Origin of the sequence: Streptomyces sp. LHD-70, from assembly GCF_031157275.1 — a bacterium.
Lineage (GTDB): Bacteria > Actinomycetota > Actinomycetes > Streptomycetales > Streptomycetaceae > Streptomyces.
The window spans coordinates 1-56612 of sequence record NZ_JAVIFW010000027.1 but is presented as its reverse complement, the minus strand read 5'-3'; the positions used below and the strand labels follow the sequence as shown (position 1 = coordinate 56612).

The window sequence follows — 56612 nt, the reverse complement described above, 5'->3', positions numbered from 1 at the left end:
GTCAAGCCGCGTCAGGTCACCACCCTGGCGCTCTCCTTCGACCACCGGCTCGTCGACGGCGAGCTGGGCTCCAAGGTCCTCGCCGACGTCGCGGCGATCCTGGAGCAGCCCAAGCGCCTGATCACCTGGGCGTAGCCTGCACACGCCTTCGCACATCGAGCCCGGGTGCGCCCCCGCAAGGCGCATCCGGGCTCACGCCTGTTCCCCGTCCCGCCCCCGTCCCGCCCCCGTCCCGCACCATCCCGCCTGTCCCGCCCGTCCCCGTCACGAAAGCTCCTGCCGTGCACGTCCTCTGGTTGCTCCTCGCCGTCTTCTCCGGGGCGCTCATATCCCTGCAGGCCCGCATCAACGGCCAGCTCGCCGCCGATCTCGGTGACGGGACCGCCGCCGCCGTGCTCTCCTTCGGCTCCGGGCTGCTCGTGCTCTCCGTGGGGCTGCTCGCGGTGCGCGGCGCCCGGCACGGCCTCGGGCGGGTGGTGCAGGACGTACGTCAACAGCGCCTGAAGTGGTGGCAGTTGCTCGGCGGCTGCGGCGGGGCCACGTTCGTGCTCGCGCAGGGCCTGACCGTCGGGGCGCTCGGCGTCGCGCTGTTCACGGTGGCCGTCGTCGCCGGGCAGGTGGGCGGCGGGCTGCTCGTCGACGCGAAGGGGCTCGGGCCTGCCGGTCCGCAGCGGCCCACGGTGCGGCGGGCGGTGGGCGCCGGGCTTGTGCTCGTGGCGGTCGGGGTGTCGATGGCGGACCGGCTGGGTGCCGGGTTCCCGTATCTGCTGCTCGTGCTGCCCGTGGTCGCCGGGGTGTGCGTCAGCTGGCAGCAGGCGGTGAACGGTCACGTACGGCTTTCGTCGGGGTCCGCGTACACCGGCACGTACTTCAACTTCCTCACCGGTACGGCGGTGTTGGGCCTGGTCTTCGTGGGGCACGCGGTCCTGGCCGGGGTGCCGGCGGGGCTGCCGGGCGATCCGTACCTGTATCTCGGCGGGCTCGTCGGCATCGCGTTCATCTCGGTCGCCGTGGCCGCTGTGCAGAAGCTGGGTGTGCTGCTGCTCGGCCTGTGCACGATCACCGGGCAGCTGCTGGGCTCGCTCGCCCTCGATGTGTTCCTGCCGCACGGGGACGCGCAGGTCAGCGCGTTCACGGTGGGCGGGGCGGCGCTGGCGCTCGCGGCCGTGGCGCTCGCGGCGGTGTCCGGCTCCTCCCGGGGCGGCAGGAGCCGGATCAGGGCCGCGGGCCGGGTCGTCAGTCCTGCTGCGCGCCGCTCGGCAGCGGACGCAGACGCATCGTCTTCGCGGAGTTCGACTTGAAGCCGTGGTCGAGCATCTTCGCCGCGTCGGCGTAGCGGTTCGCGTCGTTCAGGATCGCGCCGACCAGGGTCTTGTCGCCGCGGGTCGCGGCGAACACGAGGCAGGACCCGGCGGCGCTGCCGGTACCGGTCTTGATGCCGATGGCGCCCTTGTACGAGCCGAGCAGCTTGTTGGTGTTGTACCAGGTGTAGGTGCGGGTGCCGCCGCTGCCGGCGGGCGCCTTCTGCCGGGTGCTCTTCGCCTTCACGACCGTACGGAACGTGGAGTTCTTGACTGTGTGCGCGGCTAGTTTCGTCAGATCCTTCGGCGTCGAATAGTTCTTGCCGCCCTTCGAGATGCCGTCGAAGGAGTCGAACTTCGTGTTCTTCATGCCGAGTGAGGCGGCCTTCTTGTTCATCTTCGAGATGAACGACGCCGTACGCGCCTTCACCGTCGAACCGCTGCCGAAGGTGTCGGCCAGGGCGTACGCCGCGTCGCAGCCGGAGGGCAGCAGCGTCGCGTAGAGGAGCTGGCGGACGGTGAGCTTGTCGCCGGTGCGGAGGTCGGCGGTGCTGGCGCCCTCCTTGGCGACGTAGTCGCGGTAGGTCTTCTTGACGGTGATCTTGCGGTCGAGTTTCAGGCCCGGGGTGTCCAGGACGACGGCCGCGGTCATGACCTTGGTGGTGGAGGCCATCTGCCGCTTGGTGTCGACGGCCTTCCCGAAGAGCTGCTTCCCGCTCTTCGCGTCCGCGAGGTAGGCGCCCTTGGCGCTGACGGACGGGGGTTTGGCGGCGGCCTGCGCGGGCGTCGCGAGCGGCGAGACGACCAGGGCGGCACCGGTCGTGAGGACGACGGCGGCAGTCCTGCGCGCGCGTCGGGTGGTACGGATCAAAGTCGATGCTCCGAATTCGCGTAAGCGTCTGGGGAAAGACACCCGAGAGGTGTCAAATCGGAAACCCAGAACGGCAGTTCCGGATACAAGACGTACGGCCGAAGTGAATGGATGCGCACTCGTGCGGGTGAAAGCGGGAACGCGCGAGCGTGTCCTGTAATCGGCCATACGTGTCCGATATCCGGAACCCGTCCCGCATCCCGGACGCCGGTTCCTGATGTACACCTGATGTATCTATGCTGTGCGCATGCCTGCCGCGCCCTCCCCCTCCCCCGCACCCCCGACGAAGCAGCCCCCCGCCGCCGAGCGCGTCTACCAGCACGTGAAGCAGGCCGTGCTGGAACGGCGGTACGAGGGCGGCACCCTCCTCACCGAGGGCGAGCTGGCCACCGACGTCGGCGTCTCCCGTACGCCCGTGCGCGAGGCCCTGCTCAAGCTGGAGGTCGAGGGGCTCCTGAAGCTGTACCCGAAGAAGGGCGCCCTGGTCCTGCCGGTCTCCGCGCAGGAGATCGCGGACGTGGTCGAGACCCGGCTGCTCGTCGAGGAGCACGCGGCGCGCAAGGCCGTGCCCGCGCCCGCCGCGCTCATCGAGCGCCTGGAGGGGCTCCTCGCCCAGCAGCGCGCACAGGCCGCCGCCGGGGACTTCGCGGCGGCCGCCGTCAGCGACCGCTGCTTCCACGCCGAGATCGTCCGCAGCGGCGGCAACGAGATCCTCTCCCGCCTCTACGACCAGCTCCGCGACCGGCAGTTGCGGATGGGCGTCGCCGTGATGCACTCGCACCCCGACCGCATCGCCAAGACCCTCGGCGAGCACGCCGAGATCCTCGACGCGCTGCGCGCCGGTGACGCGGACGCGGCCGTCGCCGTCGTCCACCGGCACGTCGGCTGGTTCTCCAACCTGGCCAGGGGAGACGTGCGATGAGTGAGCCAGGGATCCGGCTCCCCGGCGATCCGCCCGGCGGCCGGAAGGCCGTCGCGGTCTGGTCGATCGGCGTCGCCGTCTACTTCGTCGCCGTCATCTTCCGCACCTCGCTCGGCGTCGCAGGCCTGGACGCCGCCGAGCGCTTCCACGTCAGCGCCTCCGCCCTGTCCACGTTCTCGATCCTCCAGCTCCTCGTCTACGCGGGCATGCAGATCCCCGTGGGCCTGATGGTGGACCGGCTCGGCACGAAGCGGGTGCTGACCCTCGGCGTCGTCCTGTTCACCGTCGGCCAGCTCGCCTTCGCGCTCGCGCCCTCGTACGGCATGGCGCTCGCCGCGCGTGCGCTGCTCGGCTGCGGGGACGCGATGACCTTCATCAGCGTGCTTCGCCTGGGCACCCGCTGGTTCCCGGCGCGGCGCGGACCGCTCGTCGCGCAGCTCGCCGGGCTCATCGGGATGGGCGGCAACCTGGTGTCCACGCTCGTGCTCTCGCGGATGCTGCACGGGCTCGGCTGGACCGCCGCGTTCGTCGGCAGCTCGCTCGCGGGCGTCGTCGTCCTCGTCCTGCTGCTGCTCTTCCTCAAGGACCACCCGGAGGGCCACGAGCCGCCGCCGGTCAGGCAGGCCCAGGGCCCCGCGTTCGTACGGCGGCAGATAGCGGAGGCCTGGCGGGAGCCCGGCACCCGGCTCGGCCTGTGGGTGCACTTCACCACGCAGTTCCCGATGATGGTCTTCACGCTGCTGTGGGGGATGCCGTTCCTGGTGGAGGCGCAGGGCCTGTCGCGCGCCGCCGCGGGTGAACTCCTCACCCTGACCGTGCTGTCGAGCATGACCATCGGCCTCGTCTACGGCCAGGTCGTCGCCCGCCACCACGCCGCCCGCACCCCGCTGGCCCTCGGCACGGTCACCGCGACCGCCCTCGCGTGGGCCCTCACTCTCGGCTACCCGGGCGAATCGGCGCCGACGGCCCTGCTCGTCGTCCTCTGCGTGGTGCTCGGCACCTGCGGCCCGGCCTCGATGATCGGCTTCGACTTCGCCCGCCCCGCCAACCCGCCGGAGCGCCAGGGCACGGCCTCCGGAATCGTCAACATGGGCGGCTTCGTCGCCTCCATGACCACACTGCTCGCGGTCGGCGTCCTGCTCGACGCGACCGGCCAGAACTACCGGATCGCGTTCTGCTCGATCTTCGTCCTGGAGGCTCTGGGCGTCACACAGATCCTGCGGCTGCGCAGGCGCGCGGTACGGCTGGAGAGCGAGCGGCTGGTGGCGAGCCGGGTGGAGGCGGTTCACGTACCGGCGTAGGTCTTACGTCGGCGTCCCGGTGCGGGTGGTCCGGGGCTCGGCACCTGGGGCTGCGCCCCAGACCCCCATCGGCCTGACGGCCTCGTCCTCAAACGCCGGACGGGCTGGATTTCACACCGTCATCGCGAGGTTCCGCAGGATCGCCTCCGCCAGGTCCTGGTCACCGTCCGCCTTCACGCGGTCCCGCACGGCGCCCGGCTTCACGCGGCCGCAGCACAGCTTGTAGAACGTCTCCCAGTCGAGCGCGAGCGTGACCGCGGGGCCGAGCGACGGGGCGTTGTCCACGGTCCCCCTGCCGTCGGCGTCGATCCGGACCGTACGCAGGAAGTCCACGGGGCCGCCGACGTCGAAGACGACCGCCGAGTTCACGGGCGCCCCGGCCTGCTTGGCGACCACCTTGGGCAGCCCGGAGATCAGGAGGTCCCGCGCGACATACGCACCGGGGGCGTCCAGGTTGGCCGGGGTGTCGAGGGCCGTGCGCAGATCCTGCTCGTGCACCCACACGTCGAACGCCCGCTTGCGGAGCGCCTCTTCGAGCGGCTCCTGGTTGCCGAGCGGCCCGCGCACCGTGGTCTGCGGGTCACGCGACTCGTTCCGCAGCTGCCGGGAGCGGCGGATGATCGTGTACTCCAGCTCGGCGGTCATCTCCGGCGCGGTGTGGTGCCGGCGGACGTCGACCTGCACCTCCATGTACCGCTGCAGCTCCGTCTGTACGTGGTACAGGTCCCGCGGCAGCGAGTGGATCGGCCGGGGGTCGCCGAGCATCTCGCAGTCGAGCCCGATGACGTGGGAGACGAGGTCCCGCACCGACCAGCCGGGGCAGGGCGTCGCCAGGTTCCAGGAGCCCTCCGCGAGCGGTGTCACCAGCTCGGATATGGCCTCTACGGAGTGGGTCCAGGCGTCGGCGTAGGTCTGGATGCTGGGATGGACGGTCACGGGACCCCTCGGGCGGTTCGTCTGTACGGGCTGGCAGGACTGCGTGGAGGCTCGGCCCCTTAAGTTACGCTGCCGCACGGGCCGCCTGCAGTGCTTTCGTGTGACGATCGTAGGCGGTGATGGGTACTCGAATGCCAGGACGGTGGTAGTGTGCGCGCCTCGCTGATCCAGATCGACGTAGACCCCGACGAATCGGTCAATTCCCGCCGCTCCAGGGTGGCTTCACTGGTACGTGACCAGGCCGGGTCCGACCTGGTGGTGCTGCCGGAGCTCTGGCCGGTCGGCGCCTTCGCGTACGACTCCTTCGGCACCGAGGCGGAAGCGCTGCGCGGGCCGACGCACGACGCGATGGCCGCCGCCGCGCACGACGCGGGTGTCTGGCTGCACGCCGGGTCGATCGTGGAGCGCGAGGACAGCGGCACGCTCTACAACACGACCCTCGTCTTCTCCCCCGACGGCGCCCTCGCCCACACGTACCGCAAGATCCACCGCTTCGGCTTCGACAAGGGCGAGGCCACGATGATGGGCGCAGGCAAGGAGCTCGTCACCGTCCCGCACCCGTCGACCGTGATCGGCCTCGCCACCTGCTACGACCTGCGCTTTCCCGAGCTGTTCCGCGGCCTGGTCGACGCGGGCGCCGAGACCCTCGTCGTCTCCGCGGGCTGGCCCGAGCGCCGCCGCGCCCACTGGACGCTGCTCGCGCAGGCCCGCGCGGTCGAGAACCAGGCGTACGTCCTGGCCTGCGGCACCGGCGGTACGCACGCGGGGGTCCCGCAGGCGGGCCACAGCATCGTGGTCGACCCGTGGGGCGAGGTGCTGGCGGAGGCCGGGTCGGGCGAGGAGGTCCTGACGGTGGACTTCGACCCGAGCACGGTGGGGACTACGCGGGAACGCTTCCCAGCCCTCAAGGACCGGGTGCTGGGCTGATGTTTCCAATCGCCGGAGGGGCTCAAAATTGAGCCCCTCCGGCGATTGAGGAGCGGGGGCCGGGGGCGGAGCCCCCTGGGGGTGCTGCGGGCTACCCCTGCCGCTCCCGCTCCGCGAGGCGGATCACGCAGACCGCGACTGCGATCACCAGGGCCGGGTCGGCGTCCTCGCGGACGACGTTGACGCCGTACGTGTCCCGCAACGTGAGCCAGCGCCGCGAAACCTCCGCGAGCAGCTCACCGTCGTACTCGACCGCGAACTCCCGGTCGAGGATCTTGCCGCTGACGTCCAGCTCGGTGCCCTCGACCAGCGTCACGCGGTAGTGGTTGCGCAGCAGCGAGAGCCGCTTGCGGCGGACCGTCGCGAGCGGCTGCTCACCGCGTTCGATGGTCATCGTGTCCCGCAGGGCGAGCATCTTCTTGCGGATGTCGATCAGCACGTTGCCCTGCGGATCCTTGAGCTCGAACGTCTCCCGCAGCCGCATCGCCTTCCCGTCCACGAGGAACGCCTTGCGGCCCTGCTCGTCCTCGATCCAGTAGTCGTCCCCGATACCGAAGACCCGGTCGCGCACCACGTATCTCATGGCGGGAATGCGTACCCGGGTGAGTGAGGTTGGATGGGGACATGGCTACACGTGCACGCGTTCGGGCCCCCGAGCTGATCGGCAAGGGCGGCTGGCTGAACACAGGAGATCAGCAGTACACCCTCGCCGACCTGCGGGGACGCATCGTCGTTCTGGATTTTTGGACCTTCTGCTGCATCAACTGTCTGCACGTGCTCGACGAGCTCCGCGAGCTGGAGCGCAAGCACGCCGACACGGTCGTGATCATCGGCGTGCACTCGCCGAAGTTCGTGCACGAGGCCGAGCACCAGGCCGTCGTCGACGCCGTCGAGCGGTACGAAGTGCACCACCCGGTGCTCGACGACCCCGAGCTCGCCACCTGGAAGCAGTACGCGGTCCGCGCCTGGCCCACGCTCGTCGTCATCGACCCCGAGGGGTACGTGGTCGCGCAGCACGCCGGTGAGGGCCATGCGCACGCGATCGAGAAGCTCGTCGAGGAGCTGGAGGCCGAGCACGAGGCCAAGGGCACGCTCCGCCGCGGGGACGGTCCGTACGTCCCGCCGGAGCCCGTCGCCACCGACCTGCGCTTCCCCGGCAAGGCCCTGCTGCTGCCCGGCGGCACCTTCCTGGTCTCCGACTCGACCCGGCACCAGCTGGTGGAGCTGGAGGCGGACGGGGAGACGGTCGTACGCCGCATCGGCAGCGGCGAGCGCGGCCTCGGCCCGGACGCCTTCAGCGAACCGCAGGGCCTGGCGCTGCTGCCCTCCGGCAAGGTGATCGTCGCGGACACCGTCAACCACGCCTTGCGCACGTACGACCCGGAGACCGGGGCCGTCGAGACGGTCGCGGGCACCGGGCGGCAGTGGATGCAGGGCGAGCCGACGTCGGGCCCCGCCCGCGAGGTCAGCCTCTCCTCGCCGTGGGACGTGGCGGTCTTCGACGGTCTGGTGTGGATCGCGATGGCGGGCGTGCACCAGCTGTGGACGTACGACCCGGTGGCGGGCACCGTCCAGGTCGCGGCCGGTACCACCAACGAGGGCCTGGTGGACGGCCCGGCCGCCGAGGCCTGGTTCGCGCAGCCGTCCGGGCTCGCGGCGACCGAGGACCGGCTGTGGATCGCCGACTCGGAGACGAGCGCGCTGCGCTGGATCGACCGGGACCGCGTGGTCCACACGGCCGTCGGTACCGGCCTCTTCGACTTCGGCCACCGGGACGGCGCGGCCGAACAGGCCCTGCTCCAGCACCCGTTGGGCGTCACCGCCCTGCCGGACGGCTCGGTGGCGGTCTCGGACACGTACAACCACGCGCTGCGCCGCTTCGACCCGGCGAGCGGTGAAGTGACCACGCTGGCCACGGACTTGAGGGAGCCGAGCGCCGCGGTCGTGGTCGGCGACGACGTGGTGGTCGTCGAGTCCGCCCGCCACCGTCTCACCCGCCTGCGCCTGCCCGAAGAGGCCGTACGAGTCGAGTCCGTCGCCCACCGCACTCAGCGCGCCGCCACCGAAGTGGCCGCCGGCGCGCTGCGGTTGGACGTGGTCTTCCAGGCGCCGAAGGGTCAGAAGCTCGACACCCGCTACGGCCCCTCGACCCGTCTGCTCGTCTCCTCCACCCCGCCCGAGCTGCTGCTCGACGGCGAGGGGCAGGGCACGGACCTGGCCCGCGCCCTGACCCTCAACCCCGAGGTCACCGAAGGTGTCCTGCACGTCTCGGCGATGGCCGCGAGCTGCGACGACGACCCAGAGAACGAGTACCCGGCCTGCCACGTCCACCAGCAGGACTGGGGCGTCCCGGTCCGCCTCACGGAGGGCGGCGCCGACCGGCTGCCGCTGGTGCTCGCGGGGCTCGACGCCTGAACCACGGCGGGCACGGCGGGCACGGCGAGCGCGGCGGGCGCGGCGATCAGAGGCCGCGTCCATCGTCCCGCTCGGTGATGACCGGCGGGACGACAGCCCGCCTGCGCCGGGCGATGGATGTGTAGGCCGCCACACCGATGAAGCCGACCAGCATCAGGATCAGACCGACCAGGTCCAGGTCGACTCCGCTCATCTCCCAGTCCGTGGCGAACGTGAGAATGGCTCCTACGGCGATCAGCAGAATGCATCCGCCCAGGCCCATGGTCTCGCCTCCTCGTGTATCCGTGCTCCTCGGGTACCCGAGGACCGAACGGACATGCGGGAGGCGGGAGTTCAGCCCTCCAGGAACGCCGCCAGCGCGTTGGCGAGCAGATACGGGTCCTTCGCGCCGCACAGCTCACGCGCGCTGTGCATCGACAGGATCGCGACGCCGATGTCGACCGTCTTGATGCCGTGCCGGGCCGCGGTGATCGGGCCGATGGTCGTGCCGCACGGCATCGAGTTGTTGGAGACGAACGACTGGAAGGGCACGCCCGCCTTCTCGCAGGCAGCGGCGAACACGGCGCGCCCCGAACCGTCCGTGGCGTAGCGGTTGTTGACGTTGACCTTGAGGATCGGCCCGCCGCCCGCGCGCGGCAGGTGCGTCGGGTCGTGCCGCTCCGCGTAGTTGGGGTGCACGGCGTGCCCGGTGTCCGAGGAGAGGCAGACGGTCCCGGCGAAGGCGCGGGCCTTGTCCTCGTGGCTGCCGCCGCGCGCGTACACCGACCGTTCGAGCACGGAGCCGAGCAGCGGGCCGTCGGCGCCGGTGTCGGACTGGGAGCCGTTCTCCTCGTGGTCGAAGGCGGCGAGCACGGGGATGTACGGCAGGCTTTCCGAACCCGCGACCGCGACGAGGGCCGCCGTACCGGCGTGCACCGAGAGCAGGTTGTCCATCCGCGGTCCCGCGAGCAGCTCCCGGTCGCGGCCGAGGTAGGCGGGCGGCTCGATGGAGTGCGTCATCAGGTCCCAGCCGGTGACGTCGCCCGCCGCGAGGGAGAGCTCCTCCTCCAGGAAGCGGATCAGGTCTCCCTCGCGGGTGTCGCCGAGGCCCCAGACGGGCTGCATGTGCTTCTGCTTGTCGAGCTGCAGCCCCTTCTCGTAGATGGACCGGTCCATGTGGATCGCCAGCTGCGGTACGCGCAGCAGCGCGCGGTCGACGTTGACGAGGCGGGTCGAGCCGTCCCTGAGCGAGAGGCGGCCGGCGAGGCCGAGGTCCCGGTCGAGCCAGGAGTTGAGCAGCGGCCCGCCGTAGATCTCCACGGCGACCTGGCGCCAGCCGTGCGCGCCGGTGTCCGGCAGCGGCTTGACCCGCAGGTTCGGGGAGTCGGTGTGCGCCCCCACGATCCGGAACGGGGTGTGCGCCTCGGCGCCCTCCGGCACGTACCAGGCGACGACGGCGCCGCCGCGCAGCACGTACTTGCCGCCGCTCGTCCCGTCCCAGGCGTCGGTCTCCGCGACCTGCCGGAACCCGGCCTTCTCCAGGCGCTCCGCGACGCTCGCCACCGCGTGGTACGGCGAGGGGCTCGCGCTGAGGAAGGACATCAGGTCGTCGGTGTGTCCGCGGTCGAACCGGGAGGGCGATGAGCTCATGGTGTTCACCTTAACGACGTACGCGGGCCCCCTCCCCGAGATGGGAAGGGGGCCCGCGCAGTGGGGGTGGGGAAGGTTCCTGAAGCGGTCCTGACGGTGGCTGCTTAGAACGCGTCCTCGTCCAGCTCCATCAGGTCCAGGCCCGACTCGCTGGTGGACTGGGCGAGCTTGCGCGCACCCGTGACGCCGGGCAGGACGTTGGCGGCGAAGAACTTCGCGGCCGCGATCTTGCCGGTGTAGAAGGCCTTGTCCTTGCTGGACGCGGTCTCCAGCTTCTCGGCGGCCACCGCGGCACCGCGGAGCAGCAGGTAGCCGACGATCACGTCACCGGAGGCCATCAGCAGGCGGGTGCTGTTGAGGCCGACCTTGTAGATGTTCTTGACGTCCTGCTCGGTGGCGGCGAGGTCGGTGAGCATCAGGCCGACGATGGCCTCCAGCTCGACGGCGGCCTTGGCGAGCTGCTCGCGGGCGGCGGCCAGCGCGTCGCCGCCGGTGGAGACGGCCAGGAACTTCTTGATGTCCTCGGCCAGGCCGTTCAGGGCGGCGCCCTGGTTGCGGACGATCTTCCGGAAGAAGAAGTCCTGGCCCTGGATGGCCGTGGTGCCCTCGTAGAGGGTGTCGATCTTGGCGTCCCGGATGTACTGCTCGATCGGGTACTCCTGCAGGAAGCCGGAGCCGCCGAAGGTCTGCAGCGACTGGGCCAGCTGCTCGTAGCCCTTCTCCGAGCCGTAGCCCTTGACGATCGGCAGGAGCAGGTCGTTGAGGGCTTCGAGCGCCTTGGTGTCCTCGCTCGCGGCTTCCTTCAGGGCGATCTCGTCCTGGACGGAGGCGGTGTGCAGGACCAGGGCGCGCATGCCCTCCGCGTACGCCTTCTGCGTCATCAGGGAGCGGCGCACGTCCGGGTGGTGCGTGATGGTGACCTTGGGCGCGGTCTTGTCCATGAACTGCGACAGGTCGGTGCCCTGCACGCGCTCCTTGGCGTACTCGAGGGCGTTGAGGTAGCCCGTCGAGAGCGTGGAGATCGCCTTCGTGCCGACCATCATGCGGGCGAACTCGATGATGCGGAACATCTGGCGGATGCCGTCGTGCCTGTCGCCGATCAGCCAGCCCTTGGCGGGGTGCTGGTCGCCGAAGGTCATCTCGCAGGTGTTGGAGGCCTTGAGGCCCATCTTGTGCTCGACGTTGGTGGCGTAGGCGCCGTTGCGCTCGCCCAGCTCGCCGGTCTCGAAGTCGAAGAGGTACTTCGGGACGAGGAAGAGGGACAGGCCCTTGGTGCCCGGTCCGGCGCCCTCCGGCCGCGCGAGGACGTAGTGGAGGATGTTCTCCTCCATGTCGTGCTCACCGGACGTGATGAAGCGCTTCACGCCCTCGATGTGCCAGGAGCCGTCCTCCTGCTGCACGGCCTTGGTGCGGCCGGCGCCCACGTCCGAACCGGCGTCCGGCTCGGTCAGGACCATCGTCGAGCCCCAGGTCTTGTCGACCGCGATCTGGGCCCACTTCTTCTGCTCCTCGGTGCCCTCCTCGAAGAGGATGCGGGCGAACGCCGGTCCTGAGGAGTACATCCAGACGGCCGGGTTGGCGCCGAGGATCAGCTCCGCGTACGCCCAGATCAGGGACGGCGGGGCGGTGGTGCCGCCGATCTCCTCGGGCAGGCCGAGGCGCCAGTACTCGGAGTCCATGAAGGCCTTGTAGCTCTTCTTGAAGGACGCCGGGACGGGCGCGGTCTTGGTCTCCGGGTCGAAGACCGGCGGGTTGCGGTCGGCGTCCGCGAAGGACTCGGCCAGCTCGTTCTCGGCGAGGCGGGTGAGCTCCGACAGGACGCTCTTCGCGGTCTCGGTGTCCATCTCCGCGAACGGGCCGCTGCCGTACAGCTTGTCGCGACCGAGCACCTCGAAGAGGTTGAACTCGATGTCCCGGAGGTTCGACTTGTAGTGCCCCATGGCGACGGCTCCGTAAATGCTCGGGAGGCGGAATCTCATACACGTACCAGCAAGTAGCTACGATGATGCTACCCGTCGGTAATAACGCGCAACCCCTGAGCGGGGAACTGTGACGAGGCTCTAATCCGCGGACGATTCGGAAGGGGCCGTTCCGGCGTAGTGCCTGCGCAGCTCGGAGAAGATCCCGAAGGCCGCCGCGGTCAGCGGAACCGCGAGCAGCATGCCGAGAATCCCGGCCACCGAGGCGCCCGCGGTGATCGCCAGCATCACGACCGCCGGGTGCATCTGCACCGTCCGGCTCTGGATCATCGGCTGCAGTACGTGCCCTTCGAGCACCTGCACCGCGAGGACGACGCCGAGCGCCCAAAGGCCGATCGCGAACCCCCGGTCGGCGATGGCCACGAGCACGGCCACCGCCCCGGAGATGAACGCCCCGAGATACGGGATGTAGGCGCCGACGAACACCAGCGCACCGAGGCCGACGGCGCCCGGGACGTCGAGGACCAGCAGGCCGACCGTGATGCACAGGGCGTCGATCAGGGCGATCAGGGTGGTGCCGCGCATGAAGCCCTCGATGGCCTCGAAGGCGGTGTGGCCCATCTGCTCCAGGGCACGGCCGCGGCGCGGGGCGAGCGCGTGCAGCGCGGCGACCGCCCGGCCGGAGTCACGCAGGAAGAAGAAGACGAGCAGCAGCGCGAGCACGGCCATGGCGATCATCTCGCCGACGACGCTGACCCCGCTGATCACCCCGGACGCGGCCGTACTGCCGAACTTCGACAGCAGGTCCTTGGAGTTCTTCGCGAGGTCGTCGAGGGTCGCGCCCGCCGCGCCGAAGTGCTCGGCCAGGGAGCGGGCCGACTCCCGCAGCGAGGAGACGATCTGGTCGCCGGTGTCGATCAGGGCGCTGACCACGATGTACCCGGCGCCGCCCACCACCACGAGGACCGCCGCGCAGGTCAGCCCCGCCGCGAGGGACTTGTTGACCTTCATGGCGAGCAGCCGCCGGTAGAGCGGACCGAGCAGGGCGGTGCCGAGGAGGGCGAGCAGGACCGGGGTCACCGCGGTCTTGAGGGTGATGCAGAGCCAGATGCCGAGGCCGGCGACGGTGGCGAGGAGCAGGGCCACGATGCACCAGGCGGCGAGTTTGCGGACGGGGGTCGGGAGCAGGGTCTGCACGGTTGCAGGTGATCACGGGAAGGGGTGCCCGGCACGTTCGGACGGACCGCCCGAGTGAGGCACCGCAGATCGCCCTGCGGGCTCGTCCTCGATCGCCGGACGGGCTCAGATTTGGCTGATGCCTCACATGCCGTGGACCGCGGGCACCGTGCCCAAACGACCCTTCTGGAAGTCCTCGAAGGCCTGCTGCAGCTCCGCCTGGGTGTTCATCACGAACGGCCCGTAGTGGGCCATCGGCTCCCGGATCGGCCGGCCGCCGAGGAGGACGATCTCCAGGTCCGGCGTGTGCCCGTCCTGCTTCTCGTCCGCGCGGACGGTCAGCGACGAGCCCTCGCCGTAGACCGCGGTCTGGCCCATGCGGACCGGCCGCCGCTCCTCGCCCACCGTGCCGCGTCCGGCCAGGACGTACGCGAGGCCGTTGAAGTCGGAGCGCCAGGGCAGGGTGACGGAGGCGCCGGGGCGGACCGTCGCGTGGATCATCGTGATCGGGGTGTGCGTGATGCCGGGGCCCTCGTGGCCGTCGAGCTCGCCCGCGATGACGCGGAGCAGGGCGCCGCCGTCCACCGAGGTGAGCAGCTGGACCTGGCCGCCGCGGATGTCCTGGTAGCGCGGGTCCATCATCTTGGCGGACGCGGGCAGGTTGACCCACAGCTGGAGGCCGTGGAACAGGCCGCCGGACATGACGAGTTGCTCCGGCGGGGCCTCGATGTGGAGCAGGCCGCTGCCGGCGGTCATCCACTGGGTGTCGCCGTTCTGGATCGTGCCGCCGCCACCGTTGGAGTCCTGGTGCACGAAGGTGCCGTCGACCAGGTACGTCACGGTCTCGAAGCCGCGGTGCGGGTGCCAGGGGGTGCCCTTGGGCTCGCCCGGTGCGTACTCCACCTCGCCCATCTGGTCCATCATGATGAACGGGTCGAGGTACTTGTAGTTGATCCCCGCGAAGGCGCGGCGCACCGGGAAGCCCTCGCCCTCGAAGCCGGACGGGGCGGTCGTCACGGCGAGGACCGGGCGCGGGGTGGCGTCCGTGGGGGCGGTCACGCGGGGCAGGGTCAGCGGGTTCTCGACGGTCACTGCAGGCATGGTCGGTACCTCCTCGTGCTCCGAGTTTAGTTGAACAATGAACTTCTTGCCACTCGGAACACAGAAGCGCCCGGGAGAATTCCTCCCGGGCGCCCACGTCGGTGCGGAGAACGTCAGCCGTACATCCGCCGCATCGCGAAGTCGACCATCTGCTCGACCGCCTTCGCGTCGAAGACCATGCGGTGCTCGCCCTCCATGTCGAGCACGAAGCCGTACCCCGTCGGCAGCAGGTCGATGACCTCCGCGCCGGTGATGACGAAGTACTTGGACTCCTTGCCCGCGTACCGCCGCAGCTCCTTCAGGGACGTGAACATCGGGATCACCGGCTGCTGCGTGTTGTGCAGCGCCAGGAAGCCGGGGTTGTCGCCGCGCGGGCAGTACACCTTCGACGTCGAGAAGGTCTGCTGGAAGTCCTCCGCCGACATCGAGCCGGTCGTGAAGGCGCGCACGGCGTCCGCGAGCGACGGCGGCGACGGCTCCGGGTACAGCGGGGCCTGCTGGCCGTACGCCCCGGGGCCGCCGGGCTGCTGGGGCGGGGGCTGCGGCGGGGCGTATCCCGCTTGCGCGCCCGCGGACTGGTCGTAGCCGTACATGCCGTCGAGCGTACTGGGTGCGGGGGGCGCGGGAGTCACGGAGCCGGGGACTCGTGGAGCTCGAACCAGATCGACTTGCCCTCGCCGCGCGGCGTCACGCCCCAGGCCTCGGCGAGCAGCTCCATGAGCACCAACCCCCGCCCGGACGAGGCGAGTTCGCCGGGGTGGCGCTTGTGCGGGAGCTCGTCGCTGCCGTCGGCGACCTCGACGCGAAGGCGCCGCTCGCCGACCTCGCCCTGCGCCTCGACGAGCAGCAGGGCGTCGCCGTCGGTGTGCACCAGGACGTTGGTGAGCATCTCGGAGACCATCAGGACCGCCGAGTCGACCTGCTCCGGCTCCGTCCAGTCGTGCAGGAGTTCGCGCAACTGCTGCCGGGCGCCCGCGATCCGCTCCGGCTCGGCCTGCTGCACCGTCAGCAGGAAGCGGCGCAGGCGCGGCCGGGCCGTGCCCGTCCCGGCCGCCCCGCCCTCCCCGACCGCGGCGCGGCAGAGCAGGACCACCGCGATGTCGTCCTCGCGGCGGTCGGCGAGCGGGCCGGTCGAGTAGTGCGAGGTCGGGCCGTGCACCGCCTGCACCAGCTCGTCGGCGAGCTGCTCCAGGTTGTCGCCGCCGTACCGCTCCAGGACCTTGCGGAGCCGGCTCCAGCCGGAGTCGAGGTCGTGGCCGCCGGTCTCGATCAGGCCGTCGGTGCAGAGCATCATCGTCTCGCCGGGTTCGAGGACGACGCGGGTGGTCGGATAGTCGGCGTCCGGGTCGATGCCCAGCGGAAGCCCGCCCTCCGTGGGGCGTACGACGACGGTGCCGTCCCCGATCCGCACCACCGGGTCGGGGTGCCCGGCCCGCGCGATCTCCAGGACCCCGGTCGTCGGGTCCGCCTCGACGTACAGGCAGGTCGCGAAGCGCGGGTCGGCCGTGCCGCCCGCGGTGCCCTCGCCGGAGCGGGACCCCGGGCCTCCGGAGGAGCCGTACGTCTGGGAGTCCGTGATGCCGGTGAGGAAGCGGGAGGCGCGGGCGAGCACCGCGTCCGGGCGGTGGCCCTCGGCGGCGTAGGCCCGCAGTGCGATCCGCAGCTGTCCCATCAGGCCCGCGGCGCGGACGTCGTGTCCCTGGACGTCGCCGATGACCAGGGCGATCCGGCGGCCGCCGGGCAGCGGGATCATGTCGTACCAGTCGCCGCCGACCTGCAGCCCGCCGCCCGTCGGGACGTACCGGGCGGCGAGGGCGAGGCCGGGTATGTCCGGGCCGAGCGTCGGCAGCATCGAGCGCTGCAGGCCGTCCGTCAGCTCCCGCTCCGACTCGGCGATCCCGGCCCGCGACAGGGCCTGCGCCAGCATCCGGGCCACCGTCGTCAGGACGGAGCGCTCGTCCGGTGTGAACTGCACCGGGTAGCGGAACGCCGCCATCCAGGCGCCGATGGTGCGGCCCGCGACGGTCAGCGGGAGAAACGCCCAGGACTCCCGCCGGAAGCGCTCGGCGAGGGGCCAGGTCGCGGGGTAGCGGTTCTTGTACTCGGCGGGTGTGGAGAGGTAGACGGCCCGGCCGTGGCGCACCACGTCGGCGGCCGGATAGTCGGTGGCCAGGGACATCTCCGTGAACGGGCCCTCGTCGCCGGGCTGCTGCCCGTGGTGCCCGATGATCGTCAGCCGGTCGCCCCGTACGCCGAAGACCGCGAGGCCGTCCGGCTCGAAGCCCGGCATCGACAGGCCCGCCGCGACCCGCAGCACCTCGGCCGTCGACCGGGCCTCGGCGAGCGCGCGGCCCGCGTCCAGGAGGAACGCCTCGCGCGACCGGCGCCAGTCCCCGGTCACGGGCGTACGGGCCGCGCTGCCCGGGGCTGAGTCGCTGACCTCCTGCAGGGTGCCGATCAGCTCGTACTGGCCGGCAGTGTCTCCTGCGAGTACCGGCTTGGAGCGGCTGCGGACGGTGCGGATCACCTGGCCCTGCTCGTCCATGATGCGCAGCCGGGCCTCGGCCAGGGTGCCCTCGGCGACGGCGAGGTTGACGATGCCGTGGATCTCGTTCCAGTCCACCGGGTGGAAGCGGGAGCGCACGCCCGCCTCGGTCAGGGTCACCGGCTCGGCGGGCAGGCCGAGCAGGCGGGCGGCCTCCGCGTCGAGCGTGACCAGTCCGGTCGCGCTGTCCCAGCGCCAGAACCCGGTCGCGATCAGCGCGAGGATGTCGCCCGCCGGGGGCAGAGCCGCTCCGCCCGTGTCCTGGGAGCCAGTGCGCATTGCCCCACTTTATGAAGAGTGCGCAGGTGCCCGCCACCGAGGCGACCGTGACTCGGTCATGCCAACCGGCGGATCGGAGCCGGGCGGTAACCTGGTTCGCGTTGATTCCCGCCTGTCTCGCGACGAACGACGCGAAGAATTGGAAGAGAAATGCACCGGTACAGGTCACACAACTGCGGCGAGCTCCGCGCCACCGACGTCGGCAGCGACGTCCGGCTGAGCGGCTGGCTGCACAACCGCCGGGACCTGGGCGGCATCCTCTTCATCGACCTGCGCGACCACCACGGCCTGGTCCAGCTGGTCGCCCGCCCCGACACCGCCGGCTTCGAGGCGCTCGACAAGCTCTCCAAGGAGACCGTCGTCCGTATCGACGGCAAGGTGATCTCGCGCGGCGCCGAGAACGTCAACCCCGAGCTCGCCACCGGTGAGATCGAGGTCGAGGTCGGCGAGGTCGAGGTGCTCGGCGCCGCCCAGCAGCTGCCGTTCCAGATCAACCAGGACGACGGCGTGGGCGAGGAGCGCCGCCTGGAGTACCGCTTCCTGGACCTGCGCCGCGAGCGCATGCACAAGAACATCATGCTGCGCACGGCGGTCATCTCCGCGATCCGTCACAAGATGACGGCGCTCGGCTTCAACGAGATGGCGACGCCGATCCTCACGGCCACCTCCCCGGAGGGCGCCCGCGACTTCGTCGTCCCGTCCCGCCTGAACCCCGGCAAGTTCTACGCGCTGCCGCAGGCCCCGCAGCAGTTCAAGCAGCTGCTGATGATCTCCGGCTTCGACCGGTACTTCCAGATCGCGCCCTGCTTCCGCGACGAAGACGCCCGCGCCGACCGCTCGCCCGGCGAGTTCTACCAGCTCGACGTCGAGATGAGCTTCGTCGAGCAGGAGGACGTCTTCCAGCCGATCGAGCAGCTCATGACCGAGCTGTTCGAGGAGTTCGGCGGCGACCGCCACGTCACCTCGCCGTTCCCGCGCATCCCGTTCCGCGAGTCGATGCTCAAGTACGGCAACGACAAGCCGGACCTGCGCGCCCAGCTCGAACTGGTCGACATCACCGACATCTTCGCGGACTCCGGCTTCAAGGCCTTCGCGGGCAAGCACGTGCGCGCGCTCCCGGTGCCGGACACCGCCGGGCAGTCCCGGAAGTTCTTCGACGGCCTCGGTGAGTACGCCGTCGAGCACGGCGCCAAGGGCCTGGCCTGGGTCCGCGTCGGCGAGGACGGTTCGCTGTCCGGCCCGATCGCGAAGTTCCTGACGGAGACGGACGTCGAGGAGCTGACCAAGCGCCTCTCCCTGGCGCCCGGCCACGCGGTGTTCTTCGGCGCCGGCGAGTTCGACGAGGTCTCGAAGATCATGGGCGCGGTCCGCGTCGAGGCCGCCAAGCGTGCCGGTCACTTCGAGGAGAACGTCTTCCGGTTCTGCTGGATCGTGGACTTCCCGATGTACGAGAAGGACGAGGACACCGGCAAGATCGACTTCTCCCACAACCCCTTCACGATGCCCCAGGGCGGCATGAAGGACCTGGAGGAGAAGGACCCGCTCGACATCCTGGGCTGGCAGTACGACATCGTCTGCAACGGCATCGAGCTGTCCTCCGGCGCGATCCGGAACCACGAGCCCGACATCATGCTGAAGGCCTTCGAGATCGCGGGCTACGACCGCGAGACCGTCGAGGCCGAGTTCGCGGGCATGCTCCGCGCGTTCCGCTTCGGCGCCCCGCCGCACGGCGGCATCGCGCCCGGCGTGGACCGCATCGTCATGCTCCTCGCGGACGAGCCGAACATCCGCGAGACGATCGCGTTCCCGCTGAACCAGAACGCGCAGGACCTGATGATGGGTGCGCCGACGGTGCTTGACGAGTCCCGGCTCAAGGAGCTCAACATCTCGCTGCGGAAGCCGGCTGCGGAGAAGTAGCCTCCGGCGGTACGCGCGGAGGGGCCCGGAACCGAACGGTTCCGGGCCCTCTTCTGTGGCCTCGTTTGTGGCTTTTCTTGTGGCTCTTTGTGGTTCTGTTGACCACTAGATTAATGTTGCGGCACTATGTGTGCATGACGCAGATTGCCATCAGCGCAGCGCGCTCGCAGCTCGGCGACCTGGTGCGCCGTGCCGCACACCGTCGCGAGACCATCGCCCTCACCGACCACGGTCACGTGGCGGCGCTCCTCATCTCGCCCCATGTCCTAGAGGATCTGGAGGACGCCCTGGCGCTTGCGGAGTATCAGCGCAAGAAGGCGGAGGGGACGTTGGAGCCGGGTATTCCGCACGAGGAAGTCGGGCGGATGCTGGGGCTGCGTAAGTGACCTACCAGATCATCTGGGAGCCCGGAGCGACGAACGCGGCGCTCCGCTTCCTCAAGGAAGACCCTGTCGGGTTGGCCGCCGTCTACGAAGCCGTGGACGCGCTGGCGGAGAACCCGAAGCCCGAGGCCTGGGTCGCCTACGGCTCGGTGGATCTGAGACGGCTGTACGTGGGCGACTTCCGCCTCCTCTACGCGATCGAGGAAGAAGTGATCCGCATCCTCGTCACGCACCTGGGGCGCAGACCCGACTAGGGATGCTGAAGGGGCCCGGAACCGAACGGTTCCGGGCCCCTTCGCGTGGGCGGGGTGGACTACTCCTCCGAGCCGCCGAAGCGCTCCTTGTACGTTTCGAGGTCCTCGTCCGTCAGCTTGGCGAACAGGACCGGCGGGACCGTGAACGGGGTGCCGGAGGGGAGGAAGTCCAGGGCGCGGGCCTCGTCCGCCGTGACCCAGGTCTTCGTGTCGTCCGCGAGCTGGAACGCGCCGCGCATCGCCGCCGCCGAGGACGGGATGAACGGCTCGGAGACCACCGCGTACAGGTGGATCAGGTTCATCGCCGTACGCAGCGTCAGCGCCGCCGCCGCTCGGCCCTCGTCGTCCCGCTTGATCTCCAGCCAGGGCGCCTTCTCCTCCAGGTAGGAGTTGCCCGCCGACCACAGGGCGCGCAGCGCGGCCGCCGCCTTGCGGAACTGCAGCGCGTCCATCTGCGCCTCGTACTCGGCGAGCAGCGTCGCGATCTCGCCGCCGAGGCGCTGCTCCGCCTCTCCGGCCGCGGCGCCCGCCGGGACCTCCTCGCCGAAGCGCTTCTTGGAGAAGGACAGGACCCGGTTGACGAAGTTGCCGAGGGTGTCGGCGAGGTCCTTGTTCACCGTGGCCGTGAAGTGCTCCCAGGTGAAGGAGGAGTCGTCGGACTCGGGGGCGTTGGCGATGAGGAAGTACCGCCAGTAGTCGGCCGGGAGGATGGCGAGGGCCTGGTCGGTGAAGACGCCGCGCTTCTGCGAGGTGGAGAACTTGCCGCCGTAGTACGTCAGCCAGTTGAAGGACTTCAGATAGTCGACCTTCTTCCACGGCTCACGGATGCCCATCTCCGTCGCCGGGAACATCACCGAGTGGAACGGGACGTTGTCCTTGGCCATGAACTGCGTGTACCGGACGTCGGACGCGCCCTCCGGCTCGTACCACCACGACTTCCAGTCGCGCTCCGCCGGGTTCTCGTCCGCCCACTCCTTCGTCGAGCCGATGTACTCGATCGGGGCGTCGAACCATACGTAGAAGACCTTGCCCTCGGCCGCCAGCTCCGGCCAGGTGTCCGCGGGGACCGGGACGCCCCAGTCCAGGTCGCGCGTGATCGACCGGTCGTTGAGGCCCTCGGTCAGCCACTTGCGGGCGATGGAGGACGCCAGGTGCGGCCACTCCTCGGCGACCTCGTCGATCCAGGCCTCGACCTCGACCTGCAGCTTGGACTGGAGCAGGAAGAGGTGCTTGGTCTCGCGGATCTCCAGCTCCGTGGAGCCGGAGATCGCCGAGCGCGGGTCGATCAGGTCCGTCGGGTCGAGGACGCGCGTGCAGTTCTCGCACTGGTCGCCGCGGGCCTTGTCGTAGCCGCAGTGCGGGCAGGTGCCCTCGACGTAGCGGTCCGGCAGGAAGCGGCCGTCCGCGGGCGAGTACACCTGGCGGATCGAACGCTCCTCGATGAAGCCGTTCTCGTTCAGCTTGCGGGCGAAGTGCTGGGTGATCTCCGCGTTCTGCTGCGAGGACGAGCGGCCGAAGTGGTCGAAGGCCAGGTCGAAGCCGTCGTAGACCGCCTTCTGCGCGTCGTGCGCCTGCGCGCAGAACTCGGCGACCGGCAGGCCCTGCTCCTTCGCGGCCAGCTCGGCAGGGGTGCCGTGCTCGTCGGTGGCGCAGATGTAGAGGACGTCGTGACCGCGCTGGCGGAGGTACCGGGAGTACACGTCCGCCGGGAGCATGGACCCCACCATGTTGCCCAGGTGCTTGATCCCGTTGATGTACGGAAGGGCGCTGGTGATGAGGTGTCGAGCCATCGCGGGATGCTCCCAAGTCGCTACGAAAAGTGACGATTGATGTCTGAGAAACCGTCTACGGAACCTTGAAATCGTAGCCGACATGGGGCAGCCGCCCGCCCCGTGTTTACAGGGTGGACGGCTGTCCGGCAGGGCATGGTGCTACGGGCGCTCGGTCGGCTCCCAGCTCGCGAGCAGGCCCTTGTACAGCTCGGCGTCCGTGAGCTCCTTCGGGACCGGGCCCGCGTGGAAGAAGGCGGCGTTCCCGGCAGCCTCGTCCGCGTCCAGCTTGCGGAGGTAGTCGAACGCCTTCGCCTCGTGCTCGCCGAACGCGACGAACTGGAAGAAGAGGTTCGACGGGGCGTCGGTGAGGGCCTTCGTCGCGGCGGTCTTCACCTCCGGTGCGCCGTCCGTCTGGAAGATCACCAGGGCGGGGGCGGCGGGGTCCGCGGACTTCTGGTGCAGCTTGACGATCTCGTCGACGGCCACGTGGTAGTTCGTACGTCCCATACGGCCGCAGGCGGCGTGCAGTTCGTCGATCGTTCCCTCGTACGCGTCGAGCGAGAGGGTGCCGGTGCCGTCGATCTCCGTCGAGAAGAAGACGACGTTGACTTCTGCCTGCTCGTCGAGGTGCGCGGCGAGGGCGAGGGTCTGCTCGCCGAGGTTCTGGGCGGAGCCGTCCTTGTAGTACGGGCGCATGGAGCCGGAGCGGTCGAGTACGAGGTAGACGGTGGCTCGGGCCCCCGTCAGCCCCTTCTTCTTGAGCGCGGCTCCGGCGGCCTTGTGGGTGGCGGCGAGGGCGGGGGCTTTTGCCTTCAGGCGGGCGGGGGTGGTGGCGGGCTTTCCTTGAGCGTTGACCGGCTCGGGGTCGGCCTTCGGCTGGGGCTCAGCCTTGGCAGGCTCGGGCTCAGCGGTCGGCTCGGGGTCAGCCTTTGGCTGGGGCTTGTTTTCGGCCTTCGGCTCGGGGGTGTGCACCCGGTCTTCGACCGGGTTGTCGCTCCCACCCGCAGCCACCCGTGCTGATTCGTCTTCGGCTGCCGGGTCCCCCTGTGGGGCTACCTCGCCGTCGGCGGCCGCGGGCTCCGGCTCGGGGGCCGCCTGCGCCTCCGGCTCGGCTTCGGCCGCCTTTGCCTCCGCTTCGGGGGCCGGTTCCTCTTCCGTACCGCTGTGGGCAGCTGGGCCGCCAGGGGCGATGGGGGTCCCCCCTGCTCGAGCGGAGTCGAGAGCTTGGGGGAGGGTGGGCACAGCCCCAGGTGCCGGGTCACCTTCCGGCTTGGCGTCCACCTGGTCGGCCTTCGGCTCCGCCCTCAGTGACGGATTGTCGAAAGCCGCCGACACCAGGTCGACCTCGTTCGGCTCGGGCTCCGCCGCAGGCGCCGGGACCTCGGCCTCGGCGACAGGCTCGGGCTCCGCCGCAGGCGCCGGGACCTCGGCCTCGGCGACAGGCTCGGGCTCCGCCGCAGGCGCCGGGACCTTGGCCTCCGCAGCCGCCTTCACGACGGGTTCGGGAGTCGGCTCCGATGCCGGCGCCGGCACCCTCACCTCGTCCTCCGCCGGAGGCGACACCTCCCGGGGCCGCCGTCCGAACGCATTCCGCAAACGATCCAGAATGCCCATGTGCGCAACCCTTCGCGTGAGTTGATTCCGTAACCCCTGGCCAGGGCGGACACGTAAGGTTAGCCGCCGCGCGGAGCGATCTTCGGCAGGGTGCGCTCTGCGGACACCGCCGCCACAACTCCCCTCCATGCGTTCCGGGTTCACCTCGTGTTCACTCCTCGTCCGCCGCCCTGCTGGTCTACGCGCCTAACGTCACGGCCGAAACATTCCGACACGGTGTCGGCGCGGGGTGCGCCGAAGACGGGCCGCGAAGGTCATCGAGGCCCAGGCCCAGGCCAAGGCCCAATGGAGGACGAACGTGCGCAAACTGCTTCCGCTCATCACCGGCTCGAAGGCAGGCTCGCACCCCGGCGGCCGCTCCGCCCTCACCTGCCGCTTCCGCTGCGGTGACGCCTGCTTCCACGAGGTGCCGAACACCAGCGACAACGAGTACGTCGGAGACGTCATCTCCGGTGCCGTCAGCCGCCGTTCGATAGTCCGCGCCGCCGCCGTCGTCACCGCCGTGACCGCCGCCGGCACCGGTGCCGTGCTCGCCCAGGGCGAGAGCGCCGTCGCCGCCCCGCCCGCCGGACCCGGCGCCGAGAAGCGCGCCAGGTCCGCGCGCGGCCTGCGCTTCGGCGCCGTCGCGCCCAATACCGCGGACCAGGTCACCGTCCCCGAGGGGTACGGCCAGAACGTCGTCATCCGCTGGGGCGACCCCATCCTGCGCGGCGCCCCGGAGTTCGACCCGGACAAGCAGACCGCGAAGGCACAGGCCGGACAGTTCGGTTACAACAACGACTTCCTGTCGCTGCTGCCGCTCGAGAGCGAGCACGGCCGTCAACTGCTCGTCTCCAACCACGAGTACACGGACGAGGTGTTGATGTTCAAGGGGTACGACCCCGAGAACCCCACCCGTGAGCAGGTCGAGATCGCCTGGGCCGCGCACGGCCTCGGTGTCGTCGTGGTCGAGGGCGAGCGTCGTACGGGCAAGCTCACCGCCGTGCCGCGGCACCGCCTCAACCGCCGGATCACCGCCACCACCGAGTTCCGCGTCCAGGGCCCGGCGGCCGGCTCGGACCTCCTGAAGACGTCCGTCGACCCGACCGGCACGAAGGTCCTCGGCACCCTGAACAACTGCTCGGGCGGTACGACGCCGTGGGGCACGACCCTGCACGGCGAGGAGAACGTCGACCAGTACTTCGCTTACGGCACCCGCGCCACGGACAAGCGCTACGGCCTCAAGCCCGGCGCCACCGAGCGCAAGTGGGAGCGGTTCGACCAGCGCTTCGACGTGGCCAAGGAGCCGAACGAGGTGCACCGCTTCGGCTACGTCGTCGAACTCGACCCGTACGACCCGGAGTCGACGCCCGTCAAGCACACCGCGATCGGCCGCTTCAAGCACGAGGGCGCCTCGATCGCGCTGACCCCGGACGGCCGTCCGGTGGCGTACAGCGGGGACGACTCGCGCTTCGAGTACTTCTACAAGTTCGTCGGCAGCAAGCGGATGCGCCGCGGCACCTCCCGCGCGGACCGCGAGTACAACATGACGCTGCTCGACGAGGGCACGCTGTACGTCGCGAAGCTGACCGGCGACTCCCCGGCCGAGTCGATCGACGGCTCCGGGAAGCTGCCCGCCGACGGCGAGTTCGACGGCAGCGGCACCTGGATCCCGCTGGCCACGGCCACCGCGGACGGCGCCGAGTCGCACATCGAGGGCATGACCGCGGAGGAGGTCTTCGTCTTCACGCGGCTCGCCGCCGACAAGGCCGGCGCCACCAAGATGGACCGCCCCGAGGACATCGAGCCCTCGCCGCGCACCGGCAAGGTCTACCTGGCGCTCACCAACAACGTGGAGCGCGGCCTGGACGGCAAGGCCCCGGCCGACGAGGCCAACCCGCGCAAGGCCAACAAGCACGGCTCGGTCCTCGAACTCACCGAGAAGGGCAGCAATCCGGCGGCCACGAAGTTCGGCTGGCTGCTCTTCCTGGTCGCGGGCGACCCGGAGGACCCGGCGACGTACTTCGGCGGCTTCCCCAAGGACCAGGTCTCGCCGATCTCCTGCCCGGACAATGTCGCCTTCGACTCGCACGGCAACCTGTGGATCTCCACCGACGGCAATGAACTCGGCTCGCACGACGGCCTGTTCGGCGTCGCCACGGTCGGCGGCTACCGCGGTCAGCTGAAGCAGTTCCTCACCATGCCGACCGGCGCCGAGACCTGCGGCCCGCTCGTGCAGGACCGCCGCGTGGTGGTCGCTGTGCAGCACCCGGGCGAGGTGGACGGCGCCTCCGTCGAGAAGCCCGCCTCGACCTGGCCCGACGGGCCAGGCACGCTGGTCCGCCCGTCGGTGGTGTCGGTCTGGCGCGAGGACGGCAGCGACATCGGCGTCTGAGCCCGCCGCGGCTTTGCGTACGAGAACGTGGGGCACCCCCCGTCGGGTGCCCCACGTCTCCCTTGCCCGTACGGGAGCTTCTCCCCTTACCCGTACGGGCGGTTCAGTCCTGTTCGCGGCCGCGGCGCAGCATCGCGAAGCTCAGGCCCGCGGCGCCGGCCGCCGCCATGCCGCCGCCCGCGGCGAGGAGCGGGGTGTGGTCGCCGTCGGGCAGTTCGGCCCCGGCCTTCACACCGGCGTGCGGGACGAGCCGGTCGTGGGCGGCGTTGTGCTGCCCCCAGCCGCTGGGCACGGGCTGGTCCTGGCCGCTCTGGTCCTGGCCGCCCTGGTCCTGGTGCGCCGCCGGCTGGGGGGTGTCCGCGAAGGCGGTGGCCACCGGCATCGCGGCTGTGCCGGCGACGACGCCGGCGGCGAGGACGGAGGTGCGGAGGGTACGGCGGGTGGCGCGCATGACGGTGCTCTCTCTCGTAGCGGTCTCGTAGCGGTCTCGTGGCGGTGGGCTCGCCTCCTGCGGCGGCGACACCAACGAAGCTACGGATGCCGTATGGGAGTCAGGCGTAAGGAACGTAACGAAAGACGCGAAGCCCGAGCACATGTGTGTAAAGGCGGATCCAGCGGCAGGAAAAGGGACCAAAGGCCTGGTCGGGGCAGGTCAGGCGGCCCTTCCGCGCCCCGGCCTGCGACGCAGCCAGGCCCGGTACTCCGGCGCCTCCCAGGCCGCCTCCCAGTAGGCCGACTCCAGATCGTCGTACGCCCGGTCCAGCTCCTGCTCCGTACGTCCCACGAGCAGCAGCCGTACGCCGAGAGGGTCGCCTTCGAGGGGGCGGAGCGCCATGCCCGGGCGGCCCAGGGAGGTGGGCTGGCAGACCGTGACGACATCGCCGGTCGCGACGAGCGTGGCCGCGGTGAGGTAGTCGCCGTGCAGGACACGGGGGTCGATGCCCGCCGCGCGCAGCACCCGCAGCAGGCCCGTGCGCTCCCCGTCCACCGTCGGGTCGACCATCCACTGGTCGTCCTTCAGGTCGGAGAGCCGTACCGTCTCCCGTTCCGTCGCCGGGTGGTCCGCGGCGATCCCGACGAACTGCGGCTCGCGCGCCACCAGGACCCGGTGCGCGAGGCCCGGCGGCAGCCGCAGCGGGGAGCCCTCCACCTCGTGCACGAACGCCACGTCGAGCTGTCCCTCGACGACGAGGTGGACCAGCGCGTCCGCCGACACGTCCGTCTGGATGGCGGGCCTGGCCTGGGGGTGCCGGGTGCGCAGCCGGCGCAGCCAGCCGGGGATGGCCCGGCTGGCGGTGGAGCCGATGCGCAGATCCGGGCCGTCGCCCGCCCGCGCGGCCACCGCTCTGGCCTCGTTGACCAGCTCCTGCATCTCCGTGACGAGTGGTCTGGCCCGGCTGAGGAGGACCCGGCCGAGCGGTGTCGGGCGGCAGCCGGTGCGCTCGCGGGCGAAGAGCCGGCCGCCGAGCGAGTCCTCGATCCGGCGGAGCTGAGTGGTCAACGAGGGCTGACTCATGCCGAGTCGGCGGGCAGCCTTGTGCAGACTGCCGGTGTCGGCGATGGCGCACACCGCGCGGAGGTGTCTCACCTCAAGCTCCATGCGGTGAGCGTATGGCCGTCTCAGTGATCACACCAGACTCTCAAACCGCCACAGATGGACTGGAGTTGGCCACGCCTTGTCAGGGTGATAGCTCGGCGTTATCGCCGACTGCCATCATCCCCCGGGCCCCGAACTCCCCACACACTCTCGGGTGACCGCTCGCCCCACACGAGTAGGAGCCCCCCATGCGACTGTCCAAGTCGGCGCTCTCGGCCGCCATCGGCCTCGGTCTCGCCACCGCGGCGCTCGGCGCGGCACCCGCGTCCGCCGTCACCGACGTACCCTCCGCTCCCTCGTCCGTACCCTCGTACGCCGCGTACGAGAAGTCCGGCGAGAACGCCGCCGCCAACAAGGCCTTCTTCGACGCCGTCTGGAAGACGGTCGCGAAGAAGCGCGCCGCCAACCCGGGTGCGCAGGCGGTGACCGTCACGTACAGCGCGGCCAAGGCGCCGACCTTCAAGGCCCAGATCGACCGCAGCACCCAGATCTGGAACAGCTCCGTGGCGAACGTGAAGCTGCAGGAGGGCTCCTCCGGCGACTTCGAGTACCGCGAGGGCAACGACCCGCGCGGCTCGTACGCCTCCACGGACGGCCACGGCCGCGGCTACATATTCCTCGACTACGCGCAGAACCAGCAGTACGACTCCACCCGCGTCACCACGCACGAGACCGGCCATGTGCTCGGCCTCCCGGACAACTACTCTGGCCCGTGCAGTGAGTTGATGTCCGGGGGCGGCCCCGGCCCGTCCTGCACCAACGCGCAGCCCGATGCCAACGAGCGGGCCCGCGTTGACCAGCTCTGGCAGAACGGTCTGACGAAGGGATTCGCCAAGATCCGCTGACCGCAGGGCACTCCGACTGTGCCCGTCGGCAAGCAGCACACCGGCGGGACGGCCGGCCGCTTCACACCCCGGCGGCCGGATCACATCAGGACCGGTCGGGCCAAGCAGACTGGACGGACTGCTTCCCCCAATGTCCGTCCAGGCCACCCCCCCCAGGCCCGACCGGTCCTGTGCTCCACAGCTCCACAGCTCCACAGCTCCACTGCTCCACGAACGAACTCCCGGGTACCACCGCTCACCCGTGCCGAGCCACACCGATGACCAGACCTCGGCACGGGTCCCGGTCCCGAACGGACTGCTCCCCCAGTTCGTGCGGCTCAGCCGGAGGGCAGGCGCAGCACCGTGCGTGCGCCGCCCTCCGGCCCATGGGTGAACTCCACGCCCACCCCGAGCACCTGGGCCTGGCCGAGTGCGATGGTCAGGCCCAGGCCGTGGCCCCTCCCGCGCCCCGGATCGCCCGTACGGAACCGCTGCGGGCCCTGCTCGATCAGCTCCGCCGGATAGCCCGCCCCGTGGTCGAGCACCTCGATCACCGGGCCGTCGACGGTCACCACCACGGGCGGACGGCCGTGCCGGTGCGCGTTGGTGATCAGGTTGGCGAGGATGCGGTCGAGGCGGCGCCGGTCCGTCTCCACCACCGTGTCCCGCACCACCCGCACCTCGGCCTCCAGGCCCGTGGCGCGCACCGCCCGCTCCACCAGCGGGCCGAGGGCGCAGGGCGCGAGGTCGGCGTGTTCGGCGCCCGCGTCGAGCCGGGAGATCTCCAGGAGGTCCTCGGTGAGGGAACGCAGCGCCTGCAGCCGGTCGTTGATCATCTCCTTGGGCCGGCCCTCGGGCAGCAGCCCGGCCGCCGCGACCATGCCGGTCAGCGGGGTGCGCAGCTCGTGCGCCACGTCCGCCGTGAACCGCTTCTCCGTCTCCAGGCGGGACTGCAGCGAGGCGGCCATGGAGTCGAGCGCCCCGGCCACGTCCCGCACCTCGTCCCGCCCGCCGCGCCCGCCTTTTCCGCCGCGCTCGCCGCGTCCGCCCTTTCCGTCCCGGCCGCCGCGTCCGCCCTTTCCTGCGCGCCCGTCGCGTCCGCGTTCGCGCCCGCCTTTTCGGTCACGGCCGCCGCGCCCGCCGCGCCCCGGTGTCATCCCGACCCGCGCGTCCAGATCGCCCTCGGTGATCCGCCGCGCCACCTGCGCCGTACTGCTCAGCCTGCGGCTGATCCCGGTGGCCAGGAAGATCCCGGCGAGCGTGACGGCCCCGGCGGCGAGCAGCGCCGAGCCGAGGATCGCGGTGTCGATGGCGGCCAGCCGGTCCCGGGTGTCCCGGTACGGCGACCAGACCGCGAGCGGCCTGCCGTCCGCGGGCGCCGCCGCCCACATCACGGGCTGCCCGCGCCGGGAGCCGACCATGCTGCCCTGCTCGCCCTCGGCCACCAACTCCCGGAGGGGGCCGGGCAGTTCACGGGGGTCGAGCGCGATCCGGTCGCCGCTCGTGGACGTCCCGTACTCGTACGCGGAGAGGGCGGCGTCGAGCTCCTGCCGCACCTCCTTGCGGACCTCGCCGACGGTCTGCCGGGCCACCACGTTGTGCACGAGGACGCCGAGGACCGCCGCGACCACACAGGACACCGCGGTGATCGTGAGGGCGATCTGCCAGCGCAGACTCACCGGTCCGCCCGCGGGCAGGGCTCGTCGCCGGTCCCGGTGCCGGTCCGGGGCGCGCGGCACTCGTCGAGGCTCAGGTCGTCCAGGGCCATGGCGCCCTTCCCGTCCCACACGTAGTCCGAGACGCTCACGTACACCGGGTTGCTGGTCGGTTCGCGTACGGCGAGGTGTCCGGCGGCGACCTCGACGCCCTCCAGGACGGCCCGCCGCGCGAGCACGCGGGTGACGCGGCCGGCCTCGACGGTGTAGACGCGCAGTTCGCTGGTACGGCCGTCCACGTCCACGGCGGTGATCAGCTCGTCCTTGCCGTCCCCGGTCAGGTCGTGCAGCACGGGCGGCCGCACCGGGCACGCCTGCCCCGAGCAGTCCGCGAGCAGCCGCACGGCCCGCTGGTCGACCAGCCGCCCGCTGCCGCCGTCCTGCTCGCCCGCGGCGGCGAAGTCGGCCCGTACGACGTCCAGCGGGTCGGCGTCCCGCATGTCCCCCGAGGGGACTTCGGGCACCCCGGGCACGGGCGCGGGCTTCCCCGGCTGCTGCCCCGGCGCGACGGGCGCGGGCCGGCTGTCCTGCCACAGCGCGAGCGGCTTGGTCACCTCGTCGATCCGCCCGTCACTGCGCAGCCCATCCACGTCGGCACAGCCGGCGGCCCCGGCGGCCAGGGTGAGGCTTCCGGCGAGCAGCACCGCGGTACGTCGACGGCGAGCGGTGCACGGGGTCATACGTCCATCGTGTCGACCCGGCCGGGAGTGCTCGCGGTGGATGGGCCGGACGGGGCAACGCGGGAGCGCCCCGAAAGGGGCGCGGGCCTGTGACATGTGCGGCTCCGCCACAGGGCGCGACCCGCCACGACGGGGCGGCAGCCGGGGTGCGGCGAGGGGCGGCTACGAGGTGCGGCTACGAGGGGCGGCTACGAGGTGCGGCCAGGGGACCTTCACGCCGGCGCCGACCCGCCCGGCCCCGCCACCGCCCGCGCCGCCGCGATCTCCCGCCGCAGGGGACCGAGCGTGCCGTCATCGTCGTCGAGCGGCTCGTGCGGACGGGGCACGGAGCCCTCGGCCGCCCGCCGCAGCGCGGCGTCCTCCCTCAAGTCCTCCGCCAGTTGCTCCAGTTGGAGCGAGAGTTCCTTGGACTCGGCGGGGGTGGGCCGGGGCGCGCCGTGGCGGATGCGGACGCGGGCGGAGGTCGTCGCGTCCACGACCCGTTCCAGGGCGACGACGAGCGGCCAGAACGCGGCGGCCCGCGTCCCGAACGGCGGCGGTTCGGTGAGGGCGCGCTGGAACTCCGTACGAACGACGGACAGATCGCGGTAGATGCGCCGACGCATGCGGGCGCGGGCCGCCGGGTCGGGGACGCCGGGAGTCGCCGGGTCGAGGAAGGCGCACTCGACGTACCGGGCGGTGTCCGCGACCGCGCCCGCCAGCCGGTCGCCGATCCGCGTGCCCCAGCTCTCCGGCCACAGCAGATAGCCCGCGACCAGGGCGATCCCACAGCCCATCAGGGAGTCGTACATCCGCGGTGCGATGAGGGCCGCGCCCTGGTGGTTGAGGACGTCGGAAAGGAGCAGGATCACCGGGGTGATCGCCGCCGTCTGGTAGCCGTACCCGCGCGGCGTCAGGGCCGGGATCAGCGGCGCGAGCAGCACAAGCACGGGCACGTCCCACCAGCCGCGCGGCACCTGCGAGAGCACCGCCGCCGCGAGCACCAGGCCCGCCGCCGTGCCGACAGCGCGCAGCACGGCCCGCGAGAACACCGAGCCGAAGTCCGGCTTCATGACGAAGGTGATGGTCAGCGCCACCCAGTACGAGCGCGGCACGTCGATCAGCGACACCAGGGACTGCGCGAGCCCGATGCACAGCGCGAGCCGCAGCCCGTACCGCCAGGACGCGGCCGAGAGCAGGACGTTGCGGGCGGCGCGGCGGACGCGGTCGCGCAGGGCGGCGGGGCGGCCGAGCCGGTCGTCCACGTTGCCCGGGTCGGACTCGGCCAGCGCGTCCGCCGCGTACCGGACCGCCGCGTCCACCGCGTGCGCGGCCGGACCCTGCGGGCCCTCGGGCAGCCGCAGCCCGACGGGCCCGGCGAAGCCCCGCTCCACCGCGTCCGCCAACGACCGCACGGCGTCGGGCACTTCGGGCGGCAGCGGACGCCCGCGCTCGTACGCGGCCGGCGCCGCCTCCACGATCGGGATGACCGCGTTGAGCTGCGCGAGCAGCCGTACGAGGTCCGGGTTGCGGGCGTGGTAGAGCGCGCGCCGGGCGAGCACCACGTCGTACGCCTGGTTGAGGGAGTGCGTGACGTCCTGCCGGGCCGCCGCGTACGCCTCCGGGTCGGCGCCCGCCTTCTCCAGGAGGTCGGCCACGGTGCGGTACGCCCCGGCGACCGTGACCCGTTCCGGCACCCCGGACCGCACGGGCCAGGCGAGCAGCGCGAGCGTGAGGACGAGCAGGCCGCCGCTGGTCATCAGGAGCGGCGCGATCCACCAGTCGTCGCCCGGCATCGGGAGGCCTGCCCCGACCACCGAGTTGAGCAGGAGCAGCAGCCCGGACACGGACGCCACCGCGCCGACCGTGGAGATCATCCCGGAGATCAGCGCGATGGCCGTCACGACGGCGACGGCGACCCAGCCGTGTCCGTACACCAGCGTGCCGAGCGTGACGCCGACCGCGCCGAACAGCTGCGGCACGGCGATGTTGTAGACCCGCATCCGGTACGCGGTCGCGGTGTCGCCGATGACCCCGGACAGGGCGCCCATCGACGCGAGCGCGCCGTACGCCGGGTAGCCCGCCGCGAGCCCGACCGCCAGCGGCAGCGCCATCGCGACGGCCGCGCGGGCGACCGCGGGCCACGGGATCGGCGCCGGCTGCGGCTTCAGCGTGCCGAGGCTCCGGACCAGCCACTCGGGCGGGGCGAGTCGGGCGGCGGTGAACTCTCGGGGCCGGGGCATGCGCCCATTATCTGCGGGTCGTCCCAGTCGGGGTCGTCCCAGTCGGGGTCATCCGCGTTCGGGGTCATCCGCGTTCCGGGGCTTGGCGCGCGTGCAGGGTTTCTCGCGTGTGCAGGGTGAGGTCGACGACCAGTGAGCGGTGGTCCGTGTGCGGCAGATCGAGGAAGCGTGCGTCGCGCGCCGTGAAGTCCCGGCTCACCAGGACGTGGTCGATCTGCGTGCCGAGCGCCGGTGCGCCGGACGCCGTCGACGCCGGCCAGGTCGGTGTGCGCGCCCCGCCCGCGAGGCGGGTGCTGTCGCGCAGCCCGGTGTCGAGGATGCGGCGGAACGCCGCGTGGTCCTGGCTCGCGTTGAAGTCCCCGGCGAGCACGGTCGGCTGCCCGGACCCGACGCGCGCCCAGCGTTCGAGCTCCGCCAGCTCGGCCCGCCACAGCCCGACTCCGCCGGGCACGGGCGGCATCGGATGCGCGAGCTGCAGCCGTACGGAGTGCCCCTCGACCTCCGCCACCGCTCCCGGCATGCCGAGCGTGCCGTCCACACCGGGCCCCGGCTTCAGCGGATACCGGCTGAGGATCGCCGACCCCTCCGCGCCCGTCGCCTCCACGAGCGTGCGGTACGGGAACCGCTTGCCGAGCCGCTCCTTCAGCGCCGCCGCACAGCCCGGGTCACACTCCTGGACGAAGACCAGATCGGGCCTCTCTCGCCGCACCGCCGACAGCAACTCCTCGGTGGCGCCGCCGAACTCGATGTTCGACGTCAGTACGCGCAGCTGCGCCACCGCCCGCCCCTCCGGCTCGGCCGTTTCGCCGTACGGCCGGCAGAACCAGCCGGTCACGGCCAGGACGACCGCACCCCAGACGAGCCCTGTGCGCCAGCGCGCGAGCGCGGCGAGCGCCGCCGCTACGGCGGCGGGCACGAGCAGCCAGGGCAGGAACGCGAGCAGCTGCGGCACGGGGGTCACGCCGTCGACATCGAGGACCCGGCAGAGCAGGACCACGCTCACGCCGGTGAGGGTGAAGGCGGCCGTCCAGCGGGCGAGCGCGCGCCAGGGCCCGCGCCCGCGCCGCCGGTCCGCGCGGGCGCCCGGGGCGCCGCCGGCCCGGATCTCGTCGCTCCGGATCTCGTCGCTCCGGGTGTCCGTCTCCACGTCGTGGTGGCCTTTCGCCGGTGATGTCTCAGTGTGTCGTGCCGGAATCCGACCTCGGGGCTTCTCCCCCCTTGAGACGAGAGGCGAGGGTGGGGGGTTGCACCGTCTCCCACTCCCAGGGGGCCCGTTTCACGTGAAACACCGCGCCGGTCCCGCCTCCGCGATCGCCGCCAGCGTCCGCAGCGCCGCCTCCAGTACGTCGTACGGCGGCGACGCGAGGCCGATGCGTACGGTGTCCGGCGCCGTCGTCGCGCCGGCCGCGAAGGCCGCACCCGGGGTGACCGCGATGCCGTGGGCGGCGGCTGCGGCGGTGAAGGTCTCGCCCCGCCAGGGCGCGGGCAGCCGCCACCAGGCGTAGTACGCATGCGGGTCGGTCTGGACGTCATGACCGGTCAGGCAGGCCGTGACGCGAGCGTGCCGGTCCGCCGCGTCGGCGCGCTTCGCGGTTGCGAGGCGGTCCGCCGTGCCGTCGGTCAGCCAGCGCGTGGCGGCCTCCAGAGCGAAGCGGCCCGCCGTCCACCCGCCGGAGCGCAACGCCGCCGCGGCCCGCTCGTCGTCCGGCCCCGGCGTGACCAGGAGGCCCACCGAAAGACCGGGCGCGATCCGCTTCGACAGGCCGTCCACGACGTACGTGAGCTCCGGGGCGTACGCCGCGAGCGGTTCCGGCGCCTCCGGGTACAGGAACGACCAGATCCGGTCCTCGACGACCGGGAGCGGTGCCTGCAGCCCCAAGTCCCTTACAGTCTCGGCCAGTTCACGGCGCCGCGCGTCCGGCATCGTCACGCAGGTCGGATTGTGCAGCGTCGGCTGCACGTACAGCGCGCTCAGCGGCGCCCCGCGATGCGCCGCCGCCACCGCCTCGGGGCGCAGCCCGTGTGCGTCGGTGGCCAGCGGCACCAGCGTGAGCCGCAGCCGCGCCGCGATCTCCCGCACCACCGGGTACGTCAGCGCCTCCACGCCGACCCGCCCGCCCGGCGGCACCAGCGCGGCGAGCGCCCCGGCGATGGCCTGCCGCGCGGTACCGGTGAACAGCAGCCGCTCGGGACCCGGGCGCCAACTCCCGTACGCGAGCAGCGCACTTGCCACCGCCCGCGCCCCCGGCGTCCCGGCAGCGGAGGCCGTCTGCGTGGCCTCGGCGAACACATCCGGGCGCAGCAGCGGCCCGAGGCTCGCGCTCAACACCTCCGACTGCCCCGGCGCGGAGGGGTAGTTGAGCTCCAGGTTGACCTCGGCGGGCAGTGCGGGCGGCTCGGTCAACGCGCGACCGCTCGGCTCCGGCACGGCCCGTACGTACGTCCCGCGCCCCACCTCGCCGACGACGAGCCCTCGCCGCACCAGCTCGCCGTAGACCCGGCTGGCCGTGGACGGCGCGATCCTGCGGCGCCGGGCGAACTGCCGCTGTGGCGGCAGCCGGTCGCCGGGCCGCAGCCGCCCGCGCGCGATATCGGCGGCCACGGCATCCGCGATCCGCCGAAAGTCCCGGAACTCCTCGCCGCCCATGACGCCCCCGGTGCCGTACGGGATTGCTCCGACTACAAACCCATCCATTGCTCCGACCGTAACCCCCTCCTACGCTCCCGACCATGGCAGACGCACTCATCTCCGACGGCGTCCGGATCGCCTACGACGCGGTCGGCCCGGCCGGCGCGCCCCCCGTCGTCCTGATCCACGGACACCCCTTCGACCGCACCCAGTGGGCGCCCCAACTCGCCGCCCTCGCAATGGACTTCCGCGTCATCGCACCCGATCTGCGCGGCTACGGCGCCTCCACCGTCGTCCCCGGCACCACCCCGCTCGACGTCTTCGCCCAAGACATCGCTGCCCTCCTCGACCGGCTCGGCGTCCAGCGGTTCGTCCTCGGCGGGCTGTCGATGGGCGGCCAGATCGCCATGGAGTGCGTACGGCTCTTCGGCGACCGCATCACCGGCCTCGTCCTCGCCGACACCTCTCCGCAGGCCGAGACGGACGAGGGCAGGACCTGGCGCCGCGCCCTCGCCGAGCGGCTGCTCCGTGAGGGCATGAAGGGGTACGCGGACGAGGTGCTGCACCGGATGGTCGCCCCGCACTCCGCCCCCGAGGTCCAGGACCACGTCCACCGGATGATGTGCGCCACCGACCCGGAGGGCGCGGCGGCAGCCCTCCGCGGCCGCGCCGAACGCCCCGACTACCGCACCCTCCTCAGCCGCGTCACGACCCCGACCCTCCTCGTCGTCGGCGCGGAGGACACGTACACCCCGGTCGCCGAGGCCGAGTCCCTGCACAGCACCCTCCCGGACTCGACCCTCCACGTGATCGAGCGCGCGGCCCACCTGCCGAACCTGGAGCGTCCGGAGGAGTTCAACGCGGCACTTCGGGGGTTCCTGGCGGGGGTCTGAGGGTCGCTGGTGCTGGTGCTGGTGCTGGTGCTGGGTGCCGGGTGCCGGGTGCGGGGCGCAGGTGGAGGTGCGGGTGCCGGGTGGGGGTTGGGGGGCGATGGGGCTGCGGGGTGCGGGGTGCGGGTGTGGCTCGCCCGGGGGCTGGCGCCGGGCGAGCTCAGCCCCGGCCGGTCCGTTGGCCGCGGCCCCAGCCGAAGCGGCTCGACACCCAGGCCGCCAGGGCCACCAGCAGGGCGAGGGCGAGGATGATCCAGGACGCGGTGCGCAGGGACTCCGTCAGGGCGTCGTAGACGGCGGCGACGGCCGGGCGGGACAGCTCGGGCGGCAGGTCGCCCAGGGTGCGGCTTCGGCCCACGGCCACGGCGACTTCGAGCAGCGCCGCGCTCAGGGCGAGGCCGAGCGCCGTGGCGATGACGGCCCGGCGGCGACGTACCGCGAGGCCGATGCCCACCGCCGCACACAGCACCGCCGCGATCGGCAGCCAGATCCCCGCGACCTGCAGCATGTGGAACCCCTTCCCCAGGGTGCCGAGGTTCTCCAGGACCGTGATCTCGGTGTGCTCGACCGGGATGCTGCGCGCGAACGGCACACCGTCCTCGACGAGTTGCTCCCTCACCTGCTCGATGATCGGCGCGAGGTCGAGGGTGACGGCACGGTCGCCGCCTTCGTTCAGGGCGTCCTGCACCGCGTCGTGCGCGGCCCGGTTCGCGGCGTTCCAGGCGGTCCTGAAGGTGCTGGTCTCCGTGAAGGACAGCACCGCGTCCTGGAGGAACGGTTCTACGGCGCTCTGCAGCGGGCCCACGTCGATGTGCTGCATGATCTCCGCGCTGATCGCGTCCGCCACGGCCTGCTGCACGTCCGGGTCGTTGGCCAGCGGCGCCATCGTGGCGACGTAGTTGTCGGCGTCCCCGATCTCGTACTTCGCCCACGTCGACGCCGCCCCCAGCGGCGCAAGGAGGCAGGCGAGCACCAGCAGGACCACGGCCAGGACCGCCCGCGCCCTGCCCGCCCCGCTCCGCTCGCGTACCTCCCGGGAACTCCGCACCCGTCCAGGCAAGAGCGCCGCCCGCCCACCCGCGACCGGTGTTGCTGCGGCCGAGTGGCCGGGCCGGGGAGATCGACACCTATGGAGCAGCAGCAGTGGTAGCGGCGGCAGCAGTGGCAGTGGCAGTGGCAGGTGCGGCAGTGGTGGCAGCGGCAGGAGCGGCGCCGTGTCGATGCTGTGCCGCGTGCCCGACGGGCCTCGTGTCGTCCGGCGGGGGCCGGGTGTCCCCGTCGGCGCCCGGCCCCCAACCCCCGTATTCAGGTGGCTGTTTACTTGCGGTTGTAGAGGCGCATCGTGATCGGGCCGAATACCGCGACCAGGAAGGCCGCCCAGCCCAGCGTCCAGATCAGCTCCGCGCCGGGCCACTCGCCCTGCATGAAGGAGCGGACGGACGAAGAGACGTGCGTGACCGGGTTGTTGTTGACGAAGGCCTGCAGCCAGCCCGGCATCGTCGAGGTCTCCACGAAGATGTCGCTGAGGAAGGTCAGCGGGAAGATCACCATCATCGAGACGCCCATCACGGACTTCTCGGTGCGCAGCATCAGGCCGAACATCGTCCACACCCACGAGAACGCGAACGAGAACACGACGAGCAGCGCGATGCCTGCCATCACTCCGGCCACTCCGCCCTCCGGGCGGAATCCGAGGATCAGGCCGACGGTGAGGATGACGAGGGAACCGAGGACGTACCGCAGCATGTCGCCGAGGAGATAGCCCACCATCACCGAGGGGCGCCAGATCGGCAGGGTTCTGAAGCGGTCGAAGACGCCCTTGTCGATATCGGTGTTGACCGAGACGCCCGTGTACATCGTGATCATCACGATCGACATCACGAGGATGCCGGGCAGCAGCCGCTGCAGATACTCCTGCGGCGAGCCCGCGAGCGCCCCGCCGAAGAGGTACGTGTACATCAGCACCATCATGATCGGGAAGGCGGTGACGTCGAAGAGCTGCTCGGGGACGTGCTTGATCTTCAGCATGGCCCGCCACCCGAAGGTGACCGACGCGGAGAGCGCGCTGGGGCGCGGTGGGCGGTCCTTGGCGATGAGGAGTTCGGCCAGCGACTCGGTGGAGACCGCGGCGAGTTCCTCCGGGGCTCCGCCTGCGCCGGGGGCGTTCGTCTGGGTCGCGGTGCTCATGCCAGTGCCTCTTCCTGTGCGTCGTCGCGCGGGTCGGTGGGGGTGCCGCCGGGGGTGGCCGGGCGGTCGGTGAGGGCCAGGAACACTTCGTCCAGGCTGGGTTGGCCGAGCGAGAAGTTGTCGACGGTGATCCCGGCACGGGCCAGCTCCGCCAGCGCGCGGGAGGCCTTCTCGGCGGCCGCGGTGCCGTTCCCGTCGCCGTTGCTGATGCGCGCGGTGAGCGCCAACGGGTCGGCCTCCAGCAGCACTTGGGCGTCGAGGGCCTTCTTCAGGAGCTGCTCGGCCTCCGGGCGCTGCTCGGCGTCGCGCAGCCGTAGGTGCACGGCGCCCGCGCCGACGGACGACTTCAGCTCGCCCTTGGTGCCCTCGGCGATCACCTTGCCCTGGTCGATCACCGCGATCCGGGCCGCCAACTGGTCGGCCTCGTCGAGATATTGGGTGGTCAGCAGGACCGTGGTGCCCTGGGCGACGACCGCGCGCACGATGTCCCAGACCTGGTTGCGGCTGCGCGGGTCGAGACCGGTCGTGGGCTCGTCGAGGAAGAGCAGGTCCGGGGTGTTGAGGATGGAGGCGGCGATGTCGATACGGCGCCGCATGCCGCCGGAGTAGTTCTTCACCTGCCGGGGCGCGGCCTCGGTGAGGCCGAAGGCCTCCAGGAGCTGCTCGGCGCGCTGTGCGGAGGCCCGCTTGGAGTGGCCGGTGAGCCGGCCGAGCAGCACCAGGTTCTCGGTGCCGGTCAGGTCCTCGTCGACCGAGGCGTACTGACCGGTCAGGCTGACCCGGCTGCGGACCGCGTCCGCCTCGCGCACCACGTCGTGCCCGAAGACGTGCGCTTCGCCGCCGTCCGGTCGCAGCAGCGTGGCGAGCATCTTCACGGCGGTGGTCTTGCCCGCGCCGTTCGGCCCGAGCACGCCGTAGACGGTGCCGGCCGGGACGCTCAGGTCGATGCCGTCGACTGCGCGGTTGGCCCCGAAGGTCTTCACCAGACCCGCGGTCTCGATGGCCAGGCCGGTCGAACGGCCAGTCTGGTTGCTCATGGGTCTCCGGTCCTTTCTTGTTCCTTGTCGTGGAAGCCGGGCGGCTTCTCGGTCTGGCGGCTTCTCGGTCTTCGGGGTGCTCCGTACGGCGTCAGGAGGGGTACGGGTGGGCCGCGCGGGCCGTGCGCAGTGCGTGACCCCACCAGACGAGCTGGTCGAGCATCGAGGTCACCGCCCGGCTCGGCCGGTTCTCCGGGCCCCGCGGCAGTTCGTCGACGAGGTTGAGACCGACGCCGTCGCGCAGACTCATCGCATGCAGCTCGGTGAACACGCACCGCAGTTGCTCGACTGCGTACAGTCCCAGGCTGTCGTAGCCGTAGCTGACGAAGCCGACGGGCTTGCCGTGCCATTCGTCGTACGCGAAGTCGAGCGCCTGCTTGAGGACGGCAGGGAAGCTGCGGTTGTACTCGGGCGTGACGACCACGAAGCCGTCGGCCCGGTCGACGTGGCGGGCGAAGCGGCGCATCGCGTCGGTGGGGGCGGAGGGGTAACGCACGGGCAGGTCCGTGTAGTCGACGAGGTCCACGACGTCCAGCTTCAGGTCCTCGCGCTGCGTGGCGCGCTCGAGGAACCACTCCGCGACGCTGCCGCCGACGCGTCCCTCGCGGGTGGATCCCACGATCACCGCGACCGCGAGCCGCTCCTCCGCCTTCGTCATCACACCCCCTGCCCACCTCTCCGCTGTCCGCGTCGTTCGTCGAGTTCTGCATGGGCGGCTGTCGTGCTTGTCGTGCCTGTCATGCCTGTCGTGCTTGTCGCGCCCCTGCTGTCTCTCGCTGTCTGCTTCTGTCTCTTGGGCGCGAGATCGGATCGCGCGGCCGCCAGATTCGATCTCGCGGGGATCTCGCGGAATCGGACGGGGGCTGGCGGCGGTCTGGCAGCGGGTCTCGCGCCGGTAGGGCAACGGTCCGTGACAGCCAACAGCCCGTCGGCCGAGCCGAATCGCCGAGCGGATTCGTGGCGTCGGGTGTTTCCTTGAGGATGGGGAAGGGGGGCGAGGAGGTCGCTCCATGCGTACGACCAGGTCCTTGCGCACTCTTGCCGCCACCGCTTTCGCGAGCGGCACTTTCATCGCCGTGAGCTTCGCCTCCGCGGCACCGGCGATGGCTGGGAACGACGGCTCCGTACGGGGCGTCGTCGTCTCGCACCGTGACATCAGCCTGCGGGCGGACCCCAACCCCGTTTCTGCGAAGGTCGGTTCACTTCCGCCGGGCGCACGTGAGCTCATCGAGTGCGCCACGCTCAGCACCCACGTGAACGGCAACCCGTACTGGTACTGGCTGGGCGGAGGCCACGGCTGGGCGAGTGGCGCGTACATGAAACCGGAACGACAGGCTCCGATGTGCGACGACACCGGCCGCAACCACCACCAGAACCGGGGCGACTGGAACCAGCACCGGAACGACCCGGACCCCTGCTGGTCCGACTGCCAGTGCCAGGACTCCTGCCGCGATCACTGAAGAGAGACCGCCCGGCGCCGCTGAGGGCACCACCGGGCCCTGCTGAGGACCACCGCCGGGCGGGTCGCCGCCCGACTTGCCGGGGGACCTGCCCGGGTGTGCTCTTGAAATGCAGGGGAGTGACTGCGAGGACGAGAGGACGACCTCATGGCACACGCCGCACCAGCACCTGTACGTGCCCACCGCCCCACTGGGTCGACGACCTGGCTGGCCCCGCTGCTCGCGGTCGCCTACGGCCTGTGGGCCGCGGCCAACCACCGCGACGGCGGCCCCATCACGACGGGCAATGTCCTGTACGGCATCGTCGCCGGAGTCGTCTTCGGGGCCGTCTACTTCGGCCTGCGGTCGATGTCCGCGCGCCTGCCGCGCGAGCTGCGCGCCCTGGCCTGGGGCTCGTTCACCGGCATCGCCTTCGGCTTCCTCTACAGCCTGACCGACGCGAGCATCCTGAGGTCCATCGGCAACGCGGCCATCGTGGGCGCGGTGGTGGCCGGCGCGATGTTCTACCGCTACTACACGACCGAGGACGCCAAGGGCCATCACGACTGAACGGGAGCCTACTGAAGCGGAGTTGACCTCGCCGACCGCGAAGGTCCCTGGTGCCGTCGGCCAGGCCGGGGTCAGTCCCGCCGCGCCCGATTCGGTCCGTGAGCCCTCCTGGCGCCGAAGTTATCCACAGGCCCCGCCGGCTGTCAGTGGCGGCGCCTATGGTTTCGAAGCATGACCCCAGCCGCTCTCATCGGACGAGACCACCCGGCGGCCGTGCTGCGCGCCGAGGTGGACCGCGCCGTGCACAGCCACGGCGGGCTCGTGCTGGTCACGGGCGAGCCCGGAATCGGCAAGACGACCCTGGTCACCCAGGCCGCGCATGAGGCGCGGGACAGAGGCGCCCTGGTGCTGACGGGCGCCTGCTGGGCCTCGGACAGCGCGCCGGGGTACTGGCCGTGGGTGCAGGTCGTGCGCGCCCTGCGGCGTGCGGTGGGGGAGGAGCGGTTCGCCGCGGCCCAGGAGACCGTCGGTTCGGAGACCTCGTGGCGGCTCGGCGCGCTCCTCGGCGAGTCCCCGGTGCCGGGTGCCGACGACCCGACGGCCGCCTTCCACCTGTACGACGCGGTGACGACGGCGCTGGTCACCGTCTCCCAGGACCAGCCCGTGGTGGTCGTCCTCGACGACCTGCACTGGGCGGACACGGCCTCACTGAAACTGCTCGAATTCGCCGCGGGACACGCGTGGTTCGAGCGCCTGCTGCTGATCGGGACGTACCGGGACGCGGAGGTGGACGCCGAGGGCCACCCGCTGCGCGACCAGATCCTGCCCCTGGTCGCGAAGGGCACGACGCTCAGCCTCGCGGGCCTGACCCGCGCCGAGACGGGCGCCCTGGTGGAGCGTACGGCGGCCCGGGAGCCGGACGAGCCCACCCTCACCGAACTGCACCGCTTCACGGGCGGCAACCCGTTCTTCGTGGAGCAGTCGGCCCGCCTGTGGGCGGCGGGCGGCACACTCGGCGCGGTCGCACCAGGTGTGCGTGAGGCGGTGCGGCGCCGCCTCGGCCTGCTGCCCGCGGCGGTCAAGGACCTGCTGACGACGGGTGCGGTGCTCGGCAGGGAGTTCCACCGCCAGGTGCTCGCGGCCGTCGCGGGCGCGCCGGTGGCACACGTCGACCGCCTCCTCGACCAGGCGGTCACGGCCCGATTGATGACGTCCCTGGGCAACGGCCGCTTCGCCTTCGCCCACGATCTCGTACGGGAGACCCTCCAGGAGGAGCCCGCCCCGGACGAGGCCCGCGCGCTGCACGCCGCCGTGGTCGAAGCCCTGGAGCGGGCGCCCGACCTGGCCGCGAAGGTGTTCCCGGCGGACCGCGCCCGGCATGCCTACGCCGCGGGGGACGAGGTGGCGCCCGAGACGGCGGTGCGGCTGCTGCAGGAGGCCGCGCACGACGCCGGGTCGCGGCTCGCCCTGGAGGAGCAGGTGGTGCACCAGCGGAGGGCGGCGGAGCGCGCCGTCGGCCTGGAGGACCAGGGCAGGCGGGTCCTGGTCGCGCTGGCGCTCGGAGAGTCCCTGCACCACGCGGGCGAGGAGGACGAATGCCGTGCCGCCTTCGACGAGGCCCTGGACCTGGCCCGCTCCCTGGACGATCCGACGCTCCTCGCGCGCGTGGCGCTCACGCTCTACAGCAGGCAGTTGGCCGGCCTGTTCGGCACGGACGGCCCGAGCGAGGCGGACGAGCTGCTGCGCGAGGCGCACCGCGCGCTGGTCGGCGGGGACAAGCAGCACAGCGGACCGCCCGCGCGCGGCGGCGCCGTCGTCGACCGCACCGAAGGGCGCCCGGCGAGCGAACTCGCCCAGGAACTCAGCGTCCGCAGCGCCGTCCTGGCCCGCAGGCACGCGGACGACGAGGCGCTCGGCTTCAGCCTGTGGGCCCGCCACCACGCCATCTGGGGTCCAGGCACGGCGGCCGAACGGGTCGCGCTGGTCGAGGAGTTGACCGCGATCGCCCAGCGCTCCGACGACCTGGAGGGCGAGCACTTCGCCCGCGCGCTGCACTGGGTGGCCCGCATCGAGCTGGGCGACCCGCGCTATCTCGACGAGTACCACGCGTACGTGGCGCATGCCGAGCAGTCCGGCCTGCCTCTCATGGGCGTGGGCGCGGCCATCGACCAGTCCATCGTGTGCGCCCTCGGCGGCCGCTTCGCACAGGCCGAGAGCTTCCTCACGGAGGCCTTCGGGTACGCGAGCAGAACCGAACCCCACACGCACTTCCTCCCCCTCCTGGAGCACCACCGCTGGACGCTGGCGCTGCTCCAGGGGCGGTACGAAGGAGTGGACGAGGTGCTGCGCAGCCTGGAGCGCGGGCACCCCTGTGCGCGCCTCCTCTTCGGGATCACGGCGGTGGAGCGCGCCGAGGAGGAGGGCGCGTCCCGGGCCGAGTTGGATGCGGCGGTGGCGTACGCGCGGGAGCTGCTCCCGGAGCCGGGCCCGGAGTCCGGCCGGGAAGCGGAGCCGCACCCTCGTACGGCCGACATCGACCGCGGTTTCCTGCCGTTGCGGCTGCGGTTCCAGGCGCAGGCCGCGGCGGCCTCCGGGGACCGCGCGCTGTGCGCGGCGGCCCGCGCGGCGCTCGTGCCGTACGCCGGGCAGTGGGCGGTGTCGATGTTCGGCTGGGACATCAGCGGCCCCGTCGTGCACTGGATGGCCGTGTGCGACGCCGCGTCGGGCCGCCTGGAGGAGGCGGAGCAGGGCTTCACGAGGGCGTACCGCTCGGCCGAACTCCTCGCGGCCAGGCCCTGGTCGGTGCTGGCCCGCGCCCAGCTCGCCGAAGTCCGCGCGGCTCGCGGTGAGGACCCGGCACCGCTGCTGACCGAGGTCGTACGGGACGCGGAGGACCTCGGCATGCGGCAGGTGCTGCGCCGCATGAGCCGGCTGCGGGAAGGCCGCGCGGCACCCAAGCCGACGACCCCACCGGCCGCCCTGGCACAGCCACCGCCCTCCCGCGAACCGGTCGGCACGGCAGACGTTCCCGAACTCCCCCCGTCCGCGCACGAGTTCCGTTTCGACGGCACGGTCTGGACGCTGACGTACGCCGGTCGTACGACACCCATGCCCGACGCCAAGGGCCTGCGGGACCTGCGGCAGTTGCTGTCCCGCCCGGGCGACGACATCCCGGCCGTGCACCTCCTGGCGCCCGAGGGCGGGGCCGAGGTGGTCGCGGCCCGCAGCCTCGGCGGGGACGCGGTCCTGGACGAGGAGGCGAAGCGGCAGTACCGCCTCCGACTCGAACGCCTCGACGAGGAGATAGACCGCGCGGCGGAGAGGGGCGCCACGGAGCGCGCGGCGGAGTACGACCGGGAGCGCAAGGCCCTCCTGAGCGAACTCCGCGCCGCAGCGAGCCTCGGCGGCCGCACCCGCCGCCTCGGCGACGAGGCGGAGCGCGCCCGCAAAACGGTCACCGCCCGCATCCGCGACACCCTCCGCCGCCTGGACACCCGCCACCCCGAACTGGCCGCGCACCTGCGGGAGTCGGTCTCGACGGGCAGCACGTGCGGGTACAGACCGAAGGGCGGGGCGCCGGACTGGCGGCTGTGAGGCTCTCGGGCCGCGGCTCGGCCGGAGCGTCCCGCCCTTGAACGCCTGAACCGAGGTGGGTGGATCAGGGGGGTCTCCCCCTAGTCGCCGAACTGCTGCGCGGACCTGTCCACATGGGCGAGTCGGCGCAGGGCGTTGAACACGGCCTCGCCGAGCACCGTTCCGATGACCACGGTCTCGACCAGATCCTCGACTGCCACCCGGCGGTTCACATAGTCGAGGTCGGCGCGGGCGACCTGCTCGGCGGCGTCGGCGTAGTCGTCGAGGAGTTCGGCGAAGGCGGCGTGGCCGAGGCGGTCGAGGGCGACGAGTGCGTGCGCCAGGTCGGTGGCGGCCGGGTTGTCCGTGCCGACGCGCCAGCCGCGTCGCGCGATCAACTCCTGCACGGTGTCCCGCGCTTCGGACCGGGCCTCGTCGTCTCCTTCGTCGTGCTGCGGCGGCCCGAGCCGCTTGGCCGCGGCGCCCAGCACGTCGTGTACGGGCCGGCCGGGCTCGTCGACGGCCTGCAGCACCTCCGCGATGGCCGCCACCTTCAGCCCTCCGACGTCGAGAAGCGCACGGATCAGCCGGAGGCGACGCTCATGGGTCTCGTCGTAGCGCGCCTGGTTGGGGCTGCTGAGCTCGCCGGGCGGCAGGAGTCCCTCGCGTACGTAGTACTTGATCGTCGGCACCGGAACCCCGGTTCTTCGGCTCAACTCACCGACGCGCATGGGTGGTTCACCTCCAGGTTCATTGCCAGGTCCCTTCCTTGGCCCGCTCCTGGGCCCACTCCTTGACTCACTCCTCGATCCACCCCTTGAGCCGTTCCTTCATCCGTCCTTCGACCCTTCGACCCTTCGACCTTTCGGCCTTTCGGCCCTTCAAGCCCTTGCCAAGGGTCCACCCATCATAGATAGTGGCACTATCGGATAGTGGATAGCGCCGCTATCCACTACGCCACGTCTCAGCTGTCTCCACGGGAGGGGTTCGTCATGAGGAAGCCGAGCGAGTTAGCAGGGCTGATCAAGCCGGAGGAGTTGGGGGCGTCGAGGGGGCGGCTGGGGGCTTGGAATCGGCCGTTGCTCGCGTTCGCGGGGGTGATGGCCGTGACGGCCGTGGTCTGTGCCGCGGGCCTGGTCCTCGACGACCGGGTGCTCGTCGGCTCGCCGATCTGGCTCAAGCCGTTCAAGTTCTCGGTCTCGTTCGTGGCGTACTGCCTGTCGCTCGCCTGGCTTCTCGCGCAACTGCCGCCCCGCGGCAGGGCGGCGCGGGTGGGCCGGTGGGCAGGGGCCGTCGTGGCCGCGTCGGGGCTGGTCGAGATGGTGATCATCGTGGGACAGGTGGTCCGCGGCAGGCGCAGCCACTTCAACCAGGCGACGCCGTTCGACTCGGCACTGTTCAACGTCATGGGGGCGACGATCGTCGTGCTGTGGGCGGCCACGCTGCTGATAGCCGTCCTGCTGCTGCGCGCCCGCGTCGCGGACCGGGCGGCGGCGCGGGCGATGCGCGCCGGGATCGTGCTGGCGCTCGCCGGGTCGGCCGTCGGATTCCTGATGACGCGGCCGACGCCCGGGCAGCTGCGCGGGGAGTCGGACGTGATCGGCGCGCACAGCGTGGGCGTACCGGACGGCGGACCGTCGATGCCGCTCACCGGCTGGTCGACCACCGGCGGTGACCTGCGTATCCCGCACTTCTTCGGCATGCACGCGCTGCAGCTGCTGCCGCTGCTCGTCATCGCCCTGGTGCTGCTCGGGCGACGTGTGCCCCGGCTGCGGGGTGAGCGGGTGCGAGCGCGGTTCGTCGGCCTGGCGTCGCTGACGTACGCGGCGATCTTCATCGTCCTCGTTCAGCAGGCCCTGCGCGGCCAGGCCCTGCTGCGTCCGGACGCGACGACGCTGACCGGGGCGGGCCTGATCCTGGCGGCGACGGCGGCCGGGGCATGGGCGATCTTGCGAGCGGAGTCACGGCCGAGACCTCCGTCGCGGTCGGCGAGCGGGAGTCGACCGGGAGTCGGCCGGAATCCCACAGCGGTACGCGCCGAGGATCACGCTCGGCCAACGCAACCATCACAACAGGGAGTTGACGTGTCATGACAGGCTTCCTCTTCGAGCTCTCCTTCTGGCTGGCCGCCCCGGTCTGGCTGTTGCTGATCCTCGCGCCCGGCACCCGGCTCACCGAACGGTTGGCCGCGTCCCCGCTGACGGTGGTCCCCGTGCTGCTCGTCTATCTGGCGCTCGCGCTGCCGGTCCTGCCCGAGTTGTGGGCGGCGGTCAGCAGCCCGGACGTGGACGGGTTCCGTGAGCTGACCGCGCTCGCCGACGGCGCGGGTGCGATCTGGGCGCAGGTCATCGCGTGGGACCTGCTGCTCGGCCAGTGGATGTACCGCGAGGCCCGCCGACTCGGCATCTCCGCCTGGGTGATGGGCCCCCTTCTCGTACTGACGATCCTGCTCTCACCGATCGGCCTGCTCCTGTTCCTTCCGCTGCGGGCGATACGGAGGGCCGGTACGGGCGGGGCCACGCCGGTCGTGGCCGGTACGGGCGAGGCCGCGCCCGCCGGGACGGCCGGGGCAGCGGCGGCCGACCCGGTGGCAGGAAATTAGCCTGGCCCCATGGGAACAGCCGAGCTCCGAGCGCCCGCCCTGCTGCGCGGTCAGGGGCCGACGCTGGCCGCGGTCGCGGTGGGTGGTGTGCTCGGGGCGGCGGCCCGTTACGGGGCCTCGCTGATCTGGCCGACCCCGGCCGGGGCGTTCCCGTGGACGACACTCGGTGTGAACGTTGTGGGGTGCGCCGCGATGGGCGTCCTCATGGTCGTGATCACGGAGGGCAGGCAGCGGCACCGCCTGGTCAGGCCGTTCCTCGGCACGGGCGTGCTCGGCGGCTTCACGACCTACTCGACGTACGCCGTGGACATCGAGCGCCTGACCGACCTGCGCGAGGTCCGGGCCGCGTTCGGCTACCTCGCCCTGACGCTGGTCGCGGCCCTTGCGGCGGTGTGGCTGGCGGCGACGACCACCCGCCGCGCCCTGAACGCGACGCGTACGACCCATATGAAGCGATGACCCGTACGACCTCTACGACCCGCCCGCCACGGAGGCGATGACGACGAGGACGAGGAGGCCAACGAGGACGACGAGGACGACGATGACGAAGAGGCTCACCGGAACCGCCCTACGCCTGACGGTCTTCATCGGGGAGAGCGACACCTGGCAGCGCAAGCCGCTCTACAGCGAGATCGTGCACCGCGCCCACCGGGCCGGCCTCGCGGGCGCCAGTGTGTTCAAGGGGATCGAGGGCTTCGGCGCCTCCTCCCTCGTCCACACCCAGCGGCTGCTCTCGCTCAGCGAGGACCTGCCGGTGGCGATCGTGATCGTCGACACCGAGGAACGCGTCCGCGCCTTCCTGCCCGAGCTGGACGAACTCGTCGGCGAGGGGCTCGTGACCCTCGCCGACTGCGAGGTCATCCGCTACACCGGCCGGGACCACACGTGACCCACCGGACCCGGCACCAGCTCCGCCCCCGGCACCAGCCCCGCCCCCGGCACCAGCTCCGCCACCAGCCCCGTCAGCGGAGGACTCCGCGATGAACTGGCTGTACGTGCTGGCAGGCGCGGCCGTCGGCGCCCCGCTGCGCTACCTCACGGACCGGGCCGTGCAGTCCCGGCACGACTCGGTGTTCCCGTGGGGCACGTTCACGGTGAACGTCACCGGCTGCCTCGTCCTCGGCCTGATCACTGGCGCGACGCTCACTGGCGCGACGCTCACGGGCACCGCGTCCTCCCCGCTGTATCTGCTGCTCGGCACGGGCCTGTGCGGGGCGTTGAGCACGTACTCGACGTTCTCGTACGAGACCCTGCGCCTTGTGGAGTCGGGGGCGCGCCTGCTCGCAGGCCTGAATGCGGTCGCGAGCGTGGTGGCCGGTCTCGGTGCGGCGTACGCGGGGGTGGCGCTGGGGGAGGCGTGGTGGGCCTGACCGGCTCCGCACTCAGGCGGGCAGATCCACCCGAAGCGCGCTCAACCGACCCGGCTCGGCGATGACATCGATCCGGGAGACGTCCCCGTCCGTGGCCTCGAAGACCAGCGCGACCGCGAGCCGCCCCTGACGCACCATCACGAGCCCGGCGGAACCGTCGATCAGGGCCGTGCCCGTGAACCGTGCCCGGCCCATCGCGGCCATCGCGCCCTCGGCGACCCGGCGGGCACCGCGTACGACGACGGGTTCGGGCGTCGGGACGACGGCGGGGTCGGCGTGCAGGACGACGTCCGGGTGGAGGAGCGCGACGAGCGAGTCGAGATCACCGTGACGCGTGGCGGCGAGGAACGCCTCGACAACCTCCCGCAGCAGCCGCGCATCGATACCGGCACCCGCACCGGCACCCGCACCCGTGCCCGCCCCCGCCCCGGCACCCGCCCCGGCATCGCTCCCCCGAACCCTCCGCCGCGCCCGGCTCGCCAACTGCCGTGTGGCGTCCGGTGATCGCTCGACGAGAGCGCTGATCTCGTCGAACGGCACGGCGAACAGATCGTGCAGCACGAACACCACCCGCTCGACCGGCCGCAGCGTGTCGAGCACGACGAGCAGCGCGTGCCCGACGGCATCGGCAAGCAGCGCCTCCTCCTCCGGACCCGACCCCCGCCCCTCGGCGACCAGCGGCGCACCCACCGACGTACTCACCCACGTACCCACCGACGTACCCGCGGGCGCGCCCACCCCCTCACCGCCCGACACCGCGGCGTCCAGCGGCTCCTCGCGCCGGGCCTGCCGCGCCCGCAGCATGTTCAGGCACACCCGGGACACGACGGTGGTCAGCCAACCGCCGAGGTTGCGTACGGCGTCCACATCCGCCCGGTCGACCCGCAACCAGGTCTCCTGGAGGGCGTCGTCGGCCTCACTGAGCGAACCGAGCATCCGGTACGCGACGGCCCTGAGCCGGGGCCGCTCCTCCTCGAACCGCCCTACCAGCACGTCATTCCGCATCCGGCGATTCTGCCCGAGCCGTAACCTTGGGCGAGCGCCCAGGGGTGGGGAGGAATCGGCATGGTGGAGTGGCGGTACGTCTCCCGCGAGGCCAGGGCGGTCCCCCGACCGTGGGCCACACCCTTCATCTGGACGGCGGCCTACGCGGGCGCGTTCGGCCTGGTCCACGTCCTCGACCTGCTCGGCGCCCTCGACAGCACGGGCCTCGCCCTCGCCGCGCTCTCCCTCTTCGCGGCCCTCCTCGGCGTCCGCGGCAGCTTCGTGGCGGCCCCGGGCACGGCCGTCCTGTGCTGGGGCTTCCTCAACTTCTTCGGCGCGTACCCCACCGGCGAGATCTCCTGGGCCCGCGACCGCGACCTGGAGTGGATGGCCTGCCTCCTCGCCGCGGCCCTCATCGGCACGACCACGGCCCGAGTCCTGCACGCCCGCGCCGCGTACCGCCGCATCACGCCGTACGAGAACTGACCACGCCTCAGCCGTACGAGAACTGACCACGCCTCAGCCGTACGAGAACTGACCACGCCTCAGCCGTACGAGAACTGACCACGCGTCAGCGACCCGAAGCGCCAGCCCCAACCGCAAGCCCCCATCACCAGCCCCAACCGCTAGCCCTGATCGCCCCATTCGCGTGCTAAACAACGCCTATGTCGCACCCGGGAACCCTCGTCCTGATCATGGCCATCGCCGTGCTCGCGCCGCTGTTGTCGTACGGGCTCGGGCGTTGGGTCCGGATCCCGCTCGTGATCTTCGAGATCGTCCTGGGCATCCTCATCGGCCCCGACGTGCTCGGCTGGGCGCACCAGGACCACGCCGTGGACATGCTGTCCGACCTCGGCCTCTCCATGCTGATCTTCCTCGCGGGGTACGAGATCGAGTTCGCGGCCGTACGCGGGGACACGCTGCGGCGGTCGGTGTGGGCGTGGCTCGTCTCGCTCGTCCTCGGGCTTGGCCTCGCCCTCGCTCTGACCGGCGCGGACGTCTCCAAGACGGTCGTCATCGGCACCGCTCTCACCAGCACCGCACTCGGCACGGTCCTGCCGATCCTGCGCGACAGCGGCGACCTCAAGGGCCGCTTCGGCACCGTGATGATGGCGTTCGGCGCGGTCGGCGAGTTCGGGCCGATCATCGCCATGGCGCTGCTGCTCAGCGGCCGCCAGCCGGGCCGGTCGGCCGCGGTCCTCCTCGTGTTCGCCGCGATCACCGCCGTCGCCATCTTCTGGGCGCTGCGCCCGCGCCCACCGTGGTTCGCCGAGGTCATCGCCAACACCCTGCACTCCAGCGCCCAGTTCGCGATGCGGTTCGTGATGCTGCTGCTCGTCGCGATGCTCGCGCTCGCCGCTGCCTTCGGCCTGGACGCGCTGCTCGGCGCGTTCGCCGCCGGCATCCTCACCCGGCTCGTCATGCACGGCGCGGCCCCGCGGAGCAGCCCGGAGATCCTCGGCAAGGTCGAGGCGATGGGCTTCGGCTTCTTCGTGCCGATCTTCTTCGTCGTCACCGGCATCGAGTTCGACCTCGCCTCGCTCCTCGACGGCGGCCGCGCCCTCGCCCTGCTCCCGGTCTTCCTGCTGCTCTTCCTCCTCGTACGCGGCCTGCCCGCCTACGCTCTCGCCCCCCGCGACCTCACCCCGACCGACCGCCGCGCCCTCGCCCTGTACGCGTCGACCTGCCTCCCCCTGGTCGTCGCCATCACCACGATCGGCCTCGACGAGAAGGTCATCGGCCAGGGCGAGGCGGCAGCCCTGGTCGGCGCGGCCATGATCTCGGTGCTCGTCCTGCCGCTGGCCGCCCTGCGCCTGCGCACTCGCGGGGGCGCGGCGAAGCCGTCGAAGACTCCGGTGCAGGGCACGGAGACCTGGTAGCACCACCCCGGAAATCGTCATTGCCGCAGCAAGCGCTGGTGCGGCCTGTAAGGCTGAGCGCCGTGACGTACGCGGTGACGGTGGATACGAGGATTCCGAGCGGTGCGCCGGAGATGGACGAGCTGCAGGGGGTCGGCGCTGCGGCTCTCCTCGAAGAGGGGCTGCGGGGGATCGGACTGCTCGAAGGCCCGGACGGGGTGGAGGTGGAGGTCGACGACACGTTCGTGGGCGTCCATACCGGCGGGGCGCTGTTGAAGATCTTCGTGACCGCACCGGCCCTTGAGACGGCCGAGCAGACGGTGCGCTCGCTGGTGGAAGAGGTGCTTGAGAGTTCGGAGCTGCTCGCCGACTGGAGCGTCGAACGGTGCGAGGTCGAACTGCACCCTGACCTCGTCAAGGAGAGTCTGGACGCGGCCGACGGCCCGGAAGCGCCCCCGGCGGATGTGGCCGCCCGGCGTGCCCGCCTGGCGGAGCCCGAGGGAGGGACCTCCGCCGACCCGGCCCATGCCGCCGCTGCGGCGAGGGCCGCAGAGGCGAGGATGCGCGCACTCGCCGCCCAGTTGAGGGCTTTCGGGCAGGGAACGTTCGGTGCTGCCGGTGCTGTCGATAAGGAGGGCGGGGAGTACGAGCCGTACGGCCCCGAGACCTCGTCCGAGGACGCCGAGCTGGCTGCCGGAGTGCTGGTCTGGGCGACGGACGTCGTCCTGGACGAGCTGTTCCAGGACGCCTTCACGCTCGACCAGGAGGATACGAACGTCGCCGAGTGCGACGAGCTGCTGTGGCTCCTCGACGACCTGCCGCCGCGGTACGCCCTGCGGTACGACGCGCACTTCGCCCGCCGATTCCTCGTGACGGCCGTGGCCCTGACCACGCGCTTCACCGACGGCAGCTTCGTGCGGCTGAGCTGCGTCGCGGAGGAGCTGGCGCTGAGACTCCTGCTGAACACCGCGCGGGTCACCTTGGACACCTTCGGCCTGCTGGGCGGCGGGGTCTCGTCGGCGTTGGAGCGCTTCTCGGAGACGGTCCAGGAGGGCAGGGACCACGCGTGGCTGTACGACGACACGCAGGACGGGACCGACGGGAGCGCGGTGGGCGAGTACCTGCGGAGGGCGACCACGGGCCCGGCCAGTTGGTTCACGCCGTTCGACGTCGGCCGGTACGTGCATCCGTACGCGGCCGACGAGCCTGAGGAGGGCGGCCGCGAGGACTGACCGGAGAGCCGCGAGGGCTGACCCGCCTTGATCACGGCAGGGATCACGACAGGTGACGGGACTTGTGCCCGGTCGTGGACCGGCTGACGAGGAGGTCGGTGACCAGGGCGAGGGGCGGCCAGTCCAGTCGGCCGTGGCGGGCCACCGCGTAGGAGCGCAGCTCGACGTCGGGGGCGGTGAGCGGGACGATCCGCACCGTGGGGAACGTGTCGGTCCCGACGGGGAGCAGGCCCACGCCGAGCCCGGCGGTGATCATGCCCTGCACGAGATCGAGGCTGTCGGCCTGGTGGGTGATGCGCGGGGTGAAGCCCGCCATGGAGGCAAGGGTGCGGATGACGGTCTCGTCCGCGGTGTTGCGCGAGTTGACGATCCAGTCCTGACCGGCGAGTTGGGCGAAGACCTCCAGCGTGGTGCCGGGGCGGATGTCGGCCTGCGCGGGGACGCCCAGGCCCCAGCGCGCGGTCCACAGGGCGGTGGCGCGCACCACGGGGTCCTCGGCCGCGGGTGCCAGGTTGTAGTCGTACGTCAGGGCCAGATCCGTGGCGTCCTCGGCCAGCAGCCGCAGCGCCTCGGCGGGTTCGTGTTCGCGGACCAGGATGCTCAGGCGGGGGTGGCTCGTGGTTAGGGCGGTGACGATGGGCAGCAGGTGGGCGCGTATGGCGGTGGCGAAGCCTGCGACGCGCAGAGTGCCGTTGGGCTCGCTCCCCGGGGCGAGGTCGTGGCGTGCCGTCTCGACGGCGGAGAGGATCGTCACCGCGTGCTCGGCAAGGCGGCGGCCCGCGGGCGTCAGCCGGACCAGGCGCCCGTGCGGCTCGGTCAATGCGGTGCCCATGTCGTCCGCCAGGGCGGCCATCTGCTGCGAGACCGTCGAGGTGGTCGTGCCGAGCATGTCGGCCACCGCGCGCATGGACCCCAGGCGGGACAGCTCAAGGAGCATGCGCAGGCGTCGGGTCTCCATGGGGCCATTGTCCATGATTCACGGACGGACCGTTCAGGATCGGCACGTGGACGCGAACGGTCTGCGCCTCGTCTACTGGCGTCCATGAGCTTGCTCGAACACCGCGCACGTCTACGTCTGCGCCTGCCCTCGGCCACCACCGGAACTGTGATGGCCGTGGCCGCCATGTCCACCATCCAGCTCGGCCTTGCGCTGTCGGTCTCGCTGGTCGACCAGCTCGGAGCCCTGGGGACGACAGGGCTGCGGCTGGCGTGGGCCGGTGTGCTGCTGCTTGCCCTGGTGCGGCCGCGCCTGCGCGACTTCAGCGGCCGCGACCTGTGCGCGTGCGCCCTGTTGGGCACGGTCAGCGCGGGCATGATGGTGTTCTTCATGCTCGCCGTGACCCGGCTGCCGCTCGGCACGGCCAGTGCGCTGGAGTTCCTCGGCCCGCTCGCCGTATCCCTCTGCGGCCCGGGTCGCGGTCGTAAGCGCTGGACGTTGATGGCCGCCATCGGTGTCGTAGCACTGACCGAGCCGTGGCACGGCGGCATCGACGCGGTCGGCGCGGGCTTCGCGCTCGCCGCCGCGGCCTGCTGGGCGGGGTACATCGTGCTGACCCAGCACGTGGGCGACTCCGTGACCGGTCTGAACGGGCTGGCCGTCTCCATGCCCGTCGCCGGCTGCATCGGCCTCCTCGTCGCAGCACCCTCCGACCTGGAACACGTCACGTGGAAGCTGCTCGGAGCCACGCTTGGGCTTGCCGCCCTGAGCGCCGTACTGCCCTTCGTTCTGGAGTTCCTCGCCCTGCGCCGCCTCACGGCCTCCGCGTTCGGCACCCTGATGAGCCTGGAACCGGCCATCGCGCTGCTCGCCGGCCTGCTGGTGCTCGGCCAGATACCCGGCTGGGCCCCCGCGGCCGGTGTCGCCTTCGTCGTGATCGCCGGTATCGGCGCCACCCGCACCGGGGGCCGTCCCACTGCCCCGCCCCCTGACCCCCAGCACGCGATGGCGCCCGACGGCGAGCTCACCGCCGCCCCACGCCCCACCGCGACCGGGAGTACATGGTGAACTGCGGCATCTCCACCACCAGTGCCGTGGCTCCGCACCACCGGCACGGCACACCGAACGGACGGAAGGAATCGCGATGACGACCACGGCCCGGGCAACGCTGCAGCAGGACGACGCACGCGTACGTGTCACCCGCTGGGACTTCGAGCCCGGAACCAGCACAGGACCGCACGTGCACGAGTACGACTACGTCGTGGTGCCGCTCACCGACGGCACGACCAGGATCCTGTCCCCCGGTGGAACAGAAGCCGCGTCAGAGCTGCGGGCCGGGGAGTCCTACGCACGTCCGGCGGGCGCCGAGCACGAGGTCGTCAACGCGGGTGACTCCTTCCTGGCCTTCGTCGAGATCGAGCTCAAGGAGCCCTCGGTGCACGCAGGTCCGCCTGCCCCTGCCGCGCCCTGAGGCAGCCGTCGAAGCCAGCCACCAGAGGCCGCCGTCAGAGGCCGCTGTCAGAGGCCGCTGTCAGAGGCAGCCGTCAGAGGCAGCCGTCAGAGGTGGCTGGCGATCGAGGGCATCAGGTCCTGGAAGGTACGGCCGGTCGCGGGCTCGCCGATGGCCTTCAACTGCCAGCCGCCGCCCACCCGATGGACCTTGGCCATGATCTGCGCGGTGTGGTTGCCGCCGCCGGTGAGGGTGTAGCGGGCGAGTTCCTGGCCGTTGGTCTCGTCGACGAGGCGGCAGAAGGCGTTCTGGACCTCGGCGAAGGTCTGGCCGGTGAAGGAGTTCACGGTGAAGACGATCTGGTCCACGTGGACCGGGACCCGCGCCAGGTCGACGAGGATCGCCTCGTCGTCCCCGCCCTGGCCCACGCCGCCGACGAGGTTGTCGCCGGTGTGGCGCACGGAGCCGTCGTCGCTGACCAGGTGCTGGAAGAAGACGACGTCGACCGGCTTCTGCCCGGCGAAGAGGACGGCCGAGGCGTCCAGGTCGATCTCCCTGGTGCCGGTGAGTTTGGCGAGGAAGCCCTTGCGGGGCGCGGACTGCCAGCCGAGTCCCATGCGTACGGCGGTCAGCGAGCTGCCGTCGGACTTGCTGAGGCTGATCTGCTGGCCCTTGCTGAGGTTCACTGACACGAGGGTGGGTCTCCTTGGCGGAATGAGCGGTGCTCAGGGCGAGTGGACAGCGGCGAGTGGACAGTTCGGCGCGAGGACATGGCAGCACGCCCCGCGCCGGCAGAGCCTGCTGCCACGCCTCACGGGCCCCGGCGGAGTCGCAGTGAGCGTCGGAAGTTGACGAGCCTCAGAAGCTGACCAGCGTCAGAAGTTGACGAGCCTCAGAAGCTGACGTTGACGCGCGTCAGAAGTTGGCCCAGCGTCAGACGTTGACGCCGAAGTCCTGTGCGATGCCGCGCAGTCCGGAGGCGTAGCCCTGGCCGACTGCGCGGAACTTCCACTCTGCGCCGTGCCGGTAGAGCTCGCCGAAGACCATGGCGGTCTCGGTGGAGGCGTCCTCGGACAGGTCGTAGCGGGCGATCTCCTGGTTGTCCGCCTGGTTCACGACCCGGATGAAGGCGTTGCGGACCTGTCCGAAGGAGTGGCCGCGGCTCTCGGCGTCGTGGATCGAGACCGGCACGACGATCTTGGCGATCTCGGCGGGCACGGTGGCCAGTTCGACCTTGAT

The 56612-nt window shown here is 71.6% G+C and carries 53 protein-coding genes (1 of these 53 running past the window's edge); 25 read left to right on the top strand and 28 right to left on the bottom strand.

Features of this window, described 5'->3' with window-relative positions; genetic code table 11:
• Both RCO28_RS34990 and RCO28_RS34985 read left to right on the top strand, forming a co-directional pair.
• Window positions 1–135, top strand: the end of a protein-coding gene (locus RCO28_RS34990; protein ID WP_308945399.1) for a dihydrolipoamide acetyltransferase family protein. It extends 1272 nt beyond the left edge of the window; the window shows 135 of its 1407 coding nt (coding positions 1273–1407); the start codon falls outside the window, past its left edge; its stop codon occupies window positions 133–135.
• A 146-nt stretch (window positions 136–281) separates the two neighbouring features.
• Entirely contained in the window at window positions 282–1301 is a 1020-nt protein-coding gene (locus tag RCO28_RS34985) for a DMT family transporter (protein ID WP_308945398.1), read from the top strand.
• Here the strand turns inward: RCO28_RS34985 and RCO28_RS34980 are convergent.
• A complete protein-coding gene (locus RCO28_RS34980; RefSeq protein WP_374991305.1) occupies window positions 1237–2172 on the bottom strand; it encodes a D-alanyl-D-alanine carboxypeptidase family protein in 936 nt (311 codons plus the stop codon). The two genes, RCO28_RS34985 and RCO28_RS34980, sit on opposite strands and share 65 nt — an antisense overlap.
• Before the next feature lie 247 nt (window positions 2173–2419).
• On the opposite strand from RCO28_RS34980, the gene RCO28_RS34975 reads away from it, so the two are divergent.
• Both RCO28_RS34975 and RCO28_RS34970 read left to right on the top strand, forming a co-directional pair.
• A complete protein-coding gene (locus tag RCO28_RS34975; RefSeq protein WP_308945397.1) occupies window positions 2420–3094 on the top strand; it encodes a GntR family transcriptional regulator in 675 nt (224 codons plus the stop codon).
• Window positions 3091–4395: an MFS transporter gene (locus RCO28_RS34970; protein WP_308945396.1), complete on the top strand. Its 1305-nt coding sequence runs from the start codon at window positions 3091–3093 to the stop codon at window positions 4393–4395. Before RCO28_RS34975 ends, RCO28_RS34970 begins: the two co-directional genes overlap by 4 nt.
• 111 nt (window positions 4396–4506) lie before the next feature.
• Here the strand turns inward: RCO28_RS34970 and RCO28_RS34965 are convergent, their stop codons facing one another.
• A complete protein-coding gene (locus RCO28_RS34965; protein WP_308945395.1) occupies window positions 4507–5331 on the bottom strand; it encodes a maleylpyruvate isomerase family mycothiol-dependent enzyme in 825 nt (274 codons plus the stop codon).
• A 150-nt stretch (window positions 5332–5481) separates the two neighbouring features.
• Here RCO28_RS34965 and RCO28_RS34960 point away from each other — a divergent pair, with 150 nt between their 5' ends.
• Entirely contained in the window at window positions 5482–6258 is a 777-nt protein-coding gene (locus tag RCO28_RS34960) for a carbon-nitrogen family hydrolase (RefSeq protein WP_308945394.1), read from the top strand.
• A 91-nt stretch (window positions 6259–6349) separates the two neighbouring features.
• Here the strand turns inward: RCO28_RS34960 and RCO28_RS34955 are convergent, their stop codons facing one another.
• Window positions 6350–6841 (bottom strand): LURP-one-related family protein, encoded by a 492-nt coding sequence (locus RCO28_RS34955; RefSeq protein WP_308945393.1) that lies wholly within the window; start codon window positions 6839–6841, stop codon window positions 6350–6352.
• A 41-nt stretch (window positions 6842–6882) separates the two neighbouring features.
• Between RCO28_RS34955 and RCO28_RS34950 the strand changes: the two genes are divergently transcribed.
• Window positions 6883–8673: an NHL domain-containing thioredoxin family protein gene (locus RCO28_RS34950; RefSeq protein ID WP_308945392.1), complete on the top strand. Its 1791-nt coding sequence runs from the start codon at window positions 6883–6885 to the stop codon at window positions 8671–8673.
• Window positions 8674–8719: 46 nt separating this feature from the next.
• Here RCO28_RS34950 and RCO28_RS34945 read toward each other — a convergent pair whose 3' ends face one another.
• From RCO28_RS34945 to RCO28_RS34915, 7 genes are all read right to left on the bottom strand, one after another.
• Entirely contained in the window at window positions 8720–8935 is a 216-nt protein-coding gene (locus tag RCO28_RS34945; RefSeq protein ID WP_308945391.1) for a DUF6458 family protein, read from the bottom strand.
• Between the two features lie 71 nt (window positions 8936–9006).
• Entirely contained in the window at window positions 9007–10302 is a 1296-nt protein-coding gene (locus RCO28_RS34940; protein ID WP_308945390.1) for a M18 family aminopeptidase, read from the bottom strand.
• Window positions 10303–10406: 104 nt separating this feature from the next.
• The gene (locus RCO28_RS34935; protein WP_308945389.1) at window positions 10407–12242 is read right to left on the bottom strand and encodes an acyl-CoA dehydrogenase; all 1836 of its coding nucleotides are present in this window, start codon (window positions 12240–12242) and stop codon (window positions 10407–10409) included.
• A gap of 120 nt (window positions 12243–12362) precedes the next feature.
• Window positions 12363–13418 carry an AI-2E family transporter gene (locus RCO28_RS34930; protein ID WP_308945388.1) on the bottom strand — a complete coding sequence of 352 codons (1056 nt, stop codon included), beginning with the start codon at window positions 13416–13418 and terminating at the stop codon, window positions 12363–12365.
• Window positions 13419–13541: 123 nt separating this feature from the next.
• Window positions 13542–14498 carry a pirin family protein gene (locus RCO28_RS34925; protein ID WP_308945387.1) on the bottom strand — a complete coding sequence of 319 codons (957 nt, stop codon included), beginning with the start codon at window positions 14496–14498 and terminating at the stop codon, window positions 13542–13544.
• 113 nt (window positions 14499–14611) lie between these two features.
• Entirely contained in the window at window positions 14612–15091 is a 480-nt protein-coding gene (locus RCO28_RS34920; protein ID WP_308945386.1) for an SseB family protein, read from the bottom strand.
• Between the two features lie 35 nt (window positions 15092–15126).
• Window positions 15127–17322 carry a SpoIIE family protein phosphatase gene (locus RCO28_RS34915; RefSeq protein WP_308945385.1) on the bottom strand — a complete coding sequence of 732 codons (2196 nt, stop codon included), beginning with the start codon at window positions 17320–17322 and terminating at the stop codon, window positions 15127–15129.
• A 150-nt stretch (window positions 17323–17472) separates the two neighbouring features.
• Between RCO28_RS34915 and aspS the strand changes: the two genes are divergently transcribed.
• The 3 genes from aspS to RCO28_RS34900 all read left to right on the top strand — a co-directional run bounded on the left by aspS (window position 17473) and on the right by RCO28_RS34900 (window position 19876).
• On the top strand, window positions 17473–19239 hold the full coding sequence (aspS, locus tag RCO28_RS34910) for an aspartate--tRNA ligase (RefSeq protein WP_308945384.1): 1767 nt from the start codon (window positions 17473–17475) through the stop codon (window positions 19237–19239).
• Window positions 19240–19373: 134 nt separating this feature from the next.
• A complete protein-coding gene (locus RCO28_RS34905; protein WP_308945383.1) occupies window positions 19374–19625 on the top strand; it encodes a type II toxin-antitoxin system Phd/YefM family antitoxin in 252 nt (83 codons plus the stop codon).
• Window positions 19622–19876, top strand: coding sequence for a type II toxin-antitoxin system RelE/ParE family toxin (locus RCO28_RS34900; protein WP_308945382.1), 255 nt, complete (start codon window positions 19622–19624; stop codon window positions 19874–19876). Before RCO28_RS34905 ends, RCO28_RS34900 begins: the two co-directional genes overlap by 4 nt.
• A 59-nt stretch (window positions 19877–19935) precedes the next feature.
• Here RCO28_RS34900 and metG read toward each other — a convergent pair whose 3' ends face one another.
• Entirely contained in the window at window positions 19936–21666 is a 1731-nt protein-coding gene (metG, locus tag RCO28_RS34895) for a methionine--tRNA ligase (RefSeq protein WP_308945381.1), read from the bottom strand.
• Window positions 21667–21807: 141 nt separating this feature from the next.
• Window positions 21808–23181, bottom strand: a complete 1374-nt coding sequence (locus RCO28_RS34890; protein WP_308945380.1) for a VWA domain-containing protein — start codon at window positions 23179–23181, stop codon at window positions 21808–21810.
• 379 nt (window positions 23182–23560) lie between these two features.
• On the opposite strand from RCO28_RS34890, the gene RCO28_RS34885 reads away from it, so the two are divergent.
• Window positions 23561–25636: a PhoX family phosphatase gene (locus RCO28_RS34885; RefSeq protein WP_308945379.1), complete on the top strand. Its 2076-nt coding sequence runs from the start codon at window positions 23561–23563 to the stop codon at window positions 25634–25636.
• A gap of 103 nt (window positions 25637–25739) precedes the next feature.
• Here RCO28_RS34885 and RCO28_RS34880 read toward each other — a convergent pair whose 3' ends face one another.
• Both RCO28_RS34880 and RCO28_RS34875 read right to left on the bottom strand, forming a co-directional pair.
• Window positions 25740–26087: a hypothetical protein gene (locus tag RCO28_RS34880; protein WP_308945378.1), complete on the bottom strand. Its 348-nt coding sequence runs from the start codon at window positions 26085–26087 to the stop codon at window positions 25740–25742.
• 201 nt (window positions 26088–26288) lie between these two features.
• Entirely contained in the window at window positions 26289–27236 is a 948-nt protein-coding gene (locus RCO28_RS34875; protein WP_308945377.1) for a LysR family transcriptional regulator, read from the bottom strand.
• A gap of 185 nt (window positions 27237–27421) precedes the next feature.
• Between RCO28_RS34875 and snpA the strand changes: the two genes are divergently transcribed.
• Complete coding sequence (gene snpA / locus RCO28_RS34870; protein ID WP_308945376.1) at window positions 27422–28078, top strand: snapalysin; 657 nt, start codon at window positions 27422–27424, stop codon at window positions 28076–28078.
• Window positions 28079–28395: 317 nt separating this feature from the next.
• Here snpA and RCO28_RS34865 read toward each other — a convergent pair whose 3' ends face one another.
• From RCO28_RS34865 to RCO28_RS34845, 5 genes are all read right to left on the bottom strand, one after another.
• Entirely contained in the window at window positions 28396–29796 is a 1401-nt protein-coding gene (locus tag RCO28_RS34865; RefSeq protein ID WP_308945375.1) for a HAMP domain-containing sensor histidine kinase, read from the bottom strand.
• Window positions 29733–30452 (bottom strand): hypothetical protein, encoded by a 720-nt coding sequence (locus RCO28_RS34860; RefSeq protein ID WP_308945374.1) that lies wholly within the window; start codon window positions 30450–30452, stop codon window positions 29733–29735. The genes RCO28_RS34865 and RCO28_RS34860 overlap by 64 nt, the downstream gene beginning before the upstream one ends.
• A 212-nt stretch (window positions 30453–30664) precedes the next feature.
• Window positions 30665–32674, bottom strand: coding sequence for an FUSC family protein (locus RCO28_RS34855; RefSeq protein ID WP_308945373.1), 2010 nt, complete (start codon window positions 32672–32674; stop codon window positions 30665–30667).
• Window positions 32675–32738: 64 nt separating this feature from the next.
• Window positions 32739–33779 carry an endonuclease/exonuclease/phosphatase family protein gene (locus RCO28_RS34850; protein ID WP_374991307.1) on the bottom strand — a complete coding sequence of 347 codons (1041 nt, stop codon included), beginning with the start codon at window positions 33777–33779 and terminating at the stop codon, window positions 32739–32741.
• A 171-nt stretch (window positions 33780–33950) separates the two neighbouring features.
• Complete coding sequence (locus tag RCO28_RS34845) at window positions 33951–35321, bottom strand: PLP-dependent aminotransferase family protein (RefSeq protein ID WP_308945423.1); 1371 nt, start codon at window positions 35319–35321, stop codon at window positions 33951–33953.
• 83 nt (window positions 35322–35404) lie between these two features.
• Between RCO28_RS34845 and RCO28_RS34840 the strand changes: the two genes are divergently transcribed.
• Complete coding sequence (locus RCO28_RS34840; protein ID WP_308945372.1) at window positions 35405–36196, top strand: alpha/beta fold hydrolase; 792 nt, start codon at window positions 35405–35407, stop codon at window positions 36194–36196.
• 157 nt (window positions 36197–36353) lie between these two features.
• Here the strand turns inward: RCO28_RS34840 and RCO28_RS34835 are convergent, their stop codons facing one another.
• The 4 genes from RCO28_RS34835 to RCO28_RS34820 form a co-directional block, all read right to left on the bottom strand.
• Window positions 36354–37241 carry a hypothetical protein gene (locus RCO28_RS34835; protein WP_308945371.1) on the bottom strand — a complete coding sequence of 296 codons (888 nt, stop codon included), beginning with the start codon at window positions 37239–37241 and terminating at the stop codon, window positions 36354–36356.
• Window positions 37242–37510: 269 nt separating this feature from the next.
• Complete coding sequence (locus RCO28_RS34830) at window positions 37511–38380, bottom strand: ABC transporter permease (RefSeq protein ID WP_308945370.1); 870 nt, start codon at window positions 38378–38380, stop codon at window positions 37511–37513.
• Window positions 38377–39417 (bottom strand): ATP-binding cassette domain-containing protein, encoded by a 1041-nt coding sequence (locus RCO28_RS34825; protein WP_308945369.1) that lies wholly within the window; start codon window positions 39415–39417, stop codon window positions 38377–38379. Before RCO28_RS34825 ends, RCO28_RS34830 begins: the two co-directional genes overlap by 4 nt.
• A gap of 91 nt (window positions 39418–39508) precedes the next feature.
• A complete protein-coding gene (locus RCO28_RS34820; protein ID WP_308945368.1) occupies window positions 39509–40075 on the bottom strand; it encodes an NAD(P)H-dependent oxidoreductase in 567 nt (188 codons plus the stop codon).
• A gap of 352 nt (window positions 40076–40427) precedes the next feature.
• On the opposite strand from RCO28_RS34820, the gene RCO28_RS34815 reads away from it, so the two are divergent.
• From RCO28_RS34815 to RCO28_RS34805, 3 genes are all read left to right on the top strand, one after another.
• Window positions 40428–40877: an SH3 domain-containing protein gene (locus RCO28_RS34815; RefSeq protein ID WP_308945367.1), complete on the top strand. Its 450-nt coding sequence runs from the start codon at window positions 40428–40430 to the stop codon at window positions 40875–40877.
• A 147-nt stretch (window positions 40878–41024) separates the two neighbouring features.
• Complete coding sequence (locus RCO28_RS34810; RefSeq protein WP_308945366.1) at window positions 41025–41426, top strand: hypothetical protein; 402 nt, start codon at window positions 41025–41027, stop codon at window positions 41424–41426.
• Window positions 41427–41597: 171 nt separating this feature from the next.
• Window positions 41598–44960: an AAA family ATPase gene (locus RCO28_RS34805; protein WP_308945365.1), complete on the top strand. Its 3363-nt coding sequence runs from the start codon at window positions 41598–41600 to the stop codon at window positions 44958–44960.
• An 80-nt stretch (window positions 44961–45040) separates the two neighbouring features.
• On the opposite strand, the gene RCO28_RS34800 is transcribed toward RCO28_RS34805, so the two are convergent.
• A complete protein-coding gene (locus RCO28_RS34800) occupies window positions 45041–45670 on the bottom strand; it encodes a MerR family transcriptional regulator (protein ID WP_308945364.1) in 630 nt (209 codons plus the stop codon).
• A 369-nt stretch (window positions 45671–46039) separates the two neighbouring features.
• Here RCO28_RS34800 and RCO28_RS34795 point away from each other — a divergent pair, with 369 nt between their 5' ends.
• The 5 genes from RCO28_RS34795 (at window position 46040) to RCO28_RS34775 (ending at window position 48911) form a co-directional block, all read left to right on the top strand.
• The gene (locus RCO28_RS34795) at window positions 46040–47032 is read left to right on the top strand and encodes a hypothetical protein (protein WP_308945422.1); all 993 of its coding nucleotides are present in this window, start codon (window positions 46040–46042) and stop codon (window positions 47030–47032) included.
• Complete coding sequence (locus RCO28_RS34790; RefSeq protein WP_308945363.1) at window positions 47029–47541, top strand: ABA4-like family protein; 513 nt, start codon at window positions 47029–47031, stop codon at window positions 47539–47541. Before RCO28_RS34795 ends, RCO28_RS34790 begins: the two co-directional genes overlap by 4 nt.
• Before the next feature lie 9 nt (window positions 47542–47550).
• Complete coding sequence (locus RCO28_RS34785) at window positions 47551–48000, top strand: CrcB family protein (RefSeq protein WP_308945362.1); 450 nt, start codon at window positions 47551–47553, stop codon at window positions 47998–48000.
• A gap of 82 nt (window positions 48001–48082) precedes the next feature.
• Window positions 48083–48430, top strand: coding sequence for a DUF190 domain-containing protein (locus RCO28_RS34780; protein ID WP_308945361.1), 348 nt, complete (start codon window positions 48083–48085; stop codon window positions 48428–48430).
• 91 nt (window positions 48431–48521) lie between these two features.
• Window positions 48522–48911 (top strand): CrcB family protein, encoded by a 390-nt coding sequence (locus RCO28_RS34775; RefSeq protein WP_308945360.1) that lies wholly within the window; start codon window positions 48522–48524, stop codon window positions 48909–48911.
• A gap of 12 nt (window positions 48912–48923) precedes the next feature.
• On the opposite strand, the gene RCO28_RS34770 is transcribed toward RCO28_RS34775, so the two are convergent.
• Window positions 48924–49916 carry a sigma-70 family RNA polymerase sigma factor gene (locus RCO28_RS34770; RefSeq protein ID WP_308945359.1) on the bottom strand — a complete coding sequence of 331 codons (993 nt, stop codon included), beginning with the start codon at window positions 49914–49916 and terminating at the stop codon, window positions 48924–48926.
• Between the two features lie 60 nt (window positions 49917–49976).
• Here RCO28_RS34770 and RCO28_RS34765 point away from each other — a divergent pair, with 60 nt between their 5' ends.
• The 3 genes from RCO28_RS34765 to RCO28_RS34755 all read left to right on the top strand — a co-directional run bounded on the left by RCO28_RS34765 (window position 49977) and on the right by RCO28_RS34755 (window position 52986).
• Window positions 49977–50381 (top strand): hypothetical protein, encoded by a 405-nt coding sequence (locus RCO28_RS34765; protein ID WP_308945358.1) that lies wholly within the window; start codon window positions 49977–49979, stop codon window positions 50379–50381.
• Between the two features lie 179 nt (window positions 50382–50560).
• Window positions 50561–51775 carry a cation:proton antiporter gene (locus RCO28_RS34760; RefSeq protein WP_308945357.1) on the top strand — a complete coding sequence of 405 codons (1215 nt, stop codon included), beginning with the start codon at window positions 50561–50563 and terminating at the stop codon, window positions 51773–51775.
• A gap of 62 nt (window positions 51776–51837) precedes the next feature.
• A complete protein-coding gene (locus RCO28_RS34755) occupies window positions 51838–52986 on the top strand; it encodes a hypothetical protein (protein ID WP_308945356.1) in 1149 nt (382 codons plus the stop codon).
• A gap of 43 nt (window positions 52987–53029) precedes the next feature.
• On the opposite strand, the gene RCO28_RS34750 is transcribed toward RCO28_RS34755, so the two are convergent.
• On the bottom strand, window positions 53030–53944 hold the full coding sequence (locus tag RCO28_RS34750) for a LysR substrate-binding domain-containing protein (RefSeq protein ID WP_308945355.1): 915 nt from the start codon (window positions 53942–53944) through the stop codon (window positions 53030–53032).
• An 84-nt stretch (window positions 53945–54028) separates the two neighbouring features.
• Here RCO28_RS34750 and RCO28_RS34745 point away from each other — a divergent pair, with 84 nt between their 5' ends.
• The gene (locus RCO28_RS34745) at window positions 54029–54991 is read left to right on the top strand and encodes an EamA family transporter (RefSeq protein WP_308945354.1); all 963 of its coding nucleotides are present in this window, start codon (window positions 54029–54031) and stop codon (window positions 54989–54991) included.
• Window positions 54900–55394: a cupin domain-containing protein gene (locus RCO28_RS34740; RefSeq protein ID WP_308945421.1), complete on the top strand. Its 495-nt coding sequence runs from the start codon at window positions 54900–54902 to the stop codon at window positions 55392–55394. Before RCO28_RS34745 ends, RCO28_RS34740 begins: the two co-directional genes overlap by 92 nt.
• 86 nt (window positions 55395–55480) lie before the next feature.
• Here the strand turns inward: RCO28_RS34740 and RCO28_RS34735 are convergent, their stop codons facing one another.
• A complete protein-coding gene (locus RCO28_RS34735; RefSeq protein ID WP_308945353.1) occupies window positions 55481–56065 on the bottom strand; it encodes a TerD family protein in 585 nt (194 codons plus the stop codon).
• A gap of 241 nt (window positions 56066–56306) precedes the next feature.
• The coding region (locus RCO28_RS34730) for a TerD family protein (protein ID WP_308945352.1) at window positions 56307–56612 on the bottom strand (306 nt) is incomplete at its 5' end.

Coding starts and splice junctions, on each gene's coding strand:
- RCO28_RS34935 (WP_308945389.1), bottom strand. CDS start 12,242: ATGGGGCACTACAAGTCGAACCTCCGGGACATCGAGTTCAACCTCTTC.
- RCO28_RS34750 (WP_308945355.1), bottom strand. CDS start 53,944: ATGGAGACCCGACGCCTGCGCATGCTCCTTGAGCTGTCCCGCCTGGGG.
- RCO28_RS34970 (WP_308945396.1), top strand. CDS start 3,091: ATGAGTGAGCCAGGGATCCGGCTCCCCGGCGATCCGCCCGGCGGCCGG.
- RCO28_RS34830 (WP_308945370.1), bottom strand. CDS start 38,380: ATGAGCACCGCGACCCAGACGAACGCCCCCGGCGCAGGCGGAGCCCCG.
- RCO28_RS34955 (WP_308945393.1), bottom strand. CDS start 6,841: ATGAGATACGTGGTGCGCGACCGGGTCTTCGGTATCGGGGACGACTAC.
- RCO28_RS34770 (WP_308945359.1), bottom strand. CDS start 49,916: ATGCGGAATGACGTGCTGGTAGGGCGGTTCGAGGAGGAGCGGCCCCGG.
- RCO28_RS34820 (WP_308945368.1), bottom strand. CDS start 40,075: ATGACGAAGGCGGAGGAGCGGCTCGCGGTCGCGGTGATCGTGGGATCC.
- RCO28_RS34950 (WP_308945392.1), top strand. CDS start 6,883: ATGGCTACACGTGCACGCGTTCGGGCCCCCGAGCTGATCGGCAAGGGC.
- metG (WP_308945381.1), bottom strand. CDS start 21,666: ATGGCTCGACACCTCATCACCAGCGCCCTTCCGTACATCAACGGGATC.
- RCO28_RS34785 (WP_308945362.1), top strand. CDS start 47,551: ATGGGAACAGCCGAGCTCCGAGCGCCCGCCCTGCTGCGCGGTCAGGGG.
- RCO28_RS34975 (WP_308945397.1), top strand. CDS start 2,420: ATGCCTGCCGCGCCCTCCCCCTCCCCCGCACCCCCGACGAAGCAGCCC.
- RCO28_RS34805 (WP_308945365.1), top strand. CDS start 41,598: ATGACCCCAGCCGCTCTCATCGGACGAGACCACCCGGCGGCCGTGCTG.
- RCO28_RS34745 (WP_308945354.1), top strand. CDS start 54,029: ATGAGCTTGCTCGAACACCGCGCACGTCTACGTCTGCGCCTGCCCTCG.
- RCO28_RS34765 (WP_308945358.1), top strand. CDS start 49,977: ATGGTGGAGTGGCGGTACGTCTCCCGCGAGGCCAGGGCGGTCCCCCGA.
- RCO28_RS34860 (WP_308945374.1), bottom strand. CDS start 30,452: ATGACCCCGTGCACCGCTCGCCGTCGACGTACCGCGGTGCTGCTCGCC.
- RCO28_RS34855 (WP_308945373.1), bottom strand. CDS start 32,674: ATGCCCCGGCCCCGAGAGTTCACCGCCGCCCGACTCGCCCCGCCCGAG.
- RCO28_RS34875 (WP_308945377.1), bottom strand. CDS start 27,236: ATGGAGCTTGAGGTGAGACACCTCCGCGCGGTGTGCGCCATCGCCGAC.
- RCO28_RS34775 (WP_308945360.1), top strand. CDS start 48,522: ATGAACTGGCTGTACGTGCTGGCAGGCGCGGCCGTCGGCGCCCCGCTG.
- RCO28_RS34815 (WP_308945367.1), top strand. CDS start 40,428: ATGCGTACGACCAGGTCCTTGCGCACTCTTGCCGCCACCGCTTTCGCG.
- RCO28_RS34845 (WP_308945423.1), bottom strand. CDS start 35,321: ATGGGCGGCGAGGAGTTCCGGGACTTTCGGCGGATCGCGGATGCCGTG.
- RCO28_RS34810 (WP_308945366.1), top strand. CDS start 41,025: ATGGCACACGCCGCACCAGCACCTGTACGTGCCCACCGCCCCACTGGG.
- RCO28_RS34920 (WP_308945386.1), bottom strand. CDS start 15,091: ATGTACGGCTACGACCAGTCCGCGGGCGCGCAAGCGGGATACGCCCCG.
- RCO28_RS34795 (WP_308945422.1), top strand. CDS start 46,040: ATGGCCGTGACGGCCGTGGTCTGTGCCGCGGGCCTGGTCCTCGACGAC.
- aspS (WP_308945384.1), top strand. CDS start 17,473: ATGCACCGGTACAGGTCACACAACTGCGGCGAGCTCCGCGCCACCGAC.
- RCO28_RS34915 (WP_308945385.1), bottom strand. CDS start 17,322: ATGCGCACTGGCTCCCAGGACACGGGCGGAGCGGCTCTGCCCCCGGCG.
- RCO28_RS34780 (WP_308945361.1), top strand. CDS start 48,083: ATGACGAAGAGGCTCACCGGAACCGCCCTACGCCTGACGGTCTTCATC.
- RCO28_RS34825 (WP_308945369.1), bottom strand. CDS start 39,417: ATGAGCAACCAGACTGGCCGTTCGACCGGCCTGGCCATCGAGACCGCG.
- RCO28_RS34800 (WP_308945364.1), bottom strand. CDS start 45,670: ATGCGCGTCGGTGAGTTGAGCCGAAGAACCGGGGTTCCGGTGCCGACG.
- RCO28_RS34880 (WP_308945378.1), bottom strand. CDS start 26,087: ATGCGCGCCACCCGCCGTACCCTCCGCACCTCCGTCCTCGCCGCCGGC.
- snpA (WP_308945376.1), top strand. CDS start 27,422: ATGCGACTGTCCAAGTCGGCGCTCTCGGCCGCCATCGGCCTCGGTCTC.
- RCO28_RS34790 (WP_308945363.1), top strand. CDS start 47,029: ATGACAGGCTTCCTCTTCGAGCTCTCCTTCTGGCTGGCCGCCCCGGTC.
- RCO28_RS34940 (WP_308945390.1), bottom strand. CDS start 10,302: ATGAGCTCATCGCCCTCCCGGTTCGACCGCGGACACACCGACGACCTG.
- RCO28_RS34925 (WP_308945387.1), bottom strand. CDS start 14,498: ATGCCTGCAGTGACCGTCGAGAACCCGCTGACCCTGCCCCGCGTGACC.
- RCO28_RS34760 (WP_308945357.1), top strand. CDS start 50,561: ATGTCGCACCCGGGAACCCTCGTCCTGATCATGGCCATCGCCGTGCTC.
- RCO28_RS34840 (WP_308945372.1), top strand. CDS start 35,405: ATGGCAGACGCACTCATCTCCGACGGCGTCCGGATCGCCTACGACGCG.
- RCO28_RS34905 (WP_308945383.1), top strand. CDS start 19,374: ATGACGCAGATTGCCATCAGCGCAGCGCGCTCGCAGCTCGGCGACCTG.
- RCO28_RS34945 (WP_308945391.1), bottom strand. CDS start 8,935: ATGGGCCTGGGCGGATGCATTCTGCTGATCGCCGTAGGAGCCATTCTC.